Genomic DNA, 52,042 nt, shown 5'->3' with positions numbered 1-52,042 from the left:
GCGACCTCTGCCACCTTGAACCCACGATCGGTCACTTGCCGGACCGCCTCGATCTTGAACTCATCCGTATACCGCTTACTGCTCATGGACACCTGCGAATCAGCCATTTTCCATGGCCTTGAGATGTCTAGGAAACCCTGGGCGTATCAGTGGATTTCAGCAGACTTTGCTGGATGCTCCACAGGCATAAACCACTGTGGGATCAAGGTGCTGTGGACTTCGGTAGAAGTCCACAGCATAAAAATTGGAGCGGGAAACGAGACTCGAACTCGCGACCTCAACCTTGGCAAGGTTGCGCTCTACCAACTGAGCTATTCCCGCGTGGAGCAAAATTGTACAGCTTGTTACTTCGTTGCGCCAGTCCTGTCGTCGTTGCCGACGCATGGAACAACGCATGCAATGTGGAGGCCTGGGCCGGAATTGAACCGGCGTACGCGGATTTGCAGTCCGCTGCATAACCACTCTACCACCAGGCCGAAACATCAAACCCAAGGCATCCTGCCTTGAAACAACGAGACCTCCGGCAAGGGGCCTTGTCTACATCTGGAGCGGGAAACGAGACTCGAACTCGCGACCTCAACCTTGGCAAGGTTGCGCTCTACCAACTGAGCTATTCCCGCTTGGGAGGCGAAATTCTACAGCGAACAGCATCGCTGTCAACTATTGCTTTCGACTTTTTTCGGTTTACTGGTGATCGCGGCTTTTTCGTCGGCGCGCAGGCTCGGCCAGGCGGCCTGCAGGTACTGGAATCCGGACCACAACGTCAGCAGTGCGGCGATCGCCAGCGTCCAGTAACCGGCGCGGAAGATCAGGTTGCCGAACCAGATTTCGTGCGTGGGCATCTGCCCCGGCGTCACCGAATACAGCAGACACAGCAGCGCGACCATCTGTGCGGTGGTCTTGACCTTGCCGATCACCGCCACCCGTACCTTGGCACGCTGGCCGATTTCGGCCATCCATTCCCGCAATGCGGAGACTGCGATTTCGCGGCCGACGATGACCGCCGCCCAGAACGCCATCCATGGTGTGGGGTGGCCCTGCACGATCAGGAACAAGGCCACTGCGACCATCAACTTGTCGGCCACCGGGTCCAGGAATGCGCCGAAGGCCGAATACTGGTGATAACGCCGCGCGACCCAGCCATCCAGCCAGTCGGTGATGGCAGCCAGCGCGAACACGCCGGCGGAGGCGAAATTGGTCCAGGTGTACGGCAGGTAGAACACCACGACCAACACCGGGATCATCACGATCCTCAGCAGTGTCAGCCACGTGGGGATGGTCAACTTCATTACGGACTCGACTCGCCTGCCGCATCGGGAAGCGCCAGCCCGTGCAGGTTAGCGTAGATTCGCGCGGCAAGTGCGGCATTGACGCCCTCCACCCGCGCAATCTCGGCCTCGCCGGCGGCCTTGAGCCCGACCAGGCCACCGAAATGCTTGAGCAGGCTCGCGCGTCGGCGCGGACCGATGCCGGGGATATCCTCGAGCTTGCTGGTCATGCGGGCCTTCTGGCGGCGGCCGCGGTGACCGGTGATCGCAAAGCGGTGCGCCTCGTCGCGCACCTGCTGGATGAACTGCAGTGCCGGCGATGCCGCACCCGGCCGCAGTTCGCGGCCGTCGGCCATGATCAGCGCCTCGTGCCCTGCCCTGCGCTCCTCGCCCTTGGCCACGCCGACCAGCAGCACATTCTCGATGCCCAGATCGGCCAGCGCGCCCTTCGCCTGCGCGAGCTGACCGGCGCCGCCGTCGATCAGCAGCACATCCGGCAGCACGCCGTTTTCTTCCACCGCGCGTCGAAAACGCCGTTCGATGGCCTGACGCATCGCCGCGTAGTCGTCGCCCGGCGTGATCCCGGCAATGTTGAAGCGCCGGTATTGGCCGCGCACCGGGCCGCTGGCATCGAACACCACGCACGAGGCCACCGTCGCCTCGCCCATGGTGTGGCTGATGTCGAAGCACTCCACCCGCCTGACCTGCTCGGCCAGCCCGAGCATCTCGCGCAACGCCTCGCTGCGTGCGTACTGCGCGCTCTGGCTGGTGAGTTCGGTGACCAGGGTCAGCTGTGCATTGCGCGTCGCCAGCAGCAGATAGCCGGCACGCTCGCCGCGCACGTTCCACTTCAACGTCACCTTGTATTCGGCGGCGGTGCTGAGTGCGGCTTCGATCAGCTCGGCATCGGGAATTTCCCGATCGAGCAGGATCTCGCGTGGCGGCGAATGTTCGGCGTAGTACTGCGACACGAACGCAGCCAGGATTTCGTCCGCGCTGTCTTCGCCATTGGTCTTGGGAAAGAACGAGCGCGTGCCCAGGTTGCGGCCGTCGCGAAAACTCAGCAGCAGCACGCAGGCCTGGCTGGCTTGCGTGGCGCAGGCCAGCACGTCCAGATCCGCCGCGCGGCCATCCACATACTGGCGGTTCTGCATGCTGCGCAACGAGGACAGCAGATCGCGCAGGCGTGCGGCGCGCTCGAACTCCAGCGCCTCGCTGGCCTGCTGCATCGACTGCATGATCTCTTCGCCGAGCTGGTCGCTCTTGCCCTCCAGAAACATGGTGGCGCGGCGTACCGATTCGGCGTAATCGGGCGCGGCGACCAGCTCCACGCAGGGCGCGCTGCAGCGGCCGATCTGGTATTGCAGGCACGGCCGCGAGCGGTTGCGGAACACGCTGTCTTCGCAACTGCGCAGCTTGAACAGCTTGTGCATCAGGCTCAACGTTTCGCGCACGCCGGTAACGCCGGTGTACGGGCCGAAGTAGCGCCCCTGCACGGCGCGCGGGCCACGATGCAGGGCGATGCGCGGCCACTGCTCACGGGTCAGCAGCACGTAGGGATAACTCTTGTCGTCGCGCAGCGACACGTTGTAGCGCGGCGACAGCGACTTGATCAGCTGGTTTTCCAGCAGCAGCGCCTCGGCTTCGCTGCGGGTCACGGTGACGTCCATCCGCGCGACCTGCGACAGCATCGAGGTCAGCCGCGCATTTTTCGGCGTGCCATTGAAATAGCTGCCCACGCGCTTGCGCAACGCACCAGCCTTGCCGACGTACAGCAAGGTGTCGTCGCCCGCGTACATGCGGTAGACGCCGGGCGCGGTGCTCAATTGCGCAGCAAACGCCTTTCCATCGAAATCGGATTGGGGCCTTGCGTTCATTCTTCTATCGAAACATCGCGCAGTTCGCCGCTGGCCAGGTCGTAGCGCAGCACCGCATGGGCATCGGTCTCGGCGATCCACACCGCACCGGCGGCGACCGCCAGACCGGCCGGGCCATGCAGGCGGCGTGGCAGCGCGACGGTGGTCAGTTCACCGCCGCCCAGACGCAGGCGGCGCAGGCGACCGTTGCCGGTGTCGGCAATCCACAGCATCGGCGAATCGGCAGCCAGGGCGATGGCTTGCGGAAACTGCAGCCGCGCAGTGCCGCGCGGGCCGTCCTCGTCGCCGAACTGCCAGGTGCCCTGCCCGCCGACCAGGGTCTGCACCAGATCGCCACGCAATTGCATGGTGCGGATCGACGAGCCCAGGCCATCGCAGATGTAGGCCACCTGCTGCACCGCGGCCAATCCTGCCGGCTGTGCGAACGCGGCCAGATGCCCGCTGCCATCGCGCGCCTCCAGCGCACCGGTGCCGGCGCGTGCGCTCAATGCGGCGCGGCCCAGGTCATAGCTCCAGATGCGGTTGTCGCCCGCCATGGCGATCAACACCTGGTTGTCGGCAACGGCCAGGCCTTGCGGGTAGTTCAGCGCCGAGGCACCGGCGAACGCCAGCGGCCCCTCGACCGGCTCGCCGGAGCGCCCGGTGCCGCACAAGGTGTCGACCTGCCCGCTGCGCAGGTTGATGCGACGCAGGGCGTGATTGCCGGTGTCGGCGACATACAGCTGGTCGCGCTCCAGCGCCAGGCCTTGCGGACGCCGGAACGCCGCCTCACCGACGCCACCATCGATGAAGTCCGCGTTGCCGTGGCCGAACTGGCGCAGCACGCGGCCGCCATGCGTGCATTCGAGCACGCGGTGATGGCCGGTGTCGGCGATGTACAGGCGGTCCTCGGTGGCGGCAAGACCGGTTGGAAACCGCAGCTCCAGGCGCGGCTCGGGATCGCGCTCGGCCACCCCATGCAGATCGGCATCCGACGGCGGCGGCTGGCCTTCGCACAGGGCGACCAGCGCCTTGTCGAGATCGCCGGTCGCGCCGACGAGGCGCTGACGCTCGCGGCCGTAGGCATCGAGCAGCACCAACGTCGGCCACGATTCGATGCCGAAACGGCGCCAGGTCTCCCAGTCCCTGTCGAGCAAGATGGGCGCACTGACACCATGGCCGCGCAGTTGCTTGAGCGCGCGTTGCGGCTCGCGTTCGCTGTCGAAGCGCGGCACCTGCACCACGATCACCTGCAGCCGGCCGGGGCTGCGCGCCTGGAACTGCGCCAGCTCGGCCAGGCGCTCGGCGCACCACACCGAGCTGGCATTGACGAATGCCAGCACCAGCGCCCGCCCGCGATGCTCCTGCAGGGTGGATGGCCTGGCATTGAGCCAGGTAGGAAATTCCGGCAATTCCTGGGTGAGCTGGGCAGTCATAGCGTAATTATGCCCAAGCCCGATTAGCTGCGGGTGAGTCTGGCCACGGTCCGGCGCGCAGCGCTATCGACCAGTTGCCAGGCACGCTCGAAATCGTCCATGTCGCCGCTATAGGGGTCGGGGATATCGTCACGCGCTTCCACACCCGCCCAGGGCAGCCAGAGCGCGACCCTGTCGCGCAGCGGCGCCGGGGCGAGCCGCTGCAGATCGCGCAGATTGCTGCCATCGGCGCACAGCAACCAGTCGAAGTGTTCGAAGTCGGCGCCACCCACCTGGCGCGCGCGCAACCCGGAGATGTCCACGCCATGGCCGCGTGCACAGCGAATCGCGCGCGGGTCCGGCGGATCGCCGGCATGCCAGTCGCCGATACCGGCCGAATCGACCTCGATCCGCCGCGACAGCCGTGCCTGGTACAGTCGCGCACGCAGGGCGCCCTCGCCCATCGGCGAGCGGCAGATATTGCCCAGACACACGATCAGCACCCTCATGCCGCTGCCACGCGGGTTTGCGCGCGCGCCAGATCGTCCGGGGTGTCGATACCCTGCGGAAACTGCTCCGGCGTCAAGGCCACCGCGATGCGGTAGCCGGCCTCCATCACGCGCAATTGTTCCAGCGACTCGATGCGCTCCAGCATGCCCGGCGGCATTGCGGCAAAGCGCTGCAGAAATCCTGCGCGATAGGCGTAGATCCCGATATGGCGCAGCCATTGCCCGTCATCGGGCAAGCTGTCGCGCTGACTGGCGAAGCTGTCGCGATGCCAGGGAATCGGCGCGCGACTGAAGTACAAGGCGTCGCCACTTGCGTTACGCACTAGCTTGACCACGTTCGGATCGAACAGTTCGTGCGCGCTGTCGACCTGTGCGGCCAACGTGGCCATTTCGGCGCCGGAGTGCAGCAGCAGCTCGGCCACCGCACGGATGCCGGCGGCCGGCGCGAACGGCTCGTCGCCCTGCAGGTTCACCACGCAGGTCTCGGCCTCCCAGCCGGCGATGCGTGCGCATTCGGCAAGCCGGTCGGTGCCCGACACATGCTCGCTGCCGGTCATCGCCACATGCACACCGGACAGGCCTTCGATCAGCGCGGCAATGCGCGCATCGTCGGTGGCTACCCAGACCTCGCGCGCGCCGGCCAGCAGCGCCCGCTCGGCCACATGCTGGATCATCGGGCGCCCACCGATCAGTTGCAGCGGCTTGCCCGGCAAGCGCGTGGAGGCGTAGCGCGCGGGAATGGCGACGACGAAATCTGCAGGGGTTGTGGTGGCCATGCGTGCGCGCTCTGGAAAGCAGGAAGAGTGGAAGAAACGAGATAACCGAATCGCATGCTGTCGTTGTGTGATTGAGCGAAGTCGCGGTGGTCAGTTGGGCAGCGATGCCCTACATCGGCACCAGCACGCCGCTGCATGCACTGCTATGCACACCGACCATCTTGATTGGTCCTTGCCCCTCCAACGTCGCGGGACCTTACGCGGTATGGATGCCGCGTAAGCACCTGCATGGATGTCCTTGCGGTGTGTCCCGCGACGGTGTGTCGGCAAGGACCCTGCAACCAAGCTGCAGATCGCCCTACCGGCGCAGCGTTCACACGCCCTGCCGGCTCGCCAACTTGTCCAGGCGATCCAGCAGGCTCACCCAGAACGCCGCCGGCAGCTCCGCCTTGAGCGGTACGCTGTACAGCCACTCGTCGGCAAATGGCCTGCACTTCACTGCATCCTTTTCCGTCATCAGCACCGGCAGGCGGCTGCCGAAGCTGAAGTCGGCGGCGCGATAGACATGGTGATCGGGAAAGGCATGCGGCACCACGCCGATGCCGCGCGCACGCAGCATCGCGAAGAAACGTTCCGGGTGCGCGATCCCGGCAACGGCATGCACGCGCTGGCCGGCCAGCCTGCTCAATGGTTGAGCGCGCTTGCCATCCATCGGCTGCACGCTGTCGATGCTCAGGCGCATCTGCCATTCGCCGAATCCGGCGTCATCGGGCGCGGGTGTGGTCGCTGCTGCGCTGGCCTGGCCCAGATTGACCACGCGGAAATCGCAGTCGCGTGCACGCGCAGCCGGCTCGCGCAGCGGCCCGGCCGGCAGCAGGCGCCCGTTGCCGTAGCGGCGCTGGCCATCGACCACTTCGATCTCGACATCGCGGGCCAGCCGATAGTGCTGCAGCCCGTCGTCGCAGACGACGATGTCGCAGCCCGCTTCCGCCAGGGCGCGCGCCGCAGCCAGGCGATCGCTGTCCACGCGCACGCGGGCGCCGGTCTTCCAGGCGATCAGGACCGGCTCGTCGCCGCCGAGCGCGACCGGCGTGTCCGCCTCGACCCAGCGTGCCGTGCCCGATTCGTCCCGGCCATACCCGCGGCTGGCCACGCCGGGCGTCCAGCCGGCCTCCTGCAACCTGGCGACCAGGGCAATCGTCAACGGGGTCTTGCCGGTGCCGCCGGCAGTGACGTTGCCCACCACGATCACCGGCACCGGCACGCCGTGGCGCTTGCGCCAGCCGCGGCGATACAGGGCGCGCCGCAGCGCGATGGCAGCGCCGTAGACCGGCACCAGCAGGCGCGCCGACAGCGGGATCGGCGCATTGTCGTACCAGTAACCCGGCGTGCGGGTGCCGCGCTTGCTCATGCCTGACGTTCGCGAAACTGCATGCCGTGCAGGTGCGAGTACAAGCCGCCCTGCTCCAGCAATTGGTGATGGGTGCCGCGCTCGACGATACGGCCCTGATCCATCACCAGCACCTGGTCGGCATGCTCGATGGTGGACAGGCGGTGCGCGATCACCAGCGTGGTGCGGTCCGGCATCAGCTTGTGCAGGGCGTCCTGCACCAGCCGTTCGGATTCGTTGTCCAGCGCCGCGGTGGCCTCGTCCAGGATCAGGATCGGCGCGTCCTTGAGCATCGCGCGTGCGATCGCCAGACGCTGGCGCTGGCCGCCGGACAGGCGCCCGCCCTTGGTGCCCACATGCGACTGCAGGCCGTCGGGCAATTGCGCGACGAACTCCATCGCGTTGGCGCCCAGGATGGCGCGTTCCAGCTGGCCGGCATCGGCACTGCGCATTTCGCCATAGGCGACGTTGTCGGCGATGCTGCCGTCGAACAGCATCACCTGCTGGCCGACCAGCGCGATCTGCCGCCGCAGATCGGCCAGCGCGTACGCCTGCACCGGGTGTCCGTCGAGCAGGATCTGCCCGGACTCTGCCTCGTAGAAGCGCGGGATCAACTTGATCAGGCTGGACTTGCCGCTGCCCGAGCGCCCGACGATCGCCGTCACCGTGCCCGGTTGCGCCACGAAACTGACATCGGCCAGGGCCGGATTCGCCTGGCCCGGATAGCGTGCAGTGACATGGCGGAACTCGATCAGGCCCTTGGCGCGCGTCAGCGGCACCGCGCCCTGGTCCGGCTCGTCGGGACTGTCGAGCACCGAGAACAGGCGCTCGGCCGAGGCCAGGCCGCGCTGCACCATGTTCTGCACATTGGTGAGCTGCTTGAGGCCCGGAATGATCGTCAGCATCGAGGTCATCAGCACCACGAAGTCGCCGGCCGTCAGCCGCCCGGCCAGGGCCTGGGCCCCGGCCACGAACAGCAGCGCCGACAGACCGATCGCACCGATCATCTGCACCGTGGCGGTGGAAATGCCGCGCGTGGATTCGACCTTCATGGCCAGGCGCAGATTGCGGTCGGCCAGCGCGCCATAGCGCTCCATTTCGGTCTGCTGGGCACCGTAGATCTTGACCTCCTGATGGCTGGACAAGGTCTGGTCGGCCGCCTGCAGCAGATGCGCGCCGCTTTCCTGGATGCTGTGGCTGATGCGCCGGTAGCGCCGCGCCACCTTGTCCATCACCCAGGCCAGCACCGGCGCCAGCACCAGGATGGTCAGCGTGACCTGCCAGCTATGCCACAGCATCAGCGCCAGCGCGCCGATCACCTGCAGCGATTGCTGGATCATCACCTTGACCGCATCCACCGCCGCCTGCGCCACCTGGTCCGAGTCCGAGCCCAGCCGGATCAGCATCGACGGCACCGGCTCGGAATCGAAGCGCGATCCCGGCAGGCGCAGATATTTGGACATCACCTTGACGCGCAGGTCGCGCGCGATGCTGCGTGCGGATTTGCCCATCGCCATATCGGTGATGTAGCCGGCGACCCCGCGCACCACGAACAGCAGGATGATCTGCACCGGCAGCCAGCGACTGACTTCGGCATTCTTGTAGATGAAGGTCTCGTCGGTGATCGGCTTCATCAATGCCAGGAAGCCGGTGGTGCCCGCCGCTTCGATCAGCGCGGCAACCAGCGCGGCGACCAGCAACAGGCGATACGGCTTGGCGAAGGCCAGCAGGCGACGGTACGTGCGCCAGGACGACACTGGCGCCGGGCGGTCGTTGGAGGTGGTCACTGGCGGGTTCCGTTGGTGCGGGTCTGGCCGGTCGTCGGTGTCGCCCCGGCTTGAGGCGCTGTGGCGATCGCGATGCGGCGGAAGCCGAGTTGTCCCAATGCATCCTGCGCGGTCACCACCGCTTGATACGGCGTGCGTGCATCGGCGCGCAGCAACACCGTCTGCTCACGGTCGTCGCCGGCGAGCTGGGCGATGGTCTGCTTGAGCGAGTCCACGTCCGAACGCAGCACTTCCTGGTCGTTGATGAAATAACGCCCATCGGCATTGACCAGCACGCTCAGCGAACGTGGGGGTGTGCTGCTGTGCTGGTCGCTGGCGGTCGGCAGCTGCAATTGCAGCGTGGAGCGTGCGTCGAAGGTCGTGGTCACCACGAAAAAGATGATGAGGACGAGGATCACGTCAATCAATGGCACCAGATCGATATGCGGCTCGTCCTGGCCTCGGTCACTGCCGATGTGCATCCGTCAGCCCTTTGCCATGACGGGTTTGCCAGCTGCCGCGACCGGCGCCGTGGCGGCTGGCACCACGCGGCCGTCCATCGTGTCCAGCAACAAGGTGGCTTCCTGCTCCATCTCGATGATGTAGCCGGCGATGCGGCCCTTGAAGAAGCGATGCGCCATCAATGCCGGTACCGCAATGATCATGCCGGTGGCCGTGCACACCAGCGCCTTGCCGATGCCGCCCGCCAGCTGGTTCACATCGCCCACGCCGTGATCGAGGATGCCCAGGAACATCTGGATCATGCCGACCACCGTGCCCAGCAGCCCCAGCAGCGGCCCGGCCGAGGCGATCGTGCCCAAGGCATTCAGATAGCGCTCCATGCGGTGCACCACATGCCGGCCGGTGTCCTCGATACGCTCGCGAATCAACTCACGCGGACGACCACGCACGTCCAGCGCCGCAGCCAGCAAGGCACCCAGCGGCGAATTGCGCCGCAGCGACTCGATGTGGCTGGGATCCAGTTTGCCGCGCGCGGCCCAGTTGCGGACCTCCTCGCCCAGACCTGGCGGGGTCACCTCGTTGCGGCGCAGGCTCCACAGACGCTCCAGCACGATCGCCAGGGCGATCACGCCCAGCAACAGCAACGGCACCATCGGCCAACCGCCTGCCTTGACCAGCTCCAACACGATTCGATTCCTCCGGCAACGCGGCCGCCTATTCGCTGGTCGCTAGGATAGCAGCCGACCGCCGCCGTTCCGCAGCATCCCAGAGCCGTGGCTGCCAACGCCGCCGCTCGCGTACCTGCAGGCCGTCGGCGCCCAGCCAGACCCGGATCGCCCCGGCCTGGGCGGTGTCGAGCAACTCGGCGCCACTGCCCTGCCAGCGCTGCACCACCTCGGCACGCGGGTGACCGAAGCGATTGCCGTGCCCGGAGGACACCAGTGCCAGCCGTGCGCCGGTGGCGGCGATGAAATCGGCATGCGAGCCGTCGGCGCTGCCATGGTGCGGGACCACCACCAGATCGGCACGTAACTGCGCGGCATGTTCACGCAGCAGGCGGCGCTCGACGAGCTCGCCGATATCGCCCGGCAACAGGGCGCTTCCATACCGCGTCTGGATGCGCAGCACGCAACTGGACTGATTGCGCAGATACGGAAAGCCGGCGCTGGGGTGCAGGAAGCCAAAGCGCACGCCGTCCCATGCCCATTGCTGACCGGCACGGCAGCGGCTGCTGACGTCCAGTGGCGCCTGTGGCGGTGCCGCCGTCATCGCAACGGGCAATCCCGCACGCACCGCTGCATAGCCGCCGGCATGGTCGGCGTCGGCGTGACTGAGCACGATGGCATCCAGGCGGCGCACCCCGAGCGCGCGCAGGGCCGGCAACACCACCCGTTCGCCGGCATCGAAGCCATCGCGCACCGCCGGGCCGGTGTCGAACAGCAACGCATGCCGTTGCGTGCGCACCAGCACCGCCAGGCCCTGCCCCACGTCCAGCACCTGCACATCGGCCTCGCCGGCCGCGGGCAGCTCGCGGTCGGGCCACAGCAGCGGCAACCACAACAGCAGCGCCATGGATTTGCCGGGCGTGCCGCGCGGCAGCAGCAACCAGAACGCACCCAGCAAGGCTGCGACCAACGCGAGCGCATCGGACTCGGGCACCCACCACAACGCCACCGAGGTCTGCCCGAGCCAGACCAGGCCCGGCCAGGTCAGTTCGAAGCACCAGCCGGCCAATCGCCATGCCCACACACCCGCTCCCGGCAGCACCGCTTCCAGCCCGGTGCCCAGCAAGGCGAGCGGCACCACCACACAGGTCCACCAGGGAATGGCGACCAGATTGGCCAACGGCCCCACCAGCGATGCCTGCCCGAACAGGCTGACGGTCAACGGCAGCAGGCCGACCGTGGCGACGGTCTGGGCGGACAGGAAGCCACGCACGACCGCGCGATCGTCCGACGGCAGGCACCACACCAGCCAGGCCACCCCGGCAAAGCTGAGCCAGAAGCCCGCCACCAGCACGCTCAGCGGGTCCCACAGCAGCACTGCCAACACCGCCAGCGCGAGGATCTGCACGGTGCTGGCACGCCGCCGCAGCACCCGCGCCAACGCGACCACGGCGATCATCAGCACGGTGCGCACCGTGGGCAGCGCCAGGCCCGCCAGCACCGCATAGCCTGCCGCGCCGAGCAAGGCGGCGACCGCCGCTGCGTGGGAACGCGGAATCCGCGTTCCAAGCGCGGGCCAGGCTCGCCAGAGTCCGGCGACCAGCATGGCGAGGAATGCAGCGACCAGCCCCACGTGAAATCCCGAGATCGCAATCAGATGGCTGAGCCCGGTCGCGCGCAGGGTGGCCCAGGCTGCGTCGTCCAGCCCGCGCGTGTCGCCCAATGCGAGCGCGCGCAGATAAGGCGCCGATGATCCGGGCACGCGGTCGGCAATGCGCTGCGACATCGCTTCGCGCCAGGCATCCACGCCGCGCGGTGCTGCGGTCTGCCGCGCCGCAATCGGCACCCGCACATAGCCGCTGGCGGCAATGCGCTGCGCCAGTGCCTGCCGCTCGGCATCGAAGCCACCGGGGTTGCGCAAGCCGCGCGGCGCACGCAGCTTGAGCCGCAGCTGCCAGGCGGCGCCCGCGCGCAGCGCGGCACGCGGCCCGATGCGCTCGGCACCGAAGTCGTCATACCAGGCCAGCTGCAGCAGCTTGCCGCGCAGCGCGGCAGGCTGTGCGGGATCGTCATCCACACGCAGCTGAAAGCGCGTGCGGCGTGGCTCGGCGACCGGCAGTTCGACAATCTGCCCGCGCACCGTCAGTTCCCGCGCTTTATCCTGCGGGCGCAGTTGTGCCTGCAGGACGCCGGCGACCTGCCAGCCCATCAGGCCGAAACCGAACATCGCGCAGGCCAGTGACCCCACCAACACGATCCGCCGCGGACGCAGCCATCTGCCGAGGCCGATGCCCAGCACCGCTGCAGCAAGGCATGCCGCATAGACCGCACGCGACAGCAGCGCAGGCGACCACGCGCACATCACGATGCCCAGCAACAAGGCCGCTGCCGCGGTCATCGTGGAGACGCGCTGCGGCGTAGGCGGTGCCTGTGCTGACGCATCCATGCTGTCGGTCGCCATCCCGGCCGTGGTCCATCCACCGACTCACCTTAGACCAGCGCCTGCGTCGGGCACAGCAGCGAGCGGCGCATTGCGCGGTAGGAATCAGGCTGCGCCTGCTGTGGTACATCCAGCAGGTGGAAGGCGCTACCGCGCAGGTGCAATGCGCCGGGCAGGACCGCGTGTGCAGGCCGCACAGCAACCGTATCAGCCTGCATTCGCCTCGATTTCATGACTGCCGCGCTATGGTCGCCACTGTTTCTGAGGAGCTTCCCCCATGCGTAAAGGCACTGCACTGATTGTCGGCGTGACCGGCATTTCCGGTTACAACCTCGCCAATGTCCTGGTGGCCGATGGCTGGACCGTCTACGGCCTGGCACGGCGCCCGCTGCCTCAGGACGGGGTGATCCCGCTTGCGGCCGATCTGCTGGACGCCGACAGCACCAGCAGCGCGCTGCGTGGCCTGCCGATCACCCACGTGTTCTTCTGCACCTGGACACGGCGCGACACCGAGCGCGAGAACGTCGAAGCCAACGGCGCGATGATGCGGCATCTGTGCGAAGCGCTGAGCGATGCGCCGCTGCAGCACATGGCGCTGGTCACCGGCACCAAGCATTACCTGGGCGCGTTCGAGAACTACGGCAGCGGCAAGGCGGAAACGCCGTTTCGCGAAAGCGAGCCGCGCCAGCCCGGCGAGAATTTCTACTACACGCTGGAAGACCTGTTGTTCGCACACGCCGAGCAACACGGCTTCGGCTGGAGCGTGCATCGCTCGCACACCATGATCGGCATGGCCAATGGCAGCAATGCAATGAACATGGGCGTGACGCTGGCGGTGTATGCGTCGCTGTGCAAGCACACCGGCCAGCCGTTCGTGTTTCCCGGATCGCAGGCACAATGGAACAGCCTCACCGACCTCACCGATGCCGGCCTGCTCGGCAAGCAGCTGGCCTGGGCCGGCCTGAGCCCGGCCGCCCGCAATCAGGCCTTCAACACCGTCAACGGCGACGTGTTCCGCTGGCGCTGGATGTGGAGCCAGATTGCCGACTTCTTCGGGCTCGACGCTGCGCCCTGCCCCGAGATCCCGCAGCCTCTGGAGGCACGCCTGAGCGAGACCGCGCCGGCAGTATGGAGCGAGATCGCCAACCAGCATGGCCTGGTGGAGGCCGACGTCAATCGATTGGCATCCTGGTGGCACACCGATGCCGACCTGGGCCGCGAGATCGAGTGCGTCAACGACATGACCAAGAGCCGCGAACTGGGCTTTACGGATTTCTACGACAGCCGCGCATCGTTCCTGGAACTGTTCACGCGCCTGCGCGCGCTACGCATCATTCCCTGATGCGCTGGGTCGTTGCCGCACACGTGGCGGCGACGGTTCTTCCTGTCAACGCGAGTCCTGTCAACGCGAGCATCGACGCGATGCTGCGCGCGGATACTGCGTGCTGAGCGCGCATGCTGTGGTCACCGTCGGTCGCATCACGCGAATGCGCCCGCAACCGGCCCCAGGATCATCAAGCTGAGACCGCGGGTTCACCGCCGCCCAGCCGCCAGGAATTCCGACGGCCAGGGAACGCTTCTCACACCGCAGAAGGTGCCAATTCGCGCAGCTTGCCCTGATGCAGCTCGAGCACGCGGTCCAGGCGCCGCGCCAGGCTGCGATCGTGCGTCACCAGGACCAGGCTGGTGCGCTGCGCACGATTGAGTTCCAGCATCAGCTCGAACACGGTCTCGGCGGTCTTGTCGTCCAGGTTGCCGGTGGGCTCGTCGCCCAGCACGCAGCCCGGCCTGTTCACCAGCGCACGCGCCACCGCCGCACGCTGACGCTCGCCGCCGGACAACTCGCTGGGTTTGTGCTCGATGCGATGTCCGAGCCCGACCGATTCCAGCAACTGCAAGGCCTGCGCCCGCGCCACCGACACCTCTTTCCTGGACAACAGCACCGGCATCATCACGTTTTCCAGCGCGGTGAATTCCGGCAGCAGATGATGGAACTGGTAGACGAAACCCAGGGCCTGATTGCGCAGCTTGCCGCGCTCGCCATCGGACAACGCCGACATGCGCCGGCCGGCCACGTACACCTCGCCGGAGGTCGGGACATCCAGCCCGCCGAGCAGATGCAGCAACGTGCTCTTGCCCGCACCGGAGGCCCCGACAATGGCCACGGTTTCGCCGGTCGCCACGGTCAGATCCAGCCCGTCGAACACCGGCGTGCGCATCTTGCCTTCGGCGTAGGTCTTGCCCAGCCCCTCGGCCCGAATCACCGCCTCTGCGTGGCTTGGCTTCTGCACGACCGATTCCCGATTCCCGATTCCCGACTCCCTGATCTCATTCATAACGCAAAGCCTCCGCCGGCTGCGTGCGCGAGGCGCGCCATGCCGGATACAAGGTCGCCAGGAAACTCATCACCAGCGCGACGACGGTGATCACCACCACGTCCTGGGTCTGCATGTCGGTTGGCAAGCCGGTGATGTAATACACGTCCTCGGGCAGCAGCTTGACGCTGAAGATGGTCTCGATCACGCCCAGGATGCGTTCCAGGTTGAGCGTCAGCACGATGCCGCCGATCACGCCCATGATCGTGCCCATGAAGCCGATCAACGAACCCTGCACCATGAACACCTGCATCACCCCCGCAGGCGACAGGCCCAGGGTGCGCAGGATGGCGATATCGGCCTGTTTATCGGTGACCAGCATCACCTGCGAGGACACCAGGTTGAACGCGCCCATCGCCACGATCAGCGACAGCAGGATGCCCATCACAGTCTTTTCCATCTTCAACGAGTGGTAGAGATTGGCGTTCTCCTGGGTCCAGTCGCTGACCCGGTACGGGCCGTGCAACTTCACCGCCAGATCGCGCGCGACCGGCCAGGCCTGATCCATGTCGTGCAGGCGCAGCCGCACGCCGGTGACGCCGTCCATGCGCAGCACGCGCGCCAGGTCCTGCATGTTGACCACGGCCAGGCCGCGGTCGATCTCGTTGTAGCCCGCCTCGAAGATTCCGCTGACGGTGAAGCGCTTGAGCCGCGGCATCGCGCCCAGCGGCGTGGCCTGGGTATCGCTGAGCAGCACCACGATGCTGTCGCCCATGTCCACGCCCAGCCAGATCGCCAGCTCCTTGCCGATGACGATGTTGTAGGAGCCCGGGGTCAGGCTGTCGACCGACCCCTGCTGCATCTTCTTGGCCAGCACCGACACCTTGCCCTCTTCGGCAGGAACGATGCCGCGCACGATCGCCGGCTGCTTGCGCGGGCCCTGCAGCAGCGATTCGGTTTCGATGTAGGGCGCGGCACCGGCGATGCGCGGATCGGCCATGGCAACCGCGACCGCGTGCTGCCAGTCGTGCATCGGCGCGCCGTCCGCACTGACCGTGGCATGCGCGGCCATCTGCAGCAGACGGTCGCGGATTTCCTTCTGGAAACCGCTCATCACCGCCAGCGTGGTGATCAGCACGGTCACGCCCAGGGCGATGCCCAGGATCGATGCCATCGAGATAAACGAGATGAAGCCATTGCGCCGCTTGGCACGCAGGTAGCGCAAGCCGATGGCAACCGGGATAGGTTTGAACATGCGGTTCAACCAGGAAAGGGACGCTATGGTGCCACTTGCGGCCGCCGGGACGAAATGGCGTGTGCCTGAGCGGCCAGACGCAGTTCACGTCGCTGCGCCGCGGGCAAGGTATCCGGCCAGAAAAGCAGGCGTTGGCGACGTGCATCCAGGCCGGTCCATGCCACCACCGCGATCGGCCCGCGCCACGCCACCTGCAGGCCTTGCACCTGCGCGCCGTCAACGCTGGCGGGCGTTTCGCTCCAGGGCACGATCACTTCCCGTGCTGGCGAGCGCAACAGCAGGCGCAGCGATCGTCCACCGGTCAACACCGTATAGACGGACAACAGCATCGCCAGCCATGGCGGCACCCCACTCCGCCAGAGTGCCCCCAACGCGAGCGCACTCAGCACGCCCAGCGCGCAAGCAAGCCCGCGCGAGGGTCGCCACTCAAGCCGGCATGGCGCGAATATCGGCGATGAGTGCGGCGTTGGCGGCATCGGGGCAGGCCTCGTATCCCATGAACCAGCGCCACAACTTATCGTCTTCGCAATCCAGCAGCTGTAGGAAAACCGCGCGCTCGGACTCGGAGGCCTGCGCCCAGCGTTGATCCAGATAGCGCCCGAACAATTGATCGAGTTCGCGCATGCCGCGCCGGCAACGCCAGCGCAGTTTCTTCAGCAGGGTTTCTTCATCCATCTCACTCTCCAGCTCGCCTTGCCGGCGCCGAAAACGACAGCGGCACCTGACCCAAGGGCCGGTGCCGCTGTGAACCATCTCCCCGCCGAGGCGGAGCCGCACTGCCTTGCGATCAGGCGCGACGCGCCATCATCAACTTCTTGATTTCGGCAATCGCCAGCGCCGGATTCAGGCCCTTGGGGCAGGTCCGCGCGCAGTTCATGATGGTGTGGCAGCGATACAGCTTGAACGGATCTTCCAGGTCGTCCAGGCGCGCACCGGTGTCTTCGTCGCGCGAATCGATGATCCAGCGATACGCCTGCAGCAGGATCGCCGGGCCCAGATAGCGCTCGCCATTCCACCAGTAGCTCGGGCAGCTGGTCGAGCAGCAGGCGCACAGGATGCACTCGTACAGGCCATCGAGCTTGCGGCGGTCTTCCGGCGACTGCAGGCGCTCACGGTCCGGCGGCGGCGGGGTCTGGGTACGGATCCACGGCTTGATCGACGCGTACTGCGCGTAGAAATGCGTCAGATCCGGCACCAGGTCCTTGATCACGCTCATGTGCGGCAGCGGATAGATCGGCACTTCGGCCTTGCCACAGGCGGCAATCGCCTTGGTGCAGGCCAGCGTGTTGGTGCCGTCGATGTTCATCGCGCACGAACCGCAGATGCCCTCGCGGCAGGAGCGGCGGAACGCCAGTGTCGGGTCGATCTCGTTCTTGATCTTGATCAGGGCGTCCAACACCATCGGGCCGCACTTGTCGAGATCGATCTCATAGCTGTCGGTACGCGGGTTGGCTTCGCCATCCGGATCCCAGCGGTAAACCTTGAAGGTGCGCGTGTTCTTGGCGCCCTGTGCAGGGTAATGCTTGCCCTTGCCGATCTTTGAATTCTTGGGGAGGGTGAACTCTGCCATAGCTGCTCTCGTTGGCTCAGGCGATGCGCGGTGCGAACGACAACCGCACCGTGCGCATGAAGGTAAAGATGACGGATGCCACCGCCGCGGCGGTGGCGCAACCGCTGGCGGCACGCCGGCGTTGCCCCTGCGTCATGACGCGATCCGGCTGGCGCGGTGCACGGCTGCGGTACCCGGACAGGCCGGCCAGCAAAAGCAGGGCGAAAGCAGATCGATCCATGCGCATCGATCAGTAAACGCGCGGCTTCGGCGGGACCACGTCCACATCCTTGCTCAGCGTGTACATGTGCACCGGACGATATTCGAACTCGCACTTGCCCTTGTCGTCGACGGTGACCAGCGTGTGCTTCTGCCAGTTGACGTCTTCGCGGTCCGGGAAGTCTTCGTGCGAATGCGCGCCGCGGCTTTCATGCCGCTGCTCGGCCGAGTTGATCGTCGCCACTGCGTTGAGCAACAGGTTGTTCAACTCGTAGGTTTCGATCAGATCCGAATTCCACACCAGCGAGCGGTCCGAGACCTTGACGTCCTCGAAGCTGGCAAAGATCTCGGCCATCTTGTCGACGCCCTCTTTCAGGGTCTTGCTGGTGCGGAACACCGCTGCGTCCGACTGCATGGTGCGCTGCATGTTGTCGCGGATCACCGAGGTCGGGGTGGAGCCGTTGGCGTAGCGCAGCTTGTCCAGCAGGCCCAGCGCCTTGTCGCAGGCATCGGACGGCAGCGTCTTGTGCGGCTGGTTGGGCTTGACCGTCTCGGCGCAGCGGTTCGCCACCGCACGGCCGAACACCACCAGGTCCAGCAGCGAGTTGGAACCCAGGCGGTTGGCACCGTGCACCGACACGCAGGCAGCTTCGCCGATCGCATACAGGCCCGGCACGACCGCATCCGGGTTGTCGCCCTGCTTGCGCACGACTTCGCCGTAGAAGTTGGTCGGAATGCCGCCCATGTTGTAGTGCACGGTCGGCAACACCGGAATCGGCTGCTTGGTCACGTCCACACCGGCAAAGATGTGCGCGCTCTCGGCGATGCCGGGCAGCTTTTCGTTGATGACTTCCGGGCCGAGGTGGGTCAGGTCGAGCAGGATGTGATCCTTGTGCTCGCCCACGCCACGGCCTTCGCGGATCTCCACGGTCATCGAACGCGATACCACGTCGCGCGATGCCAGATCCTTGTAATGCGGTGCATAGCGCTCCATGAAGCGCTCGCCGTTGCTGTTGCGCAGGATGCCGCCTTCGCCACGCACGCCCTCGGTGATCAGGCAGCCCGCACCGTAGATGCCGGTGGGATGAAACTGCACGAACTCCATGTCCTGCACCGGCAGGCCGGCGCGCATCACCAGGCCGCCGCCGTCACCGGTACAGGTATGCGCGGAGGTGGCGCTGAAGTAGGCACGGCCATAGCCGCCGGTGGCCAGCACCACGCCGTGGGCGCGGAACAGATGCAAGCTGCCATCGGCCATGTCCAGCGCCAGCACGCCGCGGCAGACGCCCTCCTCGTCGAAGATCAGGTCAAGTGCGAAGTACTCGATCATGAAGCGCGCGTTGTGCGCCAGCGACTGCTGGTACAGCGTGTGCAGCATCGCGTGACCGGTACGGTCGGCCGCCGCGCAGGTGCGCTGTGCCGACGGGCCTTCGCCGTACTTGGTGGTCATGCCGCCGAACGGGCGCTGGTAGATCTTGCCGTCTTCGGTCCGCGAGAACGGCACGCCGTAGTGCTCGAGCTCGATGATGGCCGGGATCGCCTCGCGGCACATGTACTCGATCGCGTCCTGGTCGCCCAGCCAATCGGAGCCCTTGATGGTGTCGTAGAAATGGTAGCGCCAGTCGTCTTCGCCCATGTTGCCCAGGGCTGCGGAAATGCCGCCCTGCGCCGCAACGGTATGCGAGCGGGTCGGGAAGACCTTGGTCAGGCAGACCGTCTGCAGGCCCTTCTGGGCCAGGCCGAACGTGGCGCGCAGGCCGGCGCCACCGGCGCCCACCACGACCATGTCGTACTTGTGTTCTGTGATCTTGTAAGCGGACATCGAATTATGGATTCCTGTTTGGTCGCGGACGACTCAGCTGATGCCCAGCGCAATACGCGCCACGGCAAACACGCTGACGATGGCGCCCAGCACGGCGACGAAGCGCACGATGGTCTGCGCGGCAAGCGCGAGCAGCGAGTTGTGCACGTAATCTTCCAGCACCACCTGCATGCCCAGCTGCGCATGCCAGAACGAGGCGATCAGGAAGCCGACCAACAGAATCGCGTTCCAGGGCTTGGCCACGGCGGCGCTGGCCGCAGCGTGATCGGCACCGATCAGGCTCAGCACGAAGATCAGGAACCAGATCGACAGCGGCACCAGGGCGGTGGCGGTCAGGCGCTGCACCACGAAATGCTCGGTGCCGGTCTTGGCGGCGCCCAGGCCACGCACGTTCTTCAGCGGGGTACGGTAGCGGTTCATACGGCACCTCCGGCCAGCAGTACATAGGCCCAGATCGCAGCGGTGAGCACAAAGCTCAGGATCAGCGACAACCAGCCGAGACTGACGAACGAGCGCACTGCATAGCCCTGTCCGAAGTCCTGCAGGATGTGGCGCAGTCCACCGAACAGGTGGAACGCGAAGCACCAGGTCCAGCCGAACAGGAAGACCTGGCCGTACCAGGCGCCGGCGTGCTCGCGGAAACAATTCCAGTGGTCGGGGCCGAGCATCAATGTCAGCAAGGCGGCGGCAATCGCCAGCGCGCCGATCGACAGTACGATGCCGGTGGCTCGATTGAGAATCGAGGTCACCATCTGTATCTGCCAGCGGTACACCTGGAGATGCGGGGAAAGAGGACGTTCGCGGATCGCCATTCGCTGGGCTCGTTTTCTCGGCTGGGCGGCACTACACCGCTGTGGCTAAAAGCTGCTCAAAAATCGATGCAGCGTCCATTTTTTTCCCAGTCGCCGTAGCGCGTTGGCTCGGGGCCGTCGCGTCCACCAATCTCCTTGGGCAGTGGCTGCTTCTCGGGAAGATGCTCCTGAGGAGAAGGCTGCGTCTCGGAATCCTGCGCTGGGGTGGGGGTTGGATGGCCTATCATAGTGGTCTCACAACATTGCGATTTTAGTCCTCCCCTTCCATGGCTGACAACCTGAATCTTATTCCACAGGGTTTTGGCTCCCTGCACGACATGCAATACGTCCGCTTGATCGGGACGGATGCAGTGGCGTTCGCGCATGCGCAATTTGCCAACGACGTACAGGCGCTGGCGATCGGGCAGTGGCAGTGGAATGCGTGGTTGACGGCAAAGGGGCGCGTAATCGCCATCTTCGCACTCCTGCGTGAGGACGACACACACCTGCTGATGCTGTTGCCCGATGGCAACGCGGCCGAGATCGCAACGCAACTCGGCCGTTTTGTGTTCCGACGCAAGCTCAAGATCGGCGTGGCGGCGCTTTTGGCGTTTGGCGGCCTTGCCGCGCCCGCGCGCGCCCAGGGCGCGCAGGCCGATATCGGAACGCAGCGTATCGAATTGGACCTGGGCAGCCCTGTCCTGCCGCGCACGCTGGTGTTGCTGACGAACGATGAGGCATTGGCCACGCCTATCGAAGTACCGCGCATGGACGCCGAGTGGCGCCGCACGGACCTGCAACTGGGGCTGGCGCGTCTGCCCGATACGCAACGCGAGCAATGGACGCCGCAGCAGCTGGCGCTGGATCGCCTGCAGGCCTTCAGCGTCAAAAAGGGCTGCTACCCGGGCCAGGAGATCGTGGCGCGTACGCATTTTCTGGGCAAGGCCAAGCGTGCGCTGCAGCTGCTGCAGGTCGATGCCGTTGGCAGCGATGCGCTAGCCGAGGCGGGCCAGGCCGTGCTGCTGGGCGATGCCACCGTTGGCACGCTGGTCAGCGTGGCGGGCGATCTTGCACTGGCGGTGCTGCCGCTGGAGCTGACCCTGGAGGCCGACGCCGTGCTGCAGGCGGGCGCGCATGCCGCCCGCCCGCTTGCATTCGTGCAGGGACTGGCGCGTTAGGCCAGCGCCAGCCGTTCGCCGCTGGCCGGGTCGAAGAAGTGCAGCGCCTCGCTGCGCAGTGCCAGGCGCAGCTGCTCCCCCACCGCCGGCAGGGCCCGCGGTGCGACCCGGATCACCAGCGGCTGGCCGCCACGGTCGAGGTTGAGGAAGATCTCGTTGCCGACCGGCTCGATCACGTCGATACGCGCGTCAAAGCCCAGCGCGGCATCGTTTGACGGCTGCAGATGCTCCGGACGCACGCCAACGATGACCTCGCGACCGAACCAGCTGCGCTCGACCCGCGCCGCACCCAGCGGCACGCGCCAGCCATCGGCCATGACCAGATGCAGGCCGTCCTGCTCATCCAGGCGCCCCTGCAGCACGTTCATCGCCGGGCTGCCGAGGAATCCGGCCACGAACAGATTGGCCGGGCGGTCGTACAGCGCCATCGGGCTGTCGATCTGCTGGATCACCCCATCCTTGAGTACCACGATGCGCTGGCCCAGCGTCATCGCCTCGACCTGATCGTGGGTGACGTAGATCATCGTGGTGCCGAGCTTGCGGTGCAGCTGCGCGATCTCGGTACGCACGCTGTGGCGCAGCTTGGCATCCAGATTGGACAGCGGCTCGTCGAGCAGGAACACCGACGACTCGCGCACCATCGCCCGCCCCAGCGCCACGCGCTGACGCTGGCCGCCGGACATCGCCTTGGGCAGCTTGTCGAGCATCGGGGTCAGCCCCAGCAGCTCGGCGGCGTTGTTGACCCGCTCGGCGATGACATGTTTGGGGTGGCCGCGCAGCTTGAGCCCAAAGGCCAGGTTCTCGGCCACGGTCATGTGCGGGTAGAGCGCATAGCTCTGGAACACCATGGCGATGTCGCGGTCCTTGGGGGCCACGTCGTTGACCACGCGCTCGCCGATCTTGAGCGTGCCGGCGCTGATGTCCTCGAGCCCGGCGATCATGCGCAACAGGGTCGACTTGCCGCAGCCGGACGGACCGACCAGCACCATCAGCTCGCCATCGGCGACCTCGAAGCTCGCACCCTGCACCGCGACCTGGCCATTCTCATAGACCTTGCGGACACCTTCCAACTGCACTTTCGCCATCTTCGGCCTCAACATAAGTTGTGCGCCCTGCCCTCGGCCCTCCCGATGGCGGTGACGCCGCATGCGCCTGCAAGGAAATCTCCTGCAAACGAATGCATTGGTTTATTCTGACATGTAATCGTTTTCACCTGGCAACATCGATCTCGGGAGGGACCATGCCGCCACCGACCCAAGCCGCTGTTTCAAGCGGTGCAGCCTACCGTGCGAGGCTCGCCATTCCGCCACGCATGTGCAGGTATACCGCCGCGGCGCTAACCGCTGACGGCCACTTGCTGCAACAATCGGGGGTTGGGCGCGCGCGTCCATCCCCCGCTGCGCGCACGCCAGTGTCGCTCAGGAACAGACCTACCGACCGCCGGCCGTCCGGCGCCTTTCCGACCAGCTGCTGATCACGATGTCTCCAGAATCCGAAATTCGGTCCATGCACAACACCCTGATCCTGTTCGGCGCCACCGGCGATCTCGCCCAGCGCTATCTCTTCCCGTCCCTGCTGCGATTGTTCATCGATGGCCTGCTGCCGGAGGACTTCCGTATCCGTGCGCTGGCGCTGTCGCCGCACGACACCGAGGCATTCCGCGAGGTCCTGCGGCCGCGCCTGACCGCTGCGCTGCCGATCGCCACGCCCGAGCAGATCGAGACGCTGCTGCAGCGGGTCGACTATCGCTCGGTGGATCTGCGCGATGCCGAGTCGGTGGCCAATGCCGTACGCGAGCTTGCCAGCCGCCAGTGCGTGAGCTACCTGGCGATTCCGCCGGGCCTGTACATCAGCACCTGCCAGGGCCTGGCCCTGGGCGGTGCGCTGGCCGCGCCGCACCGGCTGATGCTGGAAAAGCCGATCGGCCACGACTCGGACAGCGCCCGCGAGATCCTGCAGTCGATCGGCGCGCTGATCGACGAAGACCGCGTGTTCCGCCTGGACCATTACCTGGGCAAGGCGGCGGTGCAGAACCTGATCGCGCTGCGCTTCGGCAATACGTTGCTGGAAGCGGTGTGGAACCGTACCTACATCGAGTCGGTGCAGATCCTGGTGGCCGAAAGCGAAGGCGTGGACGGGCGCGATGCCTACTACGCGCGCTCCGGCGCGCTGCGCGACATGGTGCAGAGCCATATCCTGCAGCTGCTATGTTTGGTCGCGATGGAGCCGCCGGCGTCGCTGGAAGCCGACCGCATCCGCGACGAAAAGGTCAAGGTGCTGCGCGCGCTGCGCCCGATGACCGCCGAACATGCCGCCCACGACAGCGTGCGCGGCCGCTACACCGCCGGCACTATCAACGGCCAGCCGGCGCAGGCCTACCACCCGCCGGAAGGCAGCGACGTGGAAACCTTCGTCGCGGTGACCGCGCATATCGACAACTGGCGCTGGGCCGGGGTGCCATTCCACCTGTGCACCGGCAAGCGCCTGGCCGAGCGCTCCACCCGTATCGTGGTCACGCTCAAGCCGGTGACGCATTGGTTGTTCGAGCGTCCGGACCGGCAGAACGCGGTGCCCAACCGGCTGACCTTCCAGCTGCAGCCGCAGGAAAACATCGAGCTTGGCCTGATGAGCAGCCTGGCCGGCCCGGAATGGGGCGCGATCGAACTGCAGCCGCTGGAACTGGAACTGTCGGTGCCGACCGGCCTGCACCGCCGTATCGCCTACGAGCGCCTGTTCGTGGATGCCTTCAACGGCAACCCGGCGCTGTTCGTGCGCGACGACGAGGTCAAGGCCGCCTGGTCGTGGATCGACAGCGTCAGCGATGCGTGGAAAGACGCGCAGCTGCCGCTGCAGCCCTACCCGGCCGGCAGCTGGGGTCCCGATGCCGCGGCGGCCTTCCTGCCCCCGGCCACCGACGCACAGGGACACACCGCATGAGCGCTCCTTCCAAGCCGGTGCTGGTTGCCGATATCGGCGGAACCAACGCGCGCTTCGCGCTGGCCGACGTCGACGCCTCGGTGCCGCTGCTGGATGACACCTCGCGCGAATTCGCGGTGGTCGATTTCGGCTCGCTCGGCGAAGCGGCGCGCTATTACCTCGACCAGATCGGCGTGCAGGCCACCCAGGGCGTGTTCGCCGTGGCCGGCCGCGTGGACGGCGACGAGGCGCGCATCACCAACCATCCGTGGGTGATCTCGCGCTCGCGCACCGCGGCGATGCTGGGCTTCAGCACCCTGCACCTGATCAACGACTTCGCCGCGCAGGCGATGGCGATCAGCCTGCTGCGCCCGCAGGACGTGGTGCAGGTCGGCGGCGCCAGCTGGCGGCCGGCACCGATCGATCAGCCGCGCAACTACGGCGTGATCGGCCCGGGCACCGGGCTGGGCGTGGGTGGGCTGATCATCCGCAACGGGCGTTGCTTTCCGCTGGAAACCGAAGGCGGCCATGTCAGCTTCCCGCCCGGCACGCCGGAGGAGATCCGCATCCTGGAGATCCTTTCCGAGCAGTTCGGCCGGGTTTCCAACGAGCGCCTGATCTGCGGCCCGGGCCTGGTCAACATCCATCGCGCGCTCAGCGAGATCGCCGGGGTCGACCCGGGCCCGCTGCAGCCCAAGGACATTACCGCGCGTGCGGCGGCGGGCGACCCGCGCTCGTCGCGTACCATCGATCTGTTCTGCGCCATCTTCGGTGCGATCGCCGGCGACATGGTGCTGATGCAGGGCGCCTGGGACGGCGTGTTCCTCACCGGCGGGCTGGTGCCCAAGGTGCTGGATTCGCTGCAGCATTCCGGCTTCCGCCAGCGCTTCGAACACAAGGGACGCTTCTCCGCGATCATGTCGCGGGTGCCGTCGCTGGCGGTCATGCACCCGCATGCCGGCCTGCTCGGCGCCGCCGCCTATGCGGTGGATGCGCAGCGTCAGCATCCAGGGGAGCAGCGATGAACCTGCAGGACAATCCGCGCATCACACTGGTGCGCTACGACGACCCGGCCGAATGGACCGAGGCGGTGGCCAGCGAGATGGCCGACCTGCTGGAACAGGAGATTTCGCGCCGCGGCCAGGCGCGCATGCTGCTGTCCGGCGGCACCACCCCGGCGCCGGTGTACGAATCGCTCGCCCACCGTCCGTTGGACTGGTCGCGGGTGGAAGTGGGCCTGGTCGATGAGCGCTGGCTCTCGCCGCAGGATCAGGACAGCAATGCCTGGCTGGTCAATCACAGCTTTTTGACTCACGCACCGGCGGCCACTTTCATTCCGCTGGTGCGCCCGGGCAAGCAGTTGCCCGAGTGCGTGCACACCGCGAACCTGCAGGCCAGGCATGCCGAACCGGCCTGTCTGGCGGTGCTGGGCATGGGCGGCGACGGGCATACTGCCTCGCTGTTTCCGGGCTCGACCGATCTGAGCAAGGCGCTGTCCAGCCCGCAGCCCTACGCGTCGCTGGATGCCACCGGCTGCCCCGGCGCGAACCAGTGGCCGCTGCGGATCACGCTGACACCGGCCGGGCTGGCCGCCATCCCGACCCGCCTGCTGTTGCTGCGCGGCAAGCAGAAGCTGGACGTGCTGCAGGCTGCGTTGGCCGGTGACGATGTCAGCGAGTATCCGATCCGCGTGGCGCTGCAGCCGCCGGGCCCGAAGTTGCGGGTTCATTGGTGTGCGTAGGTGCGAGTCCCTCGCAACAGCCGATTTTGTGCGAGTCCTTCGCAAAAGCCCGCACATCCATGTGCGGGTATCTACGAAAAGAACAGCGTGATTACCTTCCCCGTTTCTCATAGCCGGTAGCCAATGAGCCTGCATCCGAACATCCAAGCTGTCACCGACCGTATCCGCAAGCGCAGCGCGCCGTCGCGCGCGGCGTATCTGGCCGGTCTCGATGCCGCCCTGCGCGAGGGTCCGTTCCGTAGCCGTTTGAGCTGCGGCAACCTGGCGCATGGTTTCGCCGCGTCCGAGCCGACCGACAAGTCGCGCCTGCGCGGTGCGGCCACGCCCAACCTGGGCATCATCACCGCCTACAACGACATGCTGTCGGCGCATCAGCCGTTCGAGCATTACCCGCAGCTGATCCGCGACACCGCGCGTACGCTCGGTGCCACCGCGCAGGTCGCCGGCGGCGTGCCGGCGATGTGCGACGGCGTGACCCAGGGCCGCGCCGGCATGGAGCTGTCGCTGTTCTCGCGCGACAACATCGCCCAGGCCGCGGCGATCGGTCTCAGCCACGACATGTTCGACAGCGTGGTGTACCTGGGCGTGTGCGACAAGATCGTGCCGGGCCTGCTGATCGGCGCACTGGCGTTCGGGCATCTGCCGGCGCTGTTCATGCCGGCCGGCCCGATGACGCCGGGCATTCCGAACAAGCAGAAGGCCGAGGTGCGCGAGCGCTACGCCGCCGGCGAAGCCACCCGCGCCGAATTGCTGGAGGCCGAGTCGTCCTCGTATCACTCGCCCGGCACCTGCACCTTCTACGGCACAGCCAATTCCAACCAGGTGTTGCTCGAGGCGATGGGCGTGCAGCTGCCTGGCGCCTCGTTCGTCAACCCGGAACTGCAGTTGCGCGATGCGCTGACCCGTGAGGGCACCGCACGTGCGCTGGCGATCTCCGCGCTGGGCCAGGACTTCCGTCCGTTCGGTCGCCTGATCGACGAGCGTGCCATCGTCAATGCGGTGGTCGCGCTGATGGCCACCGGTGGTTCGACCAATCACACCATCCACTGGATCGCGGTGGCGCGTGCGGCCGGCATCGTGCTGACCTGGGACGACATGGATCTGATCTCGCAGACCGTGCCGCTGCTGACCCGTATCTACCCCAACGGCGAAGCCGACGTGAACCGCTTCCAGGCCGCGGGCGGCACCGCCTTCGTGTTCCGCGAGCTGATGGACGCCGGGCTGATGCACGACGACCTGCCCACCGTGGTCGAAGGCGGCATGCGCGCCTATGCCAACGAACCGCGCCTGCAGGACGGCAAGGTCGTCTACGTGCCCGGCACGGCGACCACCGCCGACGACAGCGTGGCGCGGCCGGTCAGCGCCGCATTCGAATCGCAAGGCGGCCTGCGCCTGCTGCGCGGCAACCTGGGCCGTTCGCTGATCAAGTTGTCGGCCGTCAAGCCGCAGCACCGCACGATCGAAGCGCCGGCAGTGGTGATCGACACACCGCAGGTGCTCAACAAGCTGCATGCCGCCGGTGTGCTGCCGCACGATTTCGTGGTGGTGCTGCGTTACCAGGGCCCGCGTGCCAACGGCATGCCGGAACTGCATTCGATGGCGCCGTTGCTGGGCCTGTTGCAGAACCAGGGCCGGCGCGTGGCATTGGTCACCGACGGCCGTCTGTCCGGTGCCTCGGGCAAGTTCCCGGCGGCGATCCATATGACGCCAGAGGCCGCACGCGGCGGTCCGATCGGGCGCGTGCGCGAAGGCGACATCGTGCGCCTGGACGGCGAAGCCGGCACGCTGGAAGTGCTGGTCTCGGCCGAAGAGTGGGCATCGCGCGAGGTCGCACCCAACACCTCGTTGGCGGGCAACGACCTGGGGCGCAACCTGTTCGCCATCAACCGCCAGGTGGTTGGCCCGGCCGACCAGGGCGCCATCTCGATTTCCTGCGGCCCGACCCGTCCGGACGGCGCGCTGTGGAGCTACGACGCCGAGTACGAACTCGGCGCCGATGCAGCGGCCGCCGCCGCTCCGCACGAGTCCAAGGACGCCTGATTCCCCTTCCCTCTGCGCGACCGCCTCGCGGTCGCCGTCTAACGGAGTTGCAATGACGATTGCCCAGACCCAGAACACCGCCGAACAGCTGTTGCGCGACGCCGGCATCCTGCCGGTGGTCACCGTGGACACGCTGGACCAGGCGCGCCGCGTCGCCGATGCGCTGCTCGAAGGCGGCCTGCCCGCGATCGAACTGACCCTGCGCACCCCGGTCGCGATCGAAGCGCTGGCCGTGCTCAAGCGCGAGCTGCCCAACATCGTGATCGGCGCCGGCACCGTGCTGAGCGAGCTGCAACTGCGTCAGTCGGTGGATGCCGGTGCCGACTTCCTGGTCACCCCCGGCACGCCGGCGCCGCTGGCGCGCCTGCTTGCCGATGCGCCGATCCCGGCCGTGCCCGGCGCGGCCACGCCGACCGAGCTGCTGACCCTGATGGGCCTGGGCTTCCGCGTGTGCAAGCTGTTCCCCGCCACCGCGGTGGGCGGCTTGCAGATGCTCAAGGGCCTGGCCGGCCCGCTGTCCGAACTCAAGCTCTGCCCCACCGGCGGCATCAGCGAGGCCAACGCGGCCGAGTTCCTGTCGCAGCCGAACGTGCTGTGCATCGGCGGCTCGTGGATGGTGCCCAAGGACTGGCTGGCGCAGGGCCAGTGGGACAAGGTCAAGGAGAGCTCGGCCAAGGCGGCTGCGATCGTGCGGCAGGTACGTGCGGGCTGATTGGCTGGGCGCCATTCCAGCGGGTTGATCGTTGGATGGCTTCGAATCTGCCCATCGATACAGATGTGCTGATTCGCTAAGGACGGCATTGGAGATCGGGTGATCCTGCGCGACGGCGATCACTGCCGTGTTCGCTCGTAAGCCGAAGAAAATCTTTCCAAGCATCCCTGGGTACGCGGCTTCTGCTCGGAGCCATGGCGATGACATACCGAGGCGGCAGCGTGGCCGGGGATTGGCGTAGAGCGGCACACGGATGTGCCGCGACGGCGAGTCAGACAGGATGTCTGTCGAGCCGAAGAGCCGATGCCCGGCCGCGCTGTCGCCCCTCGCCGAAGCCGGTGACTGACGGGCGGGTGCTTTGGTCGTCGTACCAGCCGGAGACACCGTACCCTCACCCCAACCCCTCTCCCGCCGGGAGAGGGGCTTAACGCGCCTTGCTTCGTTCAAGACTCCAACGCAGCGCCCGACGGCCTCGTCCTCGGCACACCACGCGCGCGCTGCACCAGGGCTGCTGCACCGCTGCTCATGTCGTCGAGGATCGCGTAGATCGTGGGCAGGAACAGCAGGCTGACCACCGTCGAAAACGCCAACCCGCCGGCGATTGCGCGTGCCATCGGGAAGTACGGCGGGCCGTCGCTGAACATCGTGGTGCTGGTCAGCGAGATCGGCACCATCGCCAGGATCGCGGTGCCCATCGTCATCATGATCGGCCGCAAGCGCTCGCGTGAGCCTTCGATCAAGGCCTGCGTGCGGCCCATGCCGCGGCGGCGCAGGTTGTTGATGTGCTCGATCATCACGATGCCGTTGTTCACCACCACCCCCATCAGCACCAGAATGCCGATGAAGGACATGATGCCGAACGAGGTGCCGGTGATCCAGAACAGCCAGAACACCCCGAAGATCGAAAACAGCACGCCGCTCATGATCGCCGCCGGGAACAGCAGCGACTCGAACACCGCTGCCATCACCACGTAAATCATCACCAACGCGATCACCAGATTGAACACCATCTGGCCCATCGCCTCGCCGTCGTTCTGATAATCGCCGCCGTCGAAGGTGTAGCTGTAGCCGGCCGGGAAACGCATCGCCTTGAGTGGTGCCTCCATCGCCGCGCGCGCCTCCGGCACGGTGACCTTCTCGGCAAGATTGGCCTTGATTGTCAGCGTCGTCTGCCGATTGGTGCGCCCGATCTGGGTGGCGGCCGGACGGATCTGCACCTCCACCAGACTCAGCAACGGCACGCTGCGGCCATCCTTGGTACGCACCGTGAAGCTGGCCAGGTCTTCCGGCTTGCTCTGCTCGGCGCCCGCAAACCGCACCCACACCGGCACCTCGTTGTCGCCGCGGCGGAACTCGCGCAGCGGCGTACCGCGCAATGCCAGCCCGACGAAACTGGCCACCTGCTCGGCACTGAATCCGAACGCAGCTGCGCGCTCGCGGTCGACCCGGATCGCCAGCTCGCTGGTGCGGTCGCCCGTGTCCACATGCACGTCGCGCAATTCCTTGCGCTGCGCCAGCAGCGGCATCACATCGTCGGCCAGCGCTTTCAATGCATCGGTCGAATCGCCGACCAACTGCACCTGCACGCCTTGATTGCCATTGCCGCCATCGCCCTGGTTGCCGATGCTGTAATCGGCGCGCGCGGACCGCGGCAGCTGCTTGCGGATTTTTTCCAGCAGCGGCGGCAGGTCCTTGACCTTGCTCGCATCGAAGGTCACCACCGTATTGCTGCCTTCTATTTCACTGAACCAGGAGTAGATCTGCGTGATGTGGTACTTGGCGCGATTGGCTTCCAGATAGTTTTCGACACGGCCGATCTCTTCGCCCAACTGCTCGCGCGTGTACGAGCCCTTCCACTGGTATTGAATGAAGGCCTCGTTGCCACCGTCGCCACCGAACATGTCGACCTTGGTCAGCTTCATCGGCACCAGGCTGATCGCACTGACCAGAATGATACCGGCCACGCTCCAGCCGCGATGCGCCAGCGTCCATGCCAGCACCTTGGCGTAACGGCGCTGCAGCCGCGCGATCACGCCGCGCTCGGAGGTCACCATCGGCGGCGTCTTCATGCGTGCCGACAACATCGGAATCAGGCTGATCGCCACCAGCCACGACGCCAGCAACGACACCGAAATGGTGATCGCAATCTGCGCCATGAAGATGCTGATGTTGTTGGTCTCGCCGAACAGGTTCGGCACGAACACGATGCAATGGCACAAGGTGCCGGCGCTGAGCGCGATGGCCACGCTGCGTGTCCCCAGCAGCGCCGCAAGCTGCGGTTGGCCGGGCATGCGCTCGCGTTCCTGGTAGATGCTTTCCACCACCACCACCGCGTTGTCCACCAGCATGCCCACCGCCAGCAGCAGGCCCATCATGGTCAGGATGTTGAGCGTGACCCCGACGAAATACATGAAGCCCAAGGTGATGGCGAAGCAGATCGGGATCGCCAGCGTCACCATCAACGTCGATGGCCAATGCCGCAGGAAGAAGAACAACACCGTGATCGAGAGCAACAGGCCCACCGCGCCAGCTTCGGCCAGCTCGGCCAGCGACGAGGTCACCGCCTTGCCCTGGTTGTCGATCACCTTGACCTGCACATCGCGCATCGCCGGCTGGGCGCGGATGTCTTCGACCTCTTTCAAGGCCGCCTTGGACACTTCCACCAGATTGGCGCTGCGCTCCTTGTAGACATCCAACCCGATCGCCGGGCGCCCATCCAGACGGCGCCCGTAATTCATGCGCGTCGGCTTGAGCCGCACCTGCGCGATGTCGCCCAGCCGCACGCCTTTGGCATTGAGCACCAGCTCGCGTAATTCCTGCAGGTCGCGCAGTTCACCGATCGGCTGCACGCGGATGCGCTGCCCGTTGTCGTCGATCTGGCCGGCAGACACCGAGAAATTGAGCTTGCTCAAGCGCTCGCTCAAGTCGTTGAGGCTGAGGTCGTGCGCGGTAAGCCGGTCGGGCGCAATCGCAATCTCGACTTCGTTCGGCGGTGCACCGGAAATCTCCACCTTGGCCACGCCGGGAATACGCTCGATGCGCCGCTTGAACTCGCGGTCGAGCATGTCGTATGCGCCGGTCAGATCGGTCTGACTCGCCAGCCGCACCTTCAGCACCGGCTCGTCGCTGCTGGACCATTTGAAGACTTGGAAACGCTGCAGATCCTCAGGGAAATCGTCGCGTACCGCGTCCAGCCGCTCGCGTGCATCGGAGGCGGCAATGGCGATATCGCGGTCCCAGTCGGAGAACTCGATGAAGATATTGGCGCCGTCGGCGGTGGCGGTCGAGCGCATGCGCTTGATGCCGGTCATCGTCGCCAGCGCTTCTTCGGCCGGCCGCACCAGGTTGCGTTCCACCTCGTCCGGGGTGGAGCCGGTGTACGGCAATTGCACGAACAGGAATGGCGCGGAAATATCCGGCAGCGCCTCCAATGGCGGCCGGAACGCGGCGATCAGGCCCACCACCACCAGCGACACGAAGCACATGATGGTGGTGACCGGGCGACGGATGCTGAAGGCGGCAACGCTCATAGCGCCTCCAGTCCGTCGGCATTGCCTGCCGCGTGCGCGCGTTGCCCGGCCATGCGCCGGCCGCGTTCCAGATAGTACGCGTCGGCGCGACGATCCAGCAGGTCGTACACCACCGGTATCACCAGCAAGGTCAGCAGGGTCGATACCAGCAAACCGCCGATCACGGTGATCGCCATCGGCGCCCGCACCTCGGCGCCCTCGCCCATCGCCACCGCCAGCGGCAGGAAGCCGAACAAGGTGCACAACGTGGTCATCACGATCGGCCGCAAGCGCGAGCGCGCCCCTTCGATCAATGCCTCGCGCTTGGGCATGCCTTCCTCGCGCAACTGGTTGACCTTGTCGATCAGGATGATCGCGTTCTTGGTCACCAGCCCCACCAGCAGGATCAAACCGATGAATACCACCACCGACACCGGCTTGCCGGTCATCAACAAGGCCAGCACCGCACCCACCATCGCCAGCGGAATGGTGAACAGGATGACGAACGGATGCAGCAGCGATTCGAACTGCGAGGCCATCACCAGATAGACCAGGAAGATGGCCAGCCCGAACGCGAACAGCAGCGACTTCACCGATTGCGCCAGCTCCTCGCCCTGGCCGCCGATATGCATGCCCACGCCTGCAGCGAGCGGGTCCTTGCGTACCATCGTTTCCACTTCGCGTACCGCGCCGCCCAGATCGATGTCCTTGAGGCTGGTCGACACGATCGCCACTCGGGTCTGATCGGCGCGATGGATCTCGCTCGGCCCGGTGGTTGCCAGGACCTCGGCAACCGCCGCCAGACGCACCGGTCGGCTGCTGCCCGGGTTGACGATCAGCTGACGAATCGCATCCACACTGGCGCGATCGCTGTGCTGCGCACGCACCAGCACGTCGATCTTGCGATCGCGGAAGCTGTAGCGCGTGGCCACATCGCCGCGCACCTTCTTGACGATGACGTCGGCGATCTGCCGTGTGGTCAGCCCCAACGCACCGGCACGCTCCTGATCGAAATGGATCTGGATTTCCGGGAAGCCCTCTTCCACCGTCGATGTGACGTCGGCGTAGTGGCCGTTGGCGCGCAGCATCGCCGCCAACTTCTGCCCGGCGCGTTCCAGTTCGCCCAGATCCTGACCGCGCAGTTCCACTTCCAGCGGCGTCGAAAAACTGAACAACGCCGGCCGCGCGAAATCCACCTGCGCGCCCGGGTGCCCGACCATGCTGCTGCGCAGCCGCTCGGTCGCCGCCGCTTCCACTGCCGGGCTGCCGCCGCCGGCCATCACCACGGTGAGCTTGCCGATGTTCTCGCCGCTCTCGGTAGGGTTGGCATCCAGCCGCGTGCCGCTGCCGCTGACGCCGTACAGCGACGCGATGCCCGGGTCATTGTCGTGCGCCAGCTGCAACTCGCGCACCACTGCATCGGTCTGTGCCAGCGGCGTGCCGGAAGGCAGTTTGACGGTCATTTCGAAGCGGTCCTGCGCCAGCTGCGGAATCAGATCCGCGCCCAGCATCGGCACCAGCAACACGGTGCCGATGAATGCTGCCGCCGCCAGCGCCAGCACCAACCCAGGGCGCCGCAGCGCCGCTGGCAACATCGCCAGGTAGCCACGCTCGGCGCGGCCATACGGCGCCATCGCCAAGTCGCTGGCCTTGCGCATCAGCGGCCCCACCACCCGCGCGATGCCGCGCCACAGCTTCACCACCGCCCACGCCGCACCGAAGAACGCATAGCGCACGCTCGCACCTGCGCCACGCCGCCCAGCCGCCACCGGCTTGAGCCAACGCTGCTCGGGCTGCCAATCCGGATGGCTCGGCTCGTCCGGAAACGCCATCGGCGGCGCGCCCTTGAGAGAGCTCAGCATCGGAATCAGCGTCATCGACACCACCAGCGAGATCGCAATCGCAATCGCCACCGTCAATGCCTGATCGCGGAACAGCTGCCCGGCGATGCCTTCGACGAACACCAACGGCAGGAACACCGCGATCGTGGTCAACGTGGACGCCATCACCGCCATGCTCACTTCGCGCGTGCCGGCAATCGCCGCGTCCAGCACGCTCAAGCCACGCTCACGCGCCTTGGCGATGCTCTCCAGCACCACGATCGAATCGTCCACCACCAGGCCGGTGGCCAATGCCAGCCCGCCCAGCGACATCACGTTGAGGCTCAGTCCCAACTGGCCCATGAAGAAGAACGTGGTGATGATCGACACCGGCAACGACAGGCTGATCACGAACGTGCTCCAGCCATCGCGCAGGAACAGGAAGATGATCAGGATCGCCAGTACGCCGCCGATCACCGCATCCTTCTTGACATCGCTGATCGCATGTTCGATGAAGTGCGATTGATCCTCGATGGTGGTGATTTCCACATCGCCCGGCACCGTCGCCTTGAGCTGCTCCAGACGCTTGCGCAGCGCCGCGGCGGTGGACACGGTGTTGGCATCGCCTTCCTTGTAGATCGCCAGCTCCACCGCTTCCTTGCCGCCAAGCCGGATGATCGCTTCGCGTTCCTTGTAGCCCTGGCGCACCTGCGCCACATCCTTCAGCCGCACCGGCATGCCGCCGGCAATGCTGCTGCTGGACGACGAAGAGGTGCTCTGCACTTCGGCCGCCGCCGCCAATGCCGCCTGCGAACCGGTGGAGGCAGCGATTGCATACATCTGCTGCATCGCCGCTTCCGCGGCGCTACCGCTGCTGCTCTGCGTGGTCACCAGCATGTTGCGGATCTCGTCCAGATCCACGAACTGGTTGACCGTGCGCACCAGATAGCGCTGCGCGCCTTCCTCCAGCCGGCCGCCGGAGATGTTGACGTTTTCTTCCTTGAGCCGGGTGATCACGTTGTCGATCGGCAGGTTGAGCTGCGCCAACTTCTGCTGATCGATGTCGACCTGGATCTCGTCTTCCAGCCCGCCACCGACCTTGACCGCCGCCACACCGGCCACCGGTTCGAGCTTCTTCTTCAGGTCTTCGTCGGCATAACGACGCAGGCCGGTGAGCTGGCGGATCGCATCGGTATCGGAGGCCGGCGCCTGCTTGGGCGACAACGCCAGCCGCATGATCGGCTCGGTAGAGGGATTGAAACGCAGCAGCACCGGCGGCTTGGTTTCCAGCGGCAGCGACAAGGCCTCCATCTTGTCGCGCACCTCCAGGCTGGCCTGGTCCATGTTGGTGCCCCAGGCGAACTCCAGCACCACATCGCTCTGGCCGGTGCGCGAGATCGACTTGAGCTTGCGCAGGTTCTTGACCACGCCGACGGCTTCTTCCACCGGCTCGGTCACCAAGGTTTCGATTTCCGACGGTGCCGCGCCGGTGTATTCGGTGCGCACGGTAAGCGTGGGATAGCTCAAATCGGGCAGCAGATTGACCTTGAGACTGCGCAACGCGATCAGGCCGAACAGCAGCATGGTCACGGTGATCATGGCGATGGTCACCCGCCGCCGCGTGGCGAAGGCCACCAGGCCGCCGCCCGGCAGCGGGGCGTGCGGATCATGCACGGGTGCGTGCGGGTTGCCGTGATCGCTCATGAGCGTTTCCCGTCGCTGCCGGCTGCCGGTGCTGCAGCCGCAACCGGCTTGCGATCGGGCTGGCCGATCACCTGCACCGCAGTGCCATCGCGCAGCGCCACCTTGCCGGCGGTCACCACCTGGTCGCCTTCCTTCAGGCCCTGGCGCACTTCCAGCCATGGGCCTTCGGCATAGCCGAGTTTCACCGGCACCCGGCTGGCCTTGCCGTTGCGCACCACGAACACCGCCGGTTCGCCATCGTCCAGCAGCGCCAGGCGCGGGATCACCAACGCGTCCTTGCGCTGGTCGTAATCGATGCGGATGCGCCCGAACATGCCCGGCTGCAGCGCTTCGGCGCCCTGGCCAAACGCACAGATCACCCGGAAGGTGCCGCTGCCCGAATCCACCACCGGCGCAATGCGGTCGACCTTGCCGATGAACTGCTGGCCGGGCAAGGCATCGGCCAGCAAGGTCACCGGCTGGCCGGACTTGAGCGTGGCCAGTTCGCGCTCGGGCACGTTGAGCGTGGCCTCCAGCTGCGCATCGTCGACGATGCGGAAGATCGGCGTATTGATCTGCACGAAGTTACCGGTCTTGATCGAGCGCGAGGCGATCACCCCGGAGATCGGCGCCTGCACCGTGGTGTAGGACAGCTCCAGCGATGCGAGCCGATGCTGCGCGCGGCTGTTTTCGGCATCGAACTTGAGCTGGTCGACATCGGCGGCACTGACCAGCTGCTGCCCCACCAACTGGGTGGCACGGCGATAGCTGTTTTCCAGCTTGCGCAACTGCGCCTCGCTCTGCGCCACCGCCAGATGCGCACGGTCCGGATCCAGGCGCACCAGGGCCTGGCCCGCCGACACTTTCTGCCCTTCTTCCACCATCACCGCCAGTGCCACGCCGGAGGTCTTTGCCACCACCTGCGCCTCGGCACGTGGCTCCAGGGCGGCGGTGCCGGTATAGCTGGCCGCCACCGCACGGCGTGCGGCCTTGGCAATTTCCACCGGTACCGCATCGACGGTTTTCTTTTCCTCGGCGGCCTTGGCCTCGCCATCTCCTGCCTTGCAGCCGCCCAACAACAGGCTCGTGGTGATCAACAATGCGGCGGCGCAGGTTCCGCTGCGGCCGGGCAGGAAGGAGAATGGCGACATCGTCGTGTCCTAGTGGATGCGTTAACAGGTGTTGTAGGTAAGTAGACCACCAGAACGATAATGCCGCCAATGCGCCAAAGGTCATGGTCTGTTCAAGTTCGCGTATTCACCCGGTTTGCGCGGCGTCAAATCGCAGGCATACTCGGACCGGTTCCGCCACGCCCCCACGTGCGGACGCTCAATCAGTCCTCCGGATACGAAACCATGCGCCCGCAGCCGCTCGCCGCTTGTCTCGCTCTGGTCGTCTTCCTGCCGTTTGGGGGCGCATCAGCGACACCGTCAGTCACGCCAGCCGCACCCGCCACGCCTGCGCCCGCCGCTGCAGCGACCACACCAGCAGCGCCTGCCGGCAATCCGTCCAACGGCCGCCTGCTGGCCTATACCTGCCAGGGCTGCCACGGCGTCACCGGCTACAAGAACGCCTATCCCAGCTATCGCGTGCCCAAGATCGGCGGCCAGTCCAGCCAGTATCTGACCCAGGCGTTGACCGAGTACCGACAGGGCAAGCGCAGGCATCCCACCATGCAAGCGCAGGCGCAGAGTTTTTCCGAGCAGGACATCGCCGATATCTCCGCCTACCTGTCCACCCTCAAATAAGCGCCCACATGCCGAACGCCCTGCACGCTCCGCGTCTAGCCATCGCCCTGGTCGCCGCCCTGATGTTGGCGGCCTGCTCCCAATCCCAGGTCGAGTCCACCGATCATTCCGCCGGCGATGCCGGCCACGCCAGCGGCGAACATGGCTCCGGCTCGTCTGCCGGCCTGCCGACCGGGCGCGCCGACGCCGGCGACAAGCTGGCGCACGCGAAAGGCAAGGCCACCGGCCAGAGCTGCGTCGATTGCCACGGCGCCGACGGCAACGCCCCCATCGACCCCAGCTATCCCAAGCTCGGCGGCCAATACGGCGACTATCTTGCGCATGCCTTGCAGGCCTACCGCAGCGGCGATCGCCAGCACCCGCTGATGACGGCGCAGGCCACCGCGCTGAGCGATCAGGACATCGCCGACCTGGCCGCCTACTTCGGCGCTCGACAGACGCAACTGCGCGACCTGCACGGCGTCAACTGAGTTGCCAATGCGCAGCGTGCCCCGCGCACGCTGCGTCTCATGCGAAATGAAAAAGCACTTGCGCGAACATTAACAGGCCGCTATCATTTCTTTCTCAGTTTCGTGGGGCCATAGCTCAGCTGGGAGAGCGCCTGCATGGCATGCAGGAGGTCGGCGGTTCGATCCCGCCTGGCTCCACCACTCCTGGCTTAGGCCGTCAGGATGACAACTCAGGTTTTGATACGCGTCCCCATCGTCTAGAGGCCTAGGACACCACCCTTTCACGGTGGACACCGGGGTTCGAATCCCCGTGGGGACGCCAATCATCTGAAAGCCCCGGCACTGCCGGGGCTTTTTTTTGCGTGTTTTTCAGCGTCGATTGAGTGCGCAGTTTATCTGCACGCGGTGCGCGTGGCGTGTCATCTGTCGATATCGATGATGCAACTGCTCCGCATCAGCGTTGTGCGACCTGGAGCTTTGCACCTCACCTGCTGCGGTTGCCGGCACGGCTACGCAGATGGCGGTGCAAGCAAACGCAGGATGTTGCGATGCCGATCGAATGTTGTGCGCAGACTGTTGCACATGACCGGCGTGCAAAATATGCCACGGCCATTGCATCGTCACACCCTACGCAATCAGACATTCGTGGATGCAGACGACATCCAGGTCGATCAGTTTGCGACGCGCGCACTCATCGATTGCTTGCGAAGCCACGCGTCACTCGGTCGCGCAAACTTTTTTGCACACACCACTTCCCAAGTGTCATCGATGTCGCTATGATTGCCGGCTCGCAGCATCGTGGGGCCATAGCTCAGCTGGGAGAGCGCCTGCATGGCATGCAGGAGGTCGGCGGTTCGATCCCGCCTGGCTCCACCACATTCCCGACATAGGCCGTCTGGAATCTACAACCAGGTTTTGATACGCGTCCCCATCGTCTAGAGGCCTAGGACACCACCCTTTCACGGTGGACACCGGGGTTCGAATCCCCGTGGGGACGCCAATCATCTGAAAGCCCCGGCACTGCCGGGGCTTTTTTTTGCCTGGAATTCAGTGGGCACCCTGTTCCACCGTATGCAGACGGTGGCGGCACGATAGGCGCGCATCGTGGCACTCCATCCACACTCCCGCACACGCGGATCGACGGTGTCATGCACTCCACGATGAGCCCTTACCCCCCCCCCCACGAATCGAACGAAGCCGCGCAACGAGGGATCAGGTCTGGCCGACATCCAGCGCCTTGCGGCCTTCGTGGGTGAGATCGATATCGCCGTCTTCGGCCTGTGTTGCATAGCCGGCACGCACTGCCCAGTTGGCCTCTTCGTCGGCGACCGGCGTGGTGTCATGGATGTCGCGCAAGATGCGTAGTTGCTGCGAGGAATCGAAATCCATGGAAAGCCACCTGCTTGAAAAGAGCTTTCCAAGGTACGCATCGCGCGTGATGGCTGCGTGCCTGCAGGCGCCCGGCAGCAACCCGCGCTCGTCTCGCCGAGATTTTCAGTGAACACGCATCATCGATGCGATGCATGGAACACGCCGCCATGCGACGAAGAACATGATGCAGTTGCACCCGCTGTCGTGTCACCTCGAAGACAGCGCGCTCCATTCGCGAAGGCAACATCGAAGCGCGCGGATGCGACAGCCGGCGGACAATCGCCGGTTCCGACGATTGTCGAGCGCACAAAAGAAAAGCCCCTCTGACCGTCGCCAGAAGGGCTCTGCCTGTGCCGCTACATCCTGGTGCCGAAGGTGGGACTCGAACCCACACGCTTTTAAGGGCGGCGGATTTTGAATCCGCTGCGTCTACCGATTCCGCCACTTCGGCGTGGCCGCGCAGTATAGCCACTCGCGCATGAAACGAACAGTGTCAGAACGCGCCTGACGAATTCAGCTGCGAAAGGCGGCGGCGGCGCTGCGCTGGGGCTGTGTCGATATACTGGCCGACTTAGGTGAAGGAGTAAGCAATGTCGGTGTTGCGTGGAGTTCGGGTACTGGTGGTCGAGAACGACCAGATGAATGCCATGCTGCTCGACCTGCAGCTCGCCCAGGCTGGCGCGGTCGTGCTGGGTCCGGTCGGGGACGTTGCGCAAGCGCTGACCCTGATCCAGGCCGATGCGCCGGAGATCGCAGTGCTCGACTACCGCCTCGGCAATGGCGAGACCAGCGAGCCGGTCGCCCGGCTGCTGTCGGAGCTCGGGATTCCGTTCGTGCTGGCGACCGGTGTTGCCAGTGGCACCATCCCCCGCGGCCTCGAGCGCGGTGTGATCCTGACCAAGCCCTACTTGTCAGACGAACTGATCAGCGCGCTGTCCAGGGCACGGCAGCTGAGCGGCGCCTCCAGCTGAGCGACAGCGCAAGCGGGTGCGGCGCCAGCAGCTAGGCGCGGCCGTTCTTCGACGCTCTTCACGGTCAGCCACAGCGGCCGACTGCCCGTCTGCCGCGCTTAACCTAGACCCTTCGCGCGGCCGCACCCCTCGATCACGGCCCGCTTGCCACTAGAATCGTGCATCCAGGCATGATGGGCAGGTTACCGAATGGATATCGCCGCGTCGCCATTCGCCGGCCTGTTGCCGGAGGCGTGCGAGACAGCCGGGTTGTTGCTGGCGTCGTCCGCGTGCGCCGCCGACCCGCTGCTGCACGACAGCCCGGCGCTGCGGACGACGCTTTCGCTGTGCCTGCATGCGCAGGTACCGATGCTGCTGGTCTGGGGCGACCAGTCGCACTGCATCTACAACGATGCCTGCATCGCGCTATTGGGCGAACGCCACCCGGCAGCATTCGGCCAGCCATTGGCGGAACGTGCAGACAGCGTTGAAGCCAACCACACCGGAACCGATGCGCATGCAGCATTGCCGCTGTCGACGTGGTCGTGCAGCCCGGTGCTGCAGGCCGGAAGACGCCTTGGCATGCTGTATGTCGCCAGCACGCCCTCCCCTGCTGCAGGGCCGTCCCGCCGCGAGGCTGCGCCCGCAGCGGTGCCCACCTGGCTCGACCAGTCGCCGGCCTTCATGGCGGTGCTGCGTGGACCCGGCTACATCGTCGAAAGCGCGAACCAACGCTTCCACGAGCTGGTCGGCCGGCGAGCGTTGCTCGGCCGTCCCTTGCTCGAGGCGATGCCGGAAATCGCCGACCAGGGCTATCTCGAGCTGCTCGATGAGGTACGACGCAGCGGCCGTCCCTTCATCGGCGAGTCGATGTCGGCCTATCTGCAGCGCACGCCCGGCAATGCGCCCGATCAGACCTTCGTGGATTTCCTGTATCAGCCGCTGCGCGAGCGCGATGGCCGCATCGACGCGATCCTGGTGCACGGATTCGATGTCACCCAGCAACGCAGCATGGCAAGTCGCGACAGTTTCCTGCTGATGCTCGAAGACGCGCTGCAACACGTTTCAGATCCACGTCAGATCATCGATACCAGCGTGCGATTGCTGGGCGAACACCTGCAGGTCAATCGCTGTGCGTTCGGTCTGGCGGCGGCCGACGGCAGAACCATGCACGTGATCAGCGACCATGTGCAGGACATGCCAAGCCTGCAGGGCGATTTTCCGCTGGAAGTGGCGCAAGGCCTGCGCGACGCCTTGCTGGAGAACCGCCCCTGGTTCACCACCGACGCGATGGCGCTCGGCGCGCCGGACTACGTGGCACAGCAGTATCGACGCTCCGGCCTGCGCGCGTCGCTGGCGATTCCGCTGCACAAACACGACCGCCTGGTCGCGGCCATCGGCGTGCATCAGCGCGCACCCCGGCGCTGGCTGTCTGCCGAGATCGAGCTGGTCCGGCTGGTGGCGGCGCGCTGCTGGGAATCCATGCAACGGGCCAAGGCGCAGCAGCAACTGGCCGCCAACGAGGCGCGGCTGCGCCGACTGGCCGACACGCTTCCACAAATCATCTTCATTGCCGATCCGGAAGGTGAGCCGCTTTACTTCAACCGGCGCTGGCACGAATACACCGGACTGTATCCTGCCGACCACCAGACCGCTGCGTGGCATCAGGCACACACCGCCGATGGCCTGCGACTGTCCGCGCAGGCCTGGGCCTTGGCCACCGAAGGCGAATGCGCTTACGAAATGGAGTGCGAGCTGCGACGCCACGACGGCCAGAGGCGCTGGCACCTGGCGCGCGCCCTGCCGGTGCGCGGCGACGACGGCAGCATCAGCGAGTGGATCGGCACCTATACCGATATCCATGACCGCCGTGCGTTCGAGCAGCAGCTGCGCGAAAGCGAAACGCGCTTCCGCGCGTTGTGCGAGACGGTGCCGGCGATGATCTGGATGGCCGATGCGCAGGGCGACTGCGTGTACTGGAATCCGCGCTGGTACCACTTCACCGGGCAGGCCGAAGACCAGGCAATGGATCAGGGCTGGTGGGATGTGATGCATCCGGACGATGCCGCGCGCGTACGCGACGCATTCGCACAGGCCTTGGCGCAACGCGGCGAATTCCTGGCCGAGTACCGCGTGCGTCGTCACGACGGGCAATACCGCTGGTGCATCGATACCGCGTCGCCGCATTTCGCCAGCGACGGCCGCTTCCTCGGCCATATCGGCTCGCTGACCGATATCTCCGAGCGCAAGCTGATCGAGGACGAAACCGCCTCCGATCGCGCCATCCTGAGCCTGATCACCACCGGCGCACCGCTGTCGGTGGTGCTGGACGCCATCGCAGCGAGCGTGGAGGCGCGTGGCGAGATTGCGCTGTATTGCGCGGTGATGGTGCTGGATGACGTACGCAAGACGCTGAGCTTCGGCTCGGCGCCGCATTTTCCGGTCGAATACCGCGGACATTTCGAAGCTTCGCCGATCGGGCCGAACGGGCCGCCCTGCGCGCGCTCGGCCTACCTTCGGCAGCAGCTGATCTGCGAGGACATCCGGGCAGACCCAGGCTTCGGCGACCACCACGCGATTGCGGCGGCGCTGGGCATCGTCGGCTGCTGCGTGACGCCCATCCTGGACAGCGACGGCCAAGTGCTGGGCACGCTCAACATCCACTACGACCGCGCCCACCTGCCCTCGTTGCGCGAACAGGCGATGGCGCGCTCTGCATCGCACCTGGCCGGCATCGTCATCGAGCGCACGCGCGTGGATGCCAAGCTCAAGCAATCGCTGCAGGCAGAGACCGCCGCGCGCAGCCAGGCCGAGCATGCCAGCCGGATCAAGGACGAGTTCCTGGCCACGCTCAGCCACGAATTGCGCACCCCGCTCAATGCCATCCTGGGCTGGTCGCGGTTGATGCAGTCGGAGGTGTTCGACCCGGCCAACGTGGGCAAGGGGCTGGTCATCATCGAACGCAGTGCGCGTGCGCAGACGCAGATTATCGACGACCTGCTCGACATGAGTGCGATCCTGTCCGGCAAGATCCGCCTGCACGCAGAGCACTTCGATATCGCAGGCCTGATGCGCAGCACGGTGGAGTTGATGCAACCGTCCGCACTGGCGCGCGACATCGCGCTGGAACTGGATGCGCCCGGCGAAGGCGAGCTGTGGTTCTTCGGCGATGCCGGGCGGCTGCAGCAGGTGCTGTCCAACCTGCTCAGCAACGCACTCAAGTTCACCTCGCCCGGCGGAACGGTGCGGGTGGCGCTGGACATCGAGGACGAGCGGCTGCGACTGTGCGTGCAGGACACCGGCATCGGGATTGCGGCCGAATTCCTGCCGCACGTGTTCGACCGCTTTCGGCAGGCCGATGCCGGCACCACGCGGCGCGTGGGTGGGCTGGGGCTGGGCTTGTCGATCTCGCGTCAGTTGGTGGATCTGCACGGCGGCAGCCTGGGGGCATCCAGTGCGGGCGAAGGCAAGGGGTCGACCTTCACCATCGTGCTGCCGTTCCAGCACGGAGTCAGCGATCTGCGTCCCGCGTCGGCCGAGTCGCTGCAGGTCGGTCCGCTGCCGAGCGACTGCCTCGGGCGCCTGGATGGCGTGCGCCTGCTGCTGGTCGACGACGACCAGGATTCGCGCGAGGCGGTGGTGCAGTTCCTGATGCTTGCCGGCGCGCAGGTGCAGGCGGCCGGCTCGGTGGAAGCGGCCGAACAATGCCTGGCAGAGGCGCCCTTCGACGTGCTGGTCAGCGATATCGCCATGCCGGTGCGCGACGGCTACGACTTGATCCGCACGGTGCGCTCCGGCCGCGCCGACCTGCCGCGGCACATCCCCGCGATCGCCCTCACCGCCTATGTGCGCGAAGAAGACCGCGACCGCGCAGTGGTCGCCGGATTCGATGCGCATATGGGCAAGCCGGTGGAACCACCCGGCCTGGTCGACCTGATCGAACGCCTGATCTTGCCGACGCGCGCGGTACGCAGCCAGGCGTGAGATCGCCTGGAAACGCAATAAAACAGGGTGGTCAACCAATTGCTGTTTGCATCACACACACCGACCATCCCGACCGGTCCTTGCCTGCGGCAATGCCTCAGACCAGCCGCCTTACGACTGATCGTATCCGCATAGGCGCACCGCGGTGGTCGGAGGGCACGCCCCCCGCGGCCAAGTTGCAGATCAGCCTGCCCCAGCGCGATCCACTCACAGCAGCGGACCCGCCGCCTTGCGAACGGGTCTATCTACACTGCCCAGCCGTGCCAGGACAGCCGCCGCGCACGCTGGCTCAGCCGCGCTTGGCGCGTGCGAATGCCGCGGCCAGCGCGTTGTCGGCCGGCGGCGCAGTGGTGCGCGGCTTGCCGTTGCCCTGCGCCGGGCCACGCCCACCGCCACCCTCGCGCCGGCCCTGCCCCGCGCCGCCGTTGCCGCGTTGATCGCGCGATTGGGCTGCGGCATCGGCCGGCGGTGGCGTATCGGACAGGCGGCAGGTCAGTGCGATGCGTTTGCGCGCCACGTCCACTTCCAGCACCTTGACCTTGACGATATCGCCGGCCTTGACCACATCGCGCGGATCCTTGACGAAGGTCTCCGACAACGCGGAGATGTGCACCAGCCCATCCTGATGCACGCCGATATCGACGAACGCACCGAATGCGGCCACGTTGCTGACCACGCCTTCGAGCACCATGCCGGGCTTGAGGTGCTTGATGTCCTCGATGCCTTCGGCGAACTGCGCCGCCTTGAACTCGGGGCGCGGATCGCGGCCGGGTTTTTCCAGCTCCTTGAGGATGTCGCGCACGGTCGGTACACCGAACTGCTCGTCGGTGAACAGCTCCGGCTTGAGTCCACGCAGGAAGCTGCCATCGCCCAGCAAGGCCTTGATCGGCTTGCCGGTGCTGCCGACGATGCGCTCGACCACCGGATAGGCTTCCGGATGCACCGCCGACACGTCCAGCGGCTCGTCGCCATCGGCGATGCGCAGGAAGCCGGCGCATTGCTCGAAGGTCTTGTCGCCCAGACGCGGCACCTTGAGCAGATCCTTGCGGCGCTTGAACGGCCCATTGTCGTCGCGATGGCGCACGATGTTTTCCGCCACCGTGCCCGACAGCCCGGACACGCGCGACAGCAGTGCCGCCGAGGCGGTATTGACGTACACGCCGACCGCATTGACGCAGTCTTCCACGCGCGCCTCCAGCGCCTTGGCCAGGCGATACTGGTCCACGTCGTGCTGGTACTGGCCAACGCCGATCGCCTTGGGCTCGATCTTGACCAGCTCGGCCAGCGGATCCTGCAGGCGCCGCGCGATCGACACCGCACCGCGCAGCGACACGTCCAGGTTGGGGAATTCCTTGGCGGCAAACTCGGAGGCCGAATACACCGACGCACCGGCTTCGCTGACCACGATCTTCTGCAGCTTGCTTGACCCGCACAGCGCGATCGCCTCACCGGCGAGCTTGTCGGTTTCGCGGCTGGCGGTGCCGTTGCCGATCGCAATCAGCTCCACGTTGTGCTGCATGCACAGCTTCTTGATCGTCTGCAGCGACTGGTCCCATTGCCGCTTGGGCTCATGCGGGTAGATCGTCTCGGTGGCAACCAGCTTGCCGGTGGCATCGACCACGGCGATCTTGCAGCCGGTACGGATACCCGGGTCCAGCCCCAGCACCACGCGCGGGCCGGCCGGCGCGGCCAGCATCAGGTCCTTGAGGTTGTCGCCGAACACGGCGATCGCCTCGGCCTCGGCCTTCTCCCGCGCCTGGTTGAACAGGTCCAGCAGCAGATGCATGTGCAGCTTCGCGCGCCAGGTCAGCCGGCAGGCATCCAGCAACCAGCGATCGGCCGGACGGTTCTGGTTGGAGATGCCGGCATTGCGCGCCACACGGCCCTCGGCGTACTGATGGCCGGCCTCGGCATCGTTGCCCGGCTCCAGATCCAGGTGCAGGAACTCCTCGCGGCGCGCACGAAACAGCGCCAGCAAGCGGTGCGAGGGAATCCTGGACAGCGATTCGGCATGACCGAAGTAATCGCGGTACTTGGCGCCGGCCTCTTCCTTGCCCTCGGCAACGCGCGCGCGGATCACGCCATTGTCGTTCAACCAGCTGCGCAGCTCGCCCACCAGGGCGGCGTCTTCCCCCCAGCGCTCCATCAGGATGGCGCGTGCACCTTCCAGCGCCGCCCTGATATCGGCCACGCCCTTTTCCGCATCGATGTACGCCGCGGCAGCGACTTCCGGCGCCTGGTTCGGGTCGGCCAGCAGGCCGTCGGCCAGCGGCTCCAGGCCGGCTTCGCGCGCGATCTGCGCCCGCGTGCGGCGCTTGGGCTTGTAAGGCAGGTACAGGTCTTCCAGCCGCGACTTGCTGTCGGCCGCCACGATCTCGGCACGCAATTCGTCGCTGAGTTTGCCCTGTTCGCCGATGCTGGACAGGATCGCCGCGCGGCGCTCTTCCAGCTCGCGCAGATAGGTCAGGCGCGTTTCCAGGTTACGCAGCTGGGTGTCGTCCAGCCCGCCGGTGACTTCCTTGCGGTAGCGCGCGATGAACGGAACGCTGGCGCCTTCGTCGAGAAGGGCGATGGCGGCGCGCGCCTGGGCGGGTTGGGCACCGATCTCGTCGGCGATGGTGCGGGCGATCTGCTGGGCAAGCTGGCTGTCGTGCATGGCGGCGCGGCCGGAGCCGCTTCACTGAAAAAAAGCATTTTCGCAGTGCTGGCCCGCCGCGGGAACCCGTTGACAGGATCGCCATCACCCTATGCCGACGCGTCCTTCGACGGCTGACGAGCTCCAGCGGGCGATCGTCAGGTGGTTACCGGTGGTGCGGAAGAGCTGAAGTACCGTTGCGATACCTGCAGCAGTGGGCACTTGGCGCCCACTGGCGGTGAGCGCCGTCGTCCGGTCAGCTGCTTAGCTGGCGCGACCTGCGTAAAGGGTCGCCGCGCGCTCGACCAGGATGCTTTCGTGCAGCGATTCCAGCGCCATCACGCGGATCTTGCCGACATCCTTCAACGGCACCATGCGCTCGACATAGATCTCCGGGCCGGCGTCGGTCATCGCGCGCGACTTGCTGAACCCGTAAGGCACAACGCCCTTGTCGCCATCTTTGCTGCCACCGACGTACAGAACGATCGACATGCCCACACCCTCGTTAACAACTGTGACTACGTTAGTGGCGCGAGCATAACGACCGTGCCGTGAGGAGCTTTCCACGCACGTTAACGCCGGCTGTTTGCGGTTCGGTGACCACACGATCCCCTCGCCTGTGTGCACGAGCGCTTCACCCCGCCTGCCTGTCCAATTGCGCTCCGCCCGCACGTACGACAGCGCATGGACTTCAAAAGTGGCTACCCGTTCTGGTCGATCCGCAACGGGTTGATGCGTGCCTATCCGCGCCTGGAGCAGGACACCGATTGCGAGGTCGCCATCGTCGGCGGCGGTGTCACCGCCGCGCTGATCGCGCATGAACTGCTCAAGCACGGGCACGAGGTGGTGGTGCTCGAGCAGCGCGAGATCGGCTGGGGCAGCACCTCGGCCAGCACCGCCTTGCTGCAGTACGAAATCGACACGCCGATGATCGCGCTGGCCAACCGGTATGGAGAACCTGCGGCCGCGCTGGCCTACGCTGCATGCGCGCAAGCCATCCTCGACCTGCAAGGCCTCTGCAATACGCTGGGCGGTTGCGACTTCAGCCGTCAGGACAGCCTGTACTACGCTAGCCGGTCGCGGGATCTCGACGACCTACGCAGCGAACTGCAGGTGCGAAAAACCCACACTCTTCCGGTCGAATGGATCGAGCGCGCGCCGTTGTGGCACAACTACGGCGTACGCTCCGAGGGTGCGATCCTCAGCCGCCTGGCCGCCAGCGTCGATCCGTATCGGCTGTGCTACCGCCTGTTTGCAGAAGGCGAGCATTACGGCGCGCGCATCTACGACCGCACCGCGATCGCCACCCTCACACCCCACGACCGGCATGTCGCGTTGCGCACCCGCGACGGGGTCACGCTGCGCGCCCGGCACGTCATCATGGCCGCAGGCTACGCAAACCAGCAGTGGCTGTCGCAGCGCGTGGCACGCAACCGCAGCAGCTACGCATTCGTGACCGATCCGCTGCACGACGGCGAGATGGGCGCGCTCAAGCACACCATGATGTGGGAAACCGCGCGTCCCTATCTCTACCTGCGCAGCACGCCGGATGGACGCGTGGTGGCCGGCGGCGAAGACGACAACATCGATCTGCCCGCGCGTCGCGATGCGCGCGTCAACGGCAAGCTGAAGACCCTGTTGAAGAAGATTCACCAGACGATGCCGGACATCAGCCTGCGCCCGGTGTTCGCCTGGGGCGGCACCTTCGCCGAAACCGCCGACGGGCTGCCGTTCTTCGGCCCGCATCCCGAACATGGGCCGCGGGTGTCGTTCGCGATGGCGTACGGCGGCAACGGCATCACCTACAGCGCGATCGGCGCACGCCTATTGCGCGCGCAACTGGAAGGCAGGCCTCACCCGTTGTCGGACCTGTTCGGTTTCTCGCGGTTGCGCTGAGGCCCCCACGGCCACCAGCCGTGGCCGTGTAGCGCATACGCGTCGGCGGCCCGTTCCAGCGGATTGCGTACGTGGATGCCGCCGCACAGCAAGTACACCGGCAAAAACAGCGGGCCGAGCAGCATGTACTGGTAGACATGCGCACGCTCGTGGTCGCCCAGGCGCACCGGCGGGTGCTGACAGCGCCCGGCAGCATGCGCGTACGTGCTGCATTGCAGATCCAGCGAGGCGCCCTTGAGCAGGATCACATTGCCCAGCGTCATCGCCCCGCCCGGTCCCCACGGCCAGGCATGGAACACCACGGCCAGCTCCTGCCCGGACCAGCGCGGACGCGCGCCGAAACAGCTGCCGGCGGCACCGATGGCAAGGCCGAGCACGGTATTGGGCAGCGTCCACAACGCGCCCAGCACCTGCACGGACGACCACCGGCGCCGGGCAGGCGTCAGTCGGCCTGGTTGGGGATCAGCAGCCACAGGATCAGATAGACCAGGATGCCGGGGAACGCGGCCGAGGCGATCGACACGATCACGAACAGCACCCGCAACAGCGTGGAGCTCCAGCCGAAGCGGCGGGCGATGCCGCCGACCACGCCGGCGATCATGCGGTCGTTGAGGGAACGGGACAATGCGGTAGTCGTGGCCATGGAAGGCTCCTTCGAACGTGATGCCCAGTCTAGAAAGCGCAGGGACAGCGCGTCGTGATGGCTGCGGCTGCTTGTCTCACCCTCAGCGCACCCCGAAGCCGCATCACGTGTTGCCGCCACGCTCCTGCAACCAGCGGTGGATCGCCACCGGCACCTCGCGCTGCGCACGTCCGGAGACGTAGATGCCGATATGCCCGCCGCGGAAACTCAGCTCGGTGTAGTCGTCGCTGCCGACCAGGCCGCGCAATGCACGCGAGGCATCGGGCGGCACCAGGTGATCGTGTTCGGCGTAGATGTTGAGCACCGGCATGTCCACCGCCTGCAGATCGACCGCCTCCCCGCCGATGCGCACCTGCCCGGTCACCAGCCCATTGCGTTGATAGAACTGGGTGACGAACTCGCGGAAGGCCTCGCCGGCCAGATCGGGCGAATCGAAGATCCACTTTTCCATGCGCAGGAAATCTTCCAGCGCCTGCTTGTCGTCGAGGATGTCGAGCAGGCCGACGTATTTCTGCAGATTCAGCCGGAACGGCTTGAGCATCAGGTAACTGGCGTTCATCAGATCCGCCGGCACGTTGCCCATGGTGTCCACGAACAGATCCACATCGACCATGCGCGCCCAGTTGGAGAGCATGTTGTCGGGGGTGTGAAAATCCACCGGCGTCACCATGGTGATCAGGTTGCGCACCTTCGGCCGCTGCAGCGCCGCATAGCACAGCGCAAACGTGCCGCCCTGGCAGATGCCGAGCACATCGACCGCCTCCAGCCCCGACTGCGCGCGCAGGTGATCCACCGCGCCATCGATATAGCGCAGCAGATAGTCCTCCAGGGTGAGGTAACGCTCGGAGCGGTCCGGGTAGCCCCAATCCAGCACGTAGACGTCCTGGCCGTGACTCAGCAGGCCCTTGACCAGCGAGCGGTCGGCCTGCAGATCGACCATGTAGGGGCGGTTGACCAGCGCGTAGACGATCAGCAGCGGCGTCCTGGCCACCGGCGCCTGCTCGCCGACAAAGCGATACAGCACCACCTTGCCATCGCGCCAGATTTCCTCGCGCGCGGTCACGCCGTAATCCACGTCTTCCACGCCCGGCAGTAATTTGAGCCCCTCGCGCAGCTTGCGCTGCATCGACAGGGTTTCCTGCATCAGGTCTTCGGCGCTGAATCCCAACGGGCCTTTCATGCCTGCGCTCCACGTGGCTTGCGTGCGGCCGGCTTAGCGGAAGCTGTGCCGGCGGATGGCCTGGCGGCGCTTTTGGCCGTCTTCGTGTTCTTGGTCGGGGCGGTTTTCGCTGGCGGTTTCCTGGCCGGGCTGGTTGCCGCTGCCGGCTTGGGCGCGGCGTCGGCCCTGGCTGCCGGGGCGCGCCTGGCCGCGGCCGGCGCAACCGGGTCAGCTGCGGCTGCAGCGGGCTTGCCGGCCGGGCTGGCCGCGGTGCGCAGCATGCGCCGCACCGCACGTTCCAGCTCGGCGATGCGGCGATGCGCGGCGTCCATCTCCGAACGCGTCGGCATCCCGAAACGCTCGCTCAACTGCTCCACTTCTTCCTGCAACGCGGCGCGCAAGCGCATATGTGCATTGGCAAAACCGCCGTAGACCTCGCGAAACCGGTCGGACAAGGCGATGTCGGCATACGACTCTTCGGCGGCCTCGATCCACAGGTCGAACAGGGCACGCGCACTGGTCAGCTGACTGCCGCTGCTTTCGTGCTCGCCCAGCTTGGAGGCGAACCGCGCGAACGCCTGCTCGATGGCCGACTTGAGTTGTTCGCCATAGGCCTGCGATTGCGCCTGGTACTCCTGCTGCGCACGCGCCAGCGTCTGCAGACGCGCCTGGTGATTGCGGCTCACGCCGAACGCCGGCATGTCCAGCCATGGCGCGTTTTCCTCCCGCCACTTCGCCAGCGCCTGCGCGGCGTCCTGCAGCCACGGGTCGAAGCCGCCCGGGCTGCCGCCACGCAGCGAGCCCAGCGTCCACTGCATCAGTTGCTCGCCCTGCCCCTGCACGGCGCGTCGCCAGGCTTCGGAGACTTCGGTGGCCGAGGTGTCGCGCCCGGCGAACTGCGCGGCCACCTGCTGCATGGTGCCGAACCAGTCGCCGGCCTGATGACGGAAGCGGTCGATCGCCTCCTGCGCCTGCGGTGCGGCCTGGGTGGGCAGCAGTTGCGACCACCAGTCCATCGCCTTGCGCCAATCCTGCGGCGCGTCGCTGCCCGGCCCCGTCCCGGGAACGGCACCAGGCTGCGCAGCGGCGCCGGACTGACCGTGGCGCATGGCATCTCCCCAGGCGCTCCAGTACTGGCGCGCCTTGTCTTCGAAGTTGCCGTTGTCCGAA

42 protein-coding genes, 8 tRNA genes and 4 pseudogenes (1 of these 54 running past the window's edge) are annotated in these 52,042 nt (G+C 66.2%); 18 read left to right on the top strand and 36 right to left on the bottom strand.

What is annotated here, in order from left to right:
• The 14 genes and pseudogenes from XarbCFBP7408_RS22305 to XarbCFBP7408_RS04930 form a co-directional block, all read right to left on the bottom strand.
• Positions 1–86: transposase (locus tag XarbCFBP7408_RS22305; protein ID WP_146093739.1), on the bottom strand; the 86-nt coding region annotated here is incomplete at its 3' end.
• A 159-nt stretch (positions 87–245) separates the two neighbouring features.
• A tRNA-Gly gene (locus XarbCFBP7408_RS04990) sits at positions 246–321 on the bottom strand.
• An 81-nt stretch (positions 322–402) separates the two neighbouring features.
• Positions 403–476 (bottom strand) — tRNA-Cys (locus tag XarbCFBP7408_RS04985).
• A gap of 68 nt (positions 477–544) precedes the next feature.
• Positions 545–620, bottom strand: a tRNA-Gly gene (locus XarbCFBP7408_RS04980).
• Positions 621–656: 36 nt separating this feature from the next.
• Positions 657–1,289, bottom strand: coding sequence for a CDP-diacylglycerol--glycerol-3-phosphate 3-phosphatidyltransferase (gene pgsA, locus XarbCFBP7408_RS04975; RefSeq protein ID WP_016902574.1), 633 nt, complete (start codon positions 1,287–1,289; stop codon positions 657–659).
• On the bottom strand, positions 1,289–3,145 hold the full coding sequence (gene uvrC / locus XarbCFBP7408_RS04970; protein ID WP_104561895.1) for an excinuclease ABC subunit UvrC: 1,857 nt from the start codon (positions 3,143–3,145) through the stop codon (positions 1,289–1,291). The genes pgsA and uvrC overlap by 1 nt, the downstream gene beginning before the upstream one ends.
• A complete protein-coding gene (locus tag XarbCFBP7408_RS04965; RefSeq protein ID WP_104561893.1) occupies positions 3,142–4,560 on the bottom strand; it encodes a hypothetical protein in 1,419 nt (472 codons plus the stop codon). Before XarbCFBP7408_RS04965 ends, uvrC begins: the two co-directional genes overlap by 4 nt.
• 23 nt (positions 4,561–4,583) lie before the next feature.
• Complete coding sequence (locus XarbCFBP7408_RS04960; RefSeq protein ID WP_104561891.1) at positions 4,584–5,048, bottom strand: low molecular weight protein-tyrosine-phosphatase; 465 nt, start codon at positions 5,046–5,048, stop codon at positions 4,584–4,586.
• Positions 5,045–5,824, bottom strand: coding sequence for a 3-deoxy-manno-octulosonate cytidylyltransferase (kdsB, locus tag XarbCFBP7408_RS04955; protein ID WP_104561889.1), 780 nt, complete (start codon positions 5,822–5,824; stop codon positions 5,045–5,047). Before kdsB ends, XarbCFBP7408_RS04960 begins: the two co-directional genes overlap by 4 nt.
• 313 nt (positions 5,825–6,137) lie before the next feature.
• Complete coding sequence (lpxK, locus tag XarbCFBP7408_RS04950) at positions 6,138–7,175, bottom strand: tetraacyldisaccharide 4'-kinase (protein ID WP_104561887.1); 1,038 nt, start codon at positions 7,173–7,175, stop codon at positions 6,138–6,140.
• Complete coding sequence (gene msbA, locus XarbCFBP7408_RS04945; protein ID WP_104561885.1) at positions 7,172–8,941, bottom strand: lipid A export permease/ATP-binding protein MsbA; 1,770 nt, start codon at positions 8,939–8,941, stop codon at positions 7,172–7,174. Before msbA ends, lpxK begins: the two co-directional genes overlap by 4 nt.
• On the bottom strand, positions 8,938–9,402 hold the full coding sequence (locus XarbCFBP7408_RS04940) for an ExbD/TolR family protein (protein WP_104561883.1): 465 nt from the start codon (positions 9,400–9,402) through the stop codon (positions 8,938–8,940). Before XarbCFBP7408_RS04940 ends, msbA begins: the two co-directional genes overlap by 4 nt.
• 3 nt (positions 9,403–9,405) lie before the next feature.
• Positions 9,406–10,068, bottom strand: coding sequence for a MotA/TolQ/ExbB proton channel family protein (locus XarbCFBP7408_RS04935; RefSeq protein ID WP_039514427.1), 663 nt, complete (start codon positions 10,066–10,068; stop codon positions 9,406–9,408).
• A pseudogene (locus tag XarbCFBP7408_RS04930) lies at positions 9,962–12,508 on the bottom strand (DNA internalization-related competence protein ComEC/Rec2); the annotation flags it as partial. The pseudogene XarbCFBP7408_RS04930 and the gene XarbCFBP7408_RS04935, both read right to left, overlap by 107 nt.
• Before the next feature lie 256 nt (positions 12,509–12,764).
• Here XarbCFBP7408_RS04930 and XarbCFBP7408_RS04925 point away from each other — a divergent pair.
• A complete protein-coding gene (locus XarbCFBP7408_RS04925; RefSeq protein WP_104561879.1) occupies positions 12,765–13,829 on the top strand; it encodes an SDR family oxidoreductase in 1,065 nt (354 codons plus the stop codon).
• Between the two features lie 238 nt (positions 13,830–14,067).
• Here XarbCFBP7408_RS04925 and lolD read toward each other — a convergent pair whose 3' ends face one another.
• From lolD to XarbCFBP7408_RS23070, 10 genes are all read right to left on the bottom strand, one after another.
• Complete coding sequence (gene lolD, locus XarbCFBP7408_RS04920) at positions 14,068–14,823, bottom strand: lipoprotein-releasing ABC transporter ATP-binding protein LolD (protein WP_181106602.1); 756 nt, start codon at positions 14,821–14,823, stop codon at positions 14,068–14,070.
• The gene (locus XarbCFBP7408_RS04915) at positions 14,816–16,057 is read right to left on the bottom strand and encodes a lipoprotein-releasing ABC transporter permease subunit (RefSeq protein WP_039514422.1); all 1,242 of its coding nucleotides are present in this window, start codon (positions 16,055–16,057) and stop codon (positions 14,816–14,818) included. Before XarbCFBP7408_RS04915 ends, lolD begins: the two co-directional genes overlap by 8 nt.
• A 23-nt stretch (positions 16,058–16,080) precedes the next feature.
• Positions 16,081–16,533, bottom strand: a complete 453-nt coding sequence (locus XarbCFBP7408_RS04910) for a hypothetical protein (RefSeq protein WP_104561875.1) — start codon at positions 16,531–16,533, stop codon at positions 16,081–16,083.
• Positions 16,484–16,732, bottom strand: a complete 249-nt coding sequence (locus tag XarbCFBP7408_RS04905) for a succinate dehydrogenase assembly factor 2 (protein ID WP_024938685.1) — start codon at positions 16,730–16,732, stop codon at positions 16,484–16,486. Before XarbCFBP7408_RS04905 ends, XarbCFBP7408_RS04910 begins: the two co-directional genes overlap by 50 nt.
• A gap of 112 nt (positions 16,733–16,844) precedes the next feature.
• Positions 16,845–17,627: a succinate dehydrogenase iron-sulfur subunit gene (locus XarbCFBP7408_RS04900; protein WP_024938686.1), complete on the bottom strand. Its 783-nt coding sequence runs from the start codon at positions 17,625–17,627 to the stop codon at positions 16,845–16,847.
• A 16-nt stretch (positions 17,628–17,643) separates the two neighbouring features.
• Positions 17,644–17,847: a hypothetical protein gene (locus tag XarbCFBP7408_RS04895; RefSeq protein WP_429001388.1), complete on the bottom strand. Its 204-nt coding sequence runs from the start codon at positions 17,845–17,847 to the stop codon at positions 17,644–17,646.
• 9 nt (positions 17,848–17,856) lie between these two features.
• The gene (gene sdhA / locus XarbCFBP7408_RS04890) at positions 17,857–19,647 is read right to left on the bottom strand and encodes a succinate dehydrogenase flavoprotein subunit (protein ID WP_104561871.1); all 1,791 of its coding nucleotides are present in this window, start codon (positions 19,645–19,647) and stop codon (positions 17,857–17,859) included.
• Positions 19,648–19,680: 33 nt separating this feature from the next.
• Positions 19,681–20,067 carry a succinate dehydrogenase, hydrophobic membrane anchor protein gene (sdhD, locus tag XarbCFBP7408_RS04885; protein ID WP_016902592.1) on the bottom strand — a complete coding sequence of 129 codons (387 nt, stop codon included), beginning with the start codon at positions 20,065–20,067 and terminating at the stop codon, positions 19,681–19,683.
• On the bottom strand, positions 20,064–20,459 hold the full coding sequence (gene sdhC / locus XarbCFBP7408_RS04880; RefSeq protein WP_104561869.1) for a succinate dehydrogenase, cytochrome b556 subunit: 396 nt from the start codon (positions 20,457–20,459) through the stop codon (positions 20,064–20,066). The genes sdhD and sdhC overlap by 4 nt, the downstream gene beginning before the upstream one ends.
• A 56-nt stretch (positions 20,460–20,515) precedes the next feature.
• Complete coding sequence (locus XarbCFBP7408_RS23070) at positions 20,516–20,686, bottom strand: DUF1674 domain-containing protein (RefSeq protein WP_162839016.1); 171 nt, start codon at positions 20,684–20,686, stop codon at positions 20,516–20,518.
• A gap of 39 nt (positions 20,687–20,725) precedes the next feature.
• Between XarbCFBP7408_RS23070 and XarbCFBP7408_RS04870 the strand changes: the two genes are divergently transcribed.
• Positions 20,726–21,616, top strand: coding sequence for a YgfZ/GcvT domain-containing protein (locus XarbCFBP7408_RS04870; protein WP_104561867.1), 891 nt, complete (start codon positions 20,726–20,728; stop codon positions 21,614–21,616).
• Here the strand turns inward: XarbCFBP7408_RS04870 and XarbCFBP7408_RS04865 are convergent.
• A complete protein-coding gene (locus XarbCFBP7408_RS04865; protein ID WP_104561931.1) occupies positions 21,613–22,701 on the bottom strand; it encodes an ABC transporter ATP-binding protein in 1,089 nt (362 codons plus the stop codon). The two genes, XarbCFBP7408_RS04870 and XarbCFBP7408_RS04865, sit on opposite strands and share 4 nt — an antisense overlap.
• A 421-nt stretch (positions 22,702–23,122) precedes the next feature.
• On the opposite strand from XarbCFBP7408_RS04865, the gene zwf reads away from it, so the two are divergent.
• From zwf to XarbCFBP7408_RS04840, 5 genes are all read left to right on the top strand, one after another.
• A complete protein-coding gene (zwf, locus tag XarbCFBP7408_RS04860; RefSeq protein WP_104561865.1) occupies positions 23,123–24,553 on the top strand; it encodes a glucose-6-phosphate dehydrogenase in 1,431 nt (476 codons plus the stop codon).
• Positions 24,550–25,557 (top strand): glucokinase, encoded by a 1,008-nt coding sequence (glk, locus tag XarbCFBP7408_RS04855; protein ID WP_104561863.1) that lies wholly within the window; start codon positions 24,550–24,552, stop codon positions 25,555–25,557. The genes zwf and glk overlap by 4 nt, the downstream gene beginning before the upstream one ends.
• Positions 25,554–26,273, top strand: a complete 720-nt coding sequence (gene pgl / locus XarbCFBP7408_RS04850) for a 6-phosphogluconolactonase (RefSeq protein WP_104561861.1) — start codon at positions 25,554–25,556, stop codon at positions 26,271–26,273. The genes glk and pgl overlap by 4 nt, the downstream gene beginning before the upstream one ends.
• Positions 26,274–26,396: 123 nt before the next feature.
• A complete protein-coding gene (gene edd / locus XarbCFBP7408_RS04845) occupies positions 26,397–28,313 on the top strand; it encodes a phosphogluconate dehydratase (protein ID WP_104561859.1) in 1,917 nt (638 codons plus the stop codon).
• 52 nt (positions 28,314–28,365) lie between these two features.
• Positions 28,366–29,025, top strand: coding sequence for a bifunctional 4-hydroxy-2-oxoglutarate aldolase/2-dehydro-3-deoxy-phosphogluconate aldolase (locus XarbCFBP7408_RS04840; protein ID WP_104561857.1), 660 nt, complete (start codon positions 28,366–28,368; stop codon positions 29,023–29,025).
• 443 nt (positions 29,026–29,468) lie between these two features.
• Here the strand turns inward: XarbCFBP7408_RS04840 and XarbCFBP7408_RS04835 are convergent, their stop codons facing one another.
• Genes XarbCFBP7408_RS04835 through XarbCFBP7408_RS04825 form a run of 3 tightly spaced genes read right to left on the bottom strand, consistent with a single transcriptional unit; the run spans position 29,469 to position 37,188 of the window.
• The gene (locus tag XarbCFBP7408_RS04835; protein WP_104561855.1) at positions 29,469–32,555 is read right to left on the bottom strand and encodes an efflux RND transporter permease subunit; all 3,087 of its coding nucleotides are present in this window, start codon (positions 32,553–32,555) and stop codon (positions 29,469–29,471) included.
• Positions 32,552–36,058 carry an efflux RND transporter permease subunit gene (locus XarbCFBP7408_RS04830; RefSeq protein WP_104561853.1) on the bottom strand — a complete coding sequence of 1,169 codons (3,507 nt, stop codon included), beginning with the start codon at positions 36,056–36,058 and terminating at the stop codon, positions 32,552–32,554. Before XarbCFBP7408_RS04830 ends, XarbCFBP7408_RS04835 begins: the two co-directional genes overlap by 4 nt.
• Positions 36,055–37,188, bottom strand: coding sequence for an efflux RND transporter periplasmic adaptor subunit (locus XarbCFBP7408_RS04825; protein WP_181106600.1), 1,134 nt, complete (start codon positions 37,186–37,188; stop codon positions 36,055–36,057). The genes XarbCFBP7408_RS04830 and XarbCFBP7408_RS04825 overlap by 4 nt, the downstream gene beginning before the upstream one ends.
• A gap of 204 nt (positions 37,189–37,392) precedes the next feature.
• On the opposite strand from XarbCFBP7408_RS04825, the gene XarbCFBP7408_RS04820 reads away from it, so the two are divergent.
• From XarbCFBP7408_RS04820 to XarbCFBP7408_RS04795, 6 genes are all read left to right on the top strand, one after another.
• Positions 37,393–37,785 carry a c-type cytochrome gene (locus XarbCFBP7408_RS04820; RefSeq protein ID WP_104561851.1) on the top strand — a complete coding sequence of 131 codons (393 nt, stop codon included), beginning with the start codon at positions 37,393–37,395 and terminating at the stop codon, positions 37,783–37,785.
• Positions 37,786–37,793: 8 nt separating this feature from the next.
• Positions 37,794–38,255 carry a c-type cytochrome gene (locus tag XarbCFBP7408_RS04815; protein ID WP_160955148.1) on the top strand — a complete coding sequence of 154 codons (462 nt, stop codon included), beginning with the start codon at positions 37,794–37,796 and terminating at the stop codon, positions 38,253–38,255.
• Between the two features lie 104 nt (positions 38,256–38,359).
• Positions 38,360–38,435, top strand: a tRNA-Ala gene (locus XarbCFBP7408_RS04810).
• A gap of 45 nt (positions 38,436–38,480) precedes the next feature.
• Positions 38,481–38,556 (top strand) — tRNA-Glu (locus tag XarbCFBP7408_RS04805).
• 478 nt (positions 38,557–39,034) lie between these two features.
• Positions 39,035–39,110, top strand: a tRNA-Ala gene (locus tag XarbCFBP7408_RS04800).
• Between the two features lie 48 nt (positions 39,111–39,158).
• Positions 39,159–39,234: transfer RNA gene (locus XarbCFBP7408_RS04795), tRNA-Glu, on the top strand.
• A 212-nt stretch (positions 39,235–39,446) separates the two neighbouring features.
• Here XarbCFBP7408_RS04795 and XarbCFBP7408_RS04790 read toward each other — a convergent pair.
• The gene (locus XarbCFBP7408_RS04790; protein ID WP_039521745.1) at positions 39,447–39,623 is read right to left on the bottom strand and encodes a hypothetical protein; all 177 of its coding nucleotides are present in this window, start codon (positions 39,621–39,623) and stop codon (positions 39,447–39,449) included.
• A 346-nt stretch (positions 39,624–39,969) separates the two neighbouring features.
• Positions 39,970–40,056 (bottom strand) — tRNA-Leu (locus XarbCFBP7408_RS04785).
• Between the two features lie 139 nt (positions 40,057–40,195).
• Here XarbCFBP7408_RS04785 and XarbCFBP7408_RS04780 point away from each other — a divergent pair.
• The 4 genes and pseudogenes from XarbCFBP7408_RS04780 to XarbCFBP7408_RS04775 form a co-directional block, all read left to right on the top strand.
• Complete coding sequence (locus XarbCFBP7408_RS04780) at positions 40,196–40,576, top strand: response regulator (protein ID WP_181106598.1); 381 nt, start codon at positions 40,196–40,198, stop codon at positions 40,574–40,576.
• A 189-nt stretch (positions 40,577–40,765) separates the two neighbouring features.
• A pseudogene (locus XarbCFBP7408_RS23370) lies at positions 40,766–41,170 on the top strand (histidine kinase); the annotation flags it as partial.
• A 36-nt stretch (positions 41,171–41,206) separates the two neighbouring features.
• Positions 41,207–41,551 (top strand): annotated as a pseudogene (locus tag XarbCFBP7408_RS23450) (PAS domain-containing protein); the annotation flags it as partial.
• A 6-nt stretch (positions 41,552–41,557) separates the two neighbouring features.
• Positions 41,558–44,539 (top strand): annotated as a pseudogene (locus XarbCFBP7408_RS04775) (PAS domain S-box protein); the annotation flags it as partial.
• 289 nt (positions 44,540–44,828) lie between these two features.
• Here XarbCFBP7408_RS04775 and XarbCFBP7408_RS04770 read toward each other — a convergent pair.
• A complete protein-coding gene (locus tag XarbCFBP7408_RS04770) occupies positions 44,829–47,195 on the bottom strand; it encodes a Tex family protein (RefSeq protein ID WP_104561847.1) in 2,367 nt (788 codons plus the stop codon).
• 243 nt (positions 47,196–47,438) lie between these two features.
• Positions 47,439–47,666, bottom strand: a complete 228-nt coding sequence (locus XarbCFBP7408_RS04765; RefSeq protein WP_104561845.1) for a hypothetical protein — start codon at positions 47,664–47,666, stop codon at positions 47,439–47,441.
• A gap of 192 nt (positions 47,667–47,858) precedes the next feature.
• Between XarbCFBP7408_RS04765 and XarbCFBP7408_RS04760 the strand changes: the two genes are divergently transcribed.
• The gene (locus tag XarbCFBP7408_RS04760) at positions 47,859–49,070 is read left to right on the top strand and encodes an NAD(P)/FAD-dependent oxidoreductase (protein WP_104561843.1); all 1,212 of its coding nucleotides are present in this window, start codon (positions 47,859–47,861) and stop codon (positions 49,068–49,070) included.
• On the opposite strand, the gene XarbCFBP7408_RS04755 is transcribed toward XarbCFBP7408_RS04760, so the two are convergent.
• From XarbCFBP7408_RS04755 to phaE, 4 genes are all read right to left on the bottom strand, one after another.
• Positions 49,028–49,516, bottom strand: coding sequence for a hypothetical protein (locus XarbCFBP7408_RS04755; protein WP_429001390.1), 489 nt, complete (start codon positions 49,514–49,516; stop codon positions 49,028–49,030). The genes XarbCFBP7408_RS04760 and XarbCFBP7408_RS04755 overlap by 43 nt on opposite strands.
• A complete protein-coding gene (locus XarbCFBP7408_RS04750) occupies positions 49,513–49,713 on the bottom strand; it encodes a PspC domain-containing protein (RefSeq protein ID WP_016904409.1) in 201 nt (66 codons plus the stop codon). The genes XarbCFBP7408_RS04755 and XarbCFBP7408_RS04750 overlap by 4 nt, the downstream gene beginning before the upstream one ends.
• Positions 49,714–49,816: 103 nt before the next feature.
• Positions 49,817–50,893, bottom strand: coding sequence for a class III poly(R)-hydroxyalkanoic acid synthase subunit PhaC (locus XarbCFBP7408_RS04745; RefSeq protein WP_104561839.1), 1,077 nt, complete (start codon positions 50,891–50,893; stop codon positions 49,817–49,819).
• Positions 50,890–52,042, bottom strand: the 3' portion of a protein-coding gene (gene phaE, locus XarbCFBP7408_RS04740; protein WP_181106604.1) for a class III poly(R)-hydroxyalkanoic acid synthase subunit PhaE. Its footprint extends 17 nt past the window's final position; only the last 1,153 of its 1,170 coding nucleotides appear in the window; its start codon lies off the right edge, out of view — the gene reads right to left on this strand; its stop codon occupies positions 50,890–50,892. The genes XarbCFBP7408_RS04745 and phaE overlap by 4 nt, the downstream gene beginning before the upstream one ends.

The sequence above is a fragment of the Xanthomonas arboricola pv. guizotiae genome (genome assembly GCF_002940205.1).
Taxonomy (GTDB): Bacteria; Pseudomonadota; Gammaproteobacteria; order Xanthomonadales; family Xanthomonadaceae; genus Xanthomonas; species Xanthomonas arboricola_C.
This window is presented reverse-complemented; position numbering and strand designations above follow the sequence as displayed.

What these genes read in the sequence shown, in the direction of transcription:
- XarbCFBP7408_RS04895 (WP_429001388.1), bottom strand. Translation starts at nt 17,847, where the DNA reads ATGGATCGATCTGCTTTCGCCCTGCTTTTGCTGGCCGGCCTGTCCGGG.
- sdhD (WP_016902592.1), bottom strand. Translation starts at nt 20,067, where the DNA reads ATGAACCGCTACCGTACCCCGCTGAAGAACGTGCGTGGCCTGGGCGCC.
- XarbCFBP7408_RS04915 (WP_039514422.1), bottom strand. Translation starts at nt 16,057, where the DNA reads ATGTTCAAACCTATCCCGGTTGCCATCGGCTTGCGCTACCTGCGTGCC.
- XarbCFBP7408_RS04905 (WP_024938685.1), bottom strand. Translation starts at nt 16,732, where the DNA reads ATGGATGAAGAAACCCTGCTGAAGAAACTGCGCTGGCGTTGCCGGCGC.
- XarbCFBP7408_RS04765 (WP_104561845.1), bottom strand. Translation starts at nt 47,666, where the DNA reads ATGTCGATCGTTCTGTACGTCGGTGGCAGCAAAGATGGCGACAAGGGC.
- pgsA (WP_016902574.1), bottom strand. Translation starts at nt 1,289, where the DNA reads ATGAAGTTGACCATCCCCACGTGGCTGACACTGCTGAGGATCGTGATG.
- XarbCFBP7408_RS04840 (WP_104561857.1), top strand. Translation starts at nt 28,366, where the DNA reads ATGACGATTGCCCAGACCCAGAACACCGCCGAACAGCTGTTGCGCGAC.
- XarbCFBP7408_RS04815 (WP_160955148.1), top strand. Translation starts at nt 37,794, where the DNA reads ATGCCGAACGCCCTGCACGCTCCGCGTCTAGCCATCGCCCTGGTCGCC.
- XarbCFBP7408_RS23070 (WP_162839016.1), bottom strand. Translation starts at nt 20,686, where the DNA reads ATGATAGGCCATCCAACCCCCACCCCAGCGCAGGATTCCGAGACGCAG.
- XarbCFBP7408_RS04925 (WP_104561879.1), top strand. Translation starts at nt 12,765, where the DNA reads ATGCGTAAAGGCACTGCACTGATTGTCGGCGTGACCGGCATTTCCGGT.
- kdsB (WP_104561889.1), bottom strand. Translation starts at nt 5,824, where the DNA reads ATGGCCACCACAACCCCTGCAGATTTCGTCGTCGCCATTCCCGCGCGC.
- XarbCFBP7408_RS04835 (WP_104561855.1), bottom strand. Translation starts at nt 32,555, where the DNA reads ATGAGCGTTGCCGCCTTCAGCATCCGTCGCCCGGTCACCACCATCATG.
- edd (WP_104561859.1), top strand. Translation starts at nt 26,397, where the DNA reads ATGAGCCTGCATCCGAACATCCAAGCTGTCACCGACCGTATCCGCAAG.
- uvrC (WP_104561895.1), bottom strand. Translation starts at nt 3,145, where the DNA reads ATGAACGCAAGGCCCCAATCCGATTTCGATGGAAAGGCGTTTGCTGCG.
- XarbCFBP7408_RS04830 (WP_104561853.1), bottom strand. Translation starts at nt 36,058, where the DNA reads ATGAGCGATCACGGCAACCCGCACGCACCCGTGCATGATCCGCACGCC.
- XarbCFBP7408_RS04865 (WP_104561931.1), bottom strand. Translation starts at nt 22,701, where the DNA reads ATGGCGAAAGTGCAGTTGGAAGGTGTCCGCAAGGTCTATGAGAATGGC.
- XarbCFBP7408_RS04780 (WP_181106598.1), top strand. Translation starts at nt 40,196, where the DNA reads ATGTCGGTGTTGCGTGGAGTTCGGGTACTGGTGGTCGAGAACGACCAG.
- XarbCFBP7408_RS04910 (WP_104561875.1), bottom strand. Translation starts at nt 16,533, where the DNA reads ATGCCGCCAACGCCGCACTCATCGCCGATATTCGCGCCATGCCGGCTT.
- sdhA (WP_104561871.1), bottom strand. Translation starts at nt 19,647, where the DNA reads ATGTCCGCTTACAAGATCACAGAACACAAGTACGACATGGTCGTGGTG.
- lpxK (WP_104561887.1), bottom strand. Translation starts at nt 7,175, where the DNA reads ATGAGCAAGCGCGGCACCCGCACGCCGGGTTACTGGTACGACAATGCG.
- XarbCFBP7408_RS04745 (WP_104561839.1), bottom strand. Translation starts at nt 50,893, where the DNA reads ATGAAAGGCCCGTTGGGATTCAGCGCCGAAGACCTGATGCAGGAAACC.
- glk (WP_104561863.1), top strand. Translation starts at nt 24,550, where the DNA reads ATGAGCGCTCCTTCCAAGCCGGTGCTGGTTGCCGATATCGGCGGAACC.
- XarbCFBP7408_RS04790 (WP_039521745.1), bottom strand. Translation starts at nt 39,623, where the DNA reads ATGGATTTCGATTCCTCGCAGCAACTACGCATCTTGCGCGACATCCAT.
- XarbCFBP7408_RS04825 (WP_181106600.1), bottom strand. Translation starts at nt 37,188, where the DNA reads ATGTCGCCATTCTCCTTCCTGCCCGGCCGCAGCGGAACCTGCGCCGCC.
- sdhC (WP_104561869.1), bottom strand. Translation starts at nt 20,459, where the DNA reads ATGGCGATCCGCGAACGTCCTCTTTCCCCGCATCTCCAGGTGTACCGC.
- XarbCFBP7408_RS04960 (WP_104561891.1), bottom strand. Translation starts at nt 5,048, where the DNA reads ATGAGGGTGCTGATCGTGTGTCTGGGCAATATCTGCCGCTCGCCGATG.
- zwf (WP_104561865.1), top strand. Translation starts at nt 23,123, where the DNA reads ATGCACAACACCCTGATCCTGTTCGGCGCCACCGGCGATCTCGCCCAG.
- XarbCFBP7408_RS04750 (WP_016904409.1), bottom strand. Translation starts at nt 49,713, where the DNA reads ATGGCCACGACTACCGCATTGTCCCGTTCCCTCAACGACCGCATGATC.
- XarbCFBP7408_RS04940 (WP_104561883.1), bottom strand. Translation starts at nt 9,402, where the DNA reads ATGCACATCGGCAGTGACCGAGGCCAGGACGAGCCGCATATCGATCTG.
- XarbCFBP7408_RS04770 (WP_104561847.1), bottom strand. Translation starts at nt 47,195, where the DNA reads ATGCACGACAGCCAGCTTGCCCAGCAGATCGCCCGCACCATCGCCGAC.
- XarbCFBP7408_RS04965 (WP_104561893.1), bottom strand. Translation starts at nt 4,560, where the DNA reads ATGACTGCCCAGCTCACCCAGGAATTGCCGGAATTTCCTACCTGGCTC.
- pgl (WP_104561861.1), top strand. Translation starts at nt 25,554, where the DNA reads ATGAACCTGCAGGACAATCCGCGCATCACACTGGTGCGCTACGACGAC.
- lolD (WP_181106602.1), bottom strand. Translation starts at nt 14,823, where the DNA reads ATGAATGAGATCAGGGAGTCGGGAATCGGGAATCGGGAATCGGTCGTG.
- XarbCFBP7408_RS04760 (WP_104561843.1), top strand. Translation starts at nt 47,859, where the DNA reads ATGGACTTCAAAAGTGGCTACCCGTTCTGGTCGATCCGCAACGGGTTG.
- XarbCFBP7408_RS04900 (WP_024938686.1), bottom strand. Translation starts at nt 17,627, where the DNA reads ATGGCAGAGTTCACCCTCCCCAAGAATTCAAAGATCGGCAAGGGCAAG.
- XarbCFBP7408_RS04820 (WP_104561851.1), top strand. Translation starts at nt 37,393, where the DNA reads ATGCGCCCGCAGCCGCTCGCCGCTTGTCTCGCTCTGGTCGTCTTCCTG.
- XarbCFBP7408_RS04870 (WP_104561867.1), top strand. Translation starts at nt 20,726, where the DNA reads ATGGCTGACAACCTGAATCTTATTCCACAGGGTTTTGGCTCCCTGCAC.